Source organism: Bordetella hinzii LMG 13501, from assembly GCF_001548475.1.
GTDB lineage: Bacteria > Pseudomonadota > Gammaproteobacteria > Burkholderiales > Burkholderiaceae_B > Bordetella > Bordetella hinzii.
This window is the reverse complement of sequence record NZ_LRUJ01000039.1, coordinates 1-48,961: the sequence shown is the minus strand read 5'-3', so window position 1 is coordinate 48,961 and position 48,961 is coordinate 1. Positions and strand designations below refer to the sequence as shown.

Annotated in this window: 50 protein-coding genes and 1 pseudogene; 16 read left to right on the top strand and 35 right to left on the bottom strand. The window is 66.8% G+C overall.

The features are described 5' to 3' along the window. The 3 genes from holB to mltG form a co-directional block, all read right to left on the bottom strand. Nucleotides 1-680, bottom strand: a 680-nt coding sequence (gene holB / locus AXA74_RS20075) for a DNA polymerase III subunit delta' (protein WP_081093943.1), incomplete at its 3' end; no start/stop codon positions are given. Then, nucleotides 677-1,300, bottom strand: coding sequence for a dTMP kinase (gene tmk, locus AXA74_RS20070; RefSeq protein WP_029581176.1), 624 nt, complete (start codon nt 1,298-1,300; stop codon nt 677-679). The genes tmk and holB, both read right to left, overlap by 4 nt. Then, nucleotides 1,300-2,316, bottom strand: coding sequence for an endolytic transglycosylase MltG (gene mltG / locus AXA74_RS20065; RefSeq protein WP_029581177.1), 1,017 nt, complete (start codon nt 2,314-2,316; stop codon nt 1,300-1,302). Before mltG ends, tmk begins: the two co-directional genes overlap by 1 nt. Before the next feature lie 131 nt (nt 2,317-2,447). On the opposite strand from mltG, the gene ygfZ reads away from it, so the two are divergent. Further along, on the top strand, nt 2,448-3,419 hold the full coding sequence (ygfZ, locus tag AXA74_RS20060) for a CAF17-like 4Fe-4S cluster assembly/insertion protein YgfZ (RefSeq protein ID WP_029581178.1): 972 nt from the start codon (nt 2,448-2,450) through the stop codon (nt 3,417-3,419). 4 nt (nt 3,420-3,423) lie between these two features. On the opposite strand, the gene AXA74_RS20055 is transcribed toward ygfZ, so the two are convergent. From AXA74_RS20055 to AXA74_RS20030, 6 genes are all read right to left on the bottom strand, one after another. Next, on the bottom strand, nt 3,424-4,113 hold the full coding sequence (locus AXA74_RS20055; RefSeq protein ID WP_029581179.1) for a VIT1/CCC1 transporter family protein: 690 nt from the start codon (nt 4,111-4,113) through the stop codon (nt 3,424-3,426). A gap of 169 nt (nt 4,114-4,282) precedes the next feature. Next, nucleotides 4,283-5,173 (bottom strand): 3-hydroxyisobutyrate dehydrogenase, encoded by an 891-nt coding sequence (mmsB, locus tag AXA74_RS20050; RefSeq protein WP_032956770.1) that lies wholly within the window; start codon nt 5,171-5,173, stop codon nt 4,283-4,285. 43 nt (nt 5,174-5,216) lie between these two features. Further along, nucleotides 5,217-6,392, bottom strand: coding sequence for an enoyl-CoA hydratase/isomerase family protein (locus AXA74_RS20045; RefSeq protein ID WP_029581181.1), 1,176 nt, complete (start codon nt 6,390-6,392; stop codon nt 5,217-5,219). Then, nucleotides 6,389-7,543 carry an acyl-CoA dehydrogenase family protein gene (locus AXA74_RS20040; RefSeq protein WP_029581182.1) on the bottom strand — a complete coding sequence of 385 codons (1,155 nt, stop codon included), beginning with the start codon at nt 7,541-7,543 and terminating at the stop codon, nt 6,389-6,391. Before AXA74_RS20040 ends, AXA74_RS20045 begins: the two co-directional genes overlap by 4 nt. Before the next feature lie 166 nt (nt 7,544-7,709). Further along, complete coding sequence (locus AXA74_RS20035; RefSeq protein WP_032979054.1) at nt 7,710-8,030, bottom strand: RnfH family protein; 321 nt, start codon at nt 8,028-8,030, stop codon at nt 7,710-7,712. Further along, nucleotides 8,020-8,454 carry a type II toxin-antitoxin system RatA family toxin gene (locus tag AXA74_RS20030; RefSeq protein WP_029581184.1) on the bottom strand — a complete coding sequence of 145 codons (435 nt, stop codon included), beginning with the start codon at nt 8,452-8,454 and terminating at the stop codon, nt 8,020-8,022. The genes AXA74_RS20035 and AXA74_RS20030 overlap by 11 nt, the downstream gene beginning before the upstream one ends. A gap of 65 nt (nt 8,455-8,519) precedes the next feature. Between AXA74_RS20030 and smpB the strand changes: the two genes are divergently transcribed. Next, nucleotides 8,520-8,981 (top strand): SsrA-binding protein SmpB, encoded by a 462-nt coding sequence (gene smpB, locus AXA74_RS20025; protein WP_029581185.1) that lies wholly within the window; start codon nt 8,520-8,522, stop codon nt 8,979-8,981. 9 nt (nt 8,982-8,990) lie between these two features. Here the strand turns inward: smpB and AXA74_RS20020 are convergent, their stop codons facing one another. From AXA74_RS20020 to ppsA, 4 genes are all read right to left on the bottom strand, one after another. Next, entirely contained in the window at nt 8,991-10,139 is a 1,149-nt protein-coding gene (locus AXA74_RS20020) for a GGDEF domain-containing protein (protein ID WP_185843205.1), read from the bottom strand. A 38-nt stretch (nt 10,140-10,177) separates the two neighbouring features. After that, nucleotides 10,178-11,104 (bottom strand): SPFH domain-containing protein, encoded by a 927-nt coding sequence (locus AXA74_RS20015; RefSeq protein WP_029581187.1) that lies wholly within the window; start codon nt 11,102-11,104, stop codon nt 10,178-10,180. A gap of 33 nt (nt 11,105-11,137) precedes the next feature. After that, entirely contained in the window at nt 11,138-11,569 is a 432-nt protein-coding gene (locus AXA74_RS20010) for an NfeD family protein (protein WP_029581188.1), read from the bottom strand. A 166-nt stretch (nt 11,570-11,735) separates the two neighbouring features. Then, nucleotides 11,736-14,102, bottom strand: a complete 2,367-nt coding sequence (gene ppsA / locus AXA74_RS20005) for a phosphoenolpyruvate synthase (protein ID WP_029581189.1) — start codon at nt 14,100-14,102, stop codon at nt 11,736-11,738. A 159-nt stretch (nt 14,103-14,261) separates the two neighbouring features. Between ppsA and ppsR the strand changes: the two genes are divergently transcribed. After that, nucleotides 14,262-15,089, top strand: a complete 828-nt coding sequence (ppsR, locus tag AXA74_RS20000) for a posphoenolpyruvate synthetase regulatory kinase/phosphorylase PpsR (protein ID WP_029581190.1) — start codon at nt 14,262-14,264, stop codon at nt 15,087-15,089. A 10-nt stretch (nt 15,090-15,099) separates the two neighbouring features. Here the strand turns inward: ppsR and AXA74_RS19995 are convergent, their stop codons facing one another. The 17 genes from AXA74_RS19995 to rpsB form a co-directional block, all read right to left on the bottom strand. Next, entirely contained in the window at nt 15,100-15,495 is a 396-nt protein-coding gene (locus AXA74_RS19995; RefSeq protein WP_029581191.1) for a hypothetical protein, read from the bottom strand. A gap of 71 nt (nt 15,496-15,566) precedes the next feature. Further along, the gene (locus tag AXA74_RS19990; protein WP_032956766.1) at nt 15,567-16,346 is read right to left on the bottom strand and encodes a TrmH family RNA methyltransferase; all 780 of its coding nucleotides are present in this window, start codon (nt 16,344-16,346) and stop codon (nt 15,567-15,569) included. After that, nucleotides 16,343-16,951 carry a ribonuclease HII gene (gene rnhB, locus AXA74_RS19985; RefSeq protein WP_029581193.1) on the bottom strand — a complete coding sequence of 203 codons (609 nt, stop codon included), beginning with the start codon at nt 16,949-16,951 and terminating at the stop codon, nt 16,343-16,345. Before rnhB ends, AXA74_RS19990 begins: the two co-directional genes overlap by 4 nt. Then, nucleotides 16,938-18,125 (bottom strand): lipid-A-disaccharide synthase, encoded by a 1,188-nt coding sequence (gene lpxB, locus AXA74_RS19980; protein WP_029581194.1) that lies wholly within the window; start codon nt 18,123-18,125, stop codon nt 16,938-16,940. The genes rnhB and lpxB overlap by 14 nt, the downstream gene beginning before the upstream one ends. Beyond that, nucleotides 18,122-18,916 (bottom strand): acyl-ACP--UDP-N-acetylglucosamine O-acyltransferase, encoded by a 795-nt coding sequence (lpxA, locus tag AXA74_RS19975; protein WP_029581195.1) that lies wholly within the window; start codon nt 18,914-18,916, stop codon nt 18,122-18,124. The genes lpxB and lpxA overlap by 4 nt, the downstream gene beginning before the upstream one ends. Next, a complete protein-coding gene (fabZ, locus tag AXA74_RS19970) occupies nt 18,917-19,372 on the bottom strand; it encodes a 3-hydroxyacyl-ACP dehydratase FabZ (RefSeq protein ID WP_029581196.1) in 456 nt (151 codons plus the stop codon). 82 nt (nt 19,373-19,454) lie between these two features. Then, nucleotides 19,455-20,540, bottom strand: coding sequence for a UDP-3-O-(3-hydroxymyristoyl)glucosamine N-acyltransferase (gene lpxD, locus AXA74_RS19965; RefSeq protein WP_029581197.1), 1,086 nt, complete (start codon nt 20,538-20,540; stop codon nt 19,455-19,457). Between the two features lie 6 nt (nt 20,541-20,546). Then, nucleotides 20,547-21,095, bottom strand: coding sequence for an OmpH family outer membrane protein (locus tag AXA74_RS19960; protein WP_029581198.1), 549 nt, complete (start codon nt 21,093-21,095; stop codon nt 20,547-20,549). Between the two features lie 182 nt (nt 21,096-21,277). After that, nucleotides 21,278-23,656: an outer membrane protein assembly factor BamA gene (gene bamA / locus AXA74_RS19955; RefSeq protein WP_095075191.1), complete on the bottom strand. Its 2,379-nt coding sequence runs from the start codon at nt 23,654-23,656 to the stop codon at nt 21,278-21,280. A gap of 52 nt (nt 23,657-23,708) precedes the next feature. Beyond that, nucleotides 23,709-25,043 carry an RIP metalloprotease RseP gene (rseP, locus tag AXA74_RS19950; RefSeq protein WP_029581200.1) on the bottom strand — a complete coding sequence of 445 codons (1,335 nt, stop codon included), beginning with the start codon at nt 25,041-25,043 and terminating at the stop codon, nt 23,709-23,711. A 96-nt stretch (nt 25,044-25,139) separates the two neighbouring features. After that, entirely contained in the window at nt 25,140-26,339 is a 1,200-nt protein-coding gene (locus tag AXA74_RS19945; protein WP_029581201.1) for a 1-deoxy-D-xylulose-5-phosphate reductoisomerase, read from the bottom strand. Beyond that, the gene (locus tag AXA74_RS19940; protein ID WP_029581202.1) at nt 26,336-27,187 is read right to left on the bottom strand and encodes a phosphatidate cytidylyltransferase; all 852 of its coding nucleotides are present in this window, start codon (nt 27,185-27,187) and stop codon (nt 26,336-26,338) included. Before AXA74_RS19940 ends, AXA74_RS19945 begins: the two co-directional genes overlap by 4 nt. A gap of 24 nt (nt 27,188-27,211) precedes the next feature. Then, nucleotides 27,212-27,970, bottom strand: coding sequence for a polyprenyl diphosphate synthase (uppS, locus tag AXA74_RS19935; protein WP_029581203.1), 759 nt, complete (start codon nt 27,968-27,970; stop codon nt 27,212-27,214). A 172-nt stretch (nt 27,971-28,142) separates the two neighbouring features. Beyond that, a complete protein-coding gene (gene frr / locus AXA74_RS19930) occupies nt 28,143-28,703 on the bottom strand; it encodes a ribosome recycling factor (protein WP_032956757.1) in 561 nt (186 codons plus the stop codon). A gap of 13 nt (nt 28,704-28,716) precedes the next feature. Next, complete coding sequence (gene pyrH / locus AXA74_RS19925; RefSeq protein ID WP_029581205.1) at nt 28,717-29,433, bottom strand: UMP kinase; 717 nt, start codon at nt 29,431-29,433, stop codon at nt 28,717-28,719. A 105-nt stretch (nt 29,434-29,538) separates the two neighbouring features. Further along, nucleotides 29,539-30,411: a translation elongation factor Ts gene (tsf, locus tag AXA74_RS19920; RefSeq protein WP_029581206.1), complete on the bottom strand. Its 873-nt coding sequence runs from the start codon at nt 30,409-30,411 to the stop codon at nt 29,539-29,541. Nucleotides 30,412-30,559: 148 nt separating this feature from the next. Then, nucleotides 30,560-31,309, bottom strand: coding sequence for a 30S ribosomal protein S2 (gene rpsB / locus AXA74_RS19915; protein WP_029581207.1), 750 nt, complete (start codon nt 31,307-31,309; stop codon nt 30,560-30,562). A 639-nt stretch (nt 31,310-31,948) separates the two neighbouring features. Here rpsB and map point away from each other — a divergent pair. The 4 genes from map to AXA74_RS19895 are packed head-to-tail and all read left to right on the top strand — an operon-like array spanning nt 31,949 to nt 36,656. After that, nucleotides 31,949-32,770 carry a type I methionyl aminopeptidase gene (gene map, locus AXA74_RS19910; protein ID WP_029581208.1) on the top strand — a complete coding sequence of 274 codons (822 nt, stop codon included), beginning with the start codon at nt 31,949-31,951 and terminating at the stop codon, nt 32,768-32,770. A gap of 25 nt (nt 32,771-32,795) precedes the next feature. Further along, nucleotides 32,796-35,393 (top strand): [protein-PII] uridylyltransferase, encoded by a 2,598-nt coding sequence (locus tag AXA74_RS19905; RefSeq protein ID WP_029581209.1) that lies wholly within the window; start codon nt 32,796-32,798, stop codon nt 35,391-35,393. A 48-nt stretch (nt 35,394-35,441) separates the two neighbouring features. Then, nucleotides 35,442-36,155: a MarC family protein gene (locus tag AXA74_RS19900; protein WP_029581210.1), complete on the top strand. Its 714-nt coding sequence runs from the start codon at nt 35,442-35,444 to the stop codon at nt 36,153-36,155. A gap of 15 nt (nt 36,156-36,170) precedes the next feature. Further along, the gene (locus AXA74_RS19895) at nt 36,171-36,656 is read left to right on the top strand and encodes a disulfide bond formation protein B (protein WP_029581211.1); all 486 of its coding nucleotides are present in this window, start codon (nt 36,171-36,173) and stop codon (nt 36,654-36,656) included. A gap of 58 nt (nt 36,657-36,714) precedes the next feature. Here AXA74_RS19895 and purF read toward each other — a convergent pair whose 3' ends face one another. From purF to folC, 4 genes are all read right to left on the bottom strand, one after another. After that, nucleotides 36,715-38,235 (bottom strand): amidophosphoribosyltransferase, encoded by a 1,521-nt coding sequence (purF, locus tag AXA74_RS19890; RefSeq protein ID WP_029581212.1) that lies wholly within the window; start codon nt 38,233-38,235, stop codon nt 36,715-36,717. Nucleotides 38,236-38,277: 42 nt separating this feature from the next. Next, nucleotides 38,278-38,766, bottom strand: coding sequence for a CvpA family protein (locus tag AXA74_RS19885; RefSeq protein ID WP_029581213.1), 489 nt, complete (start codon nt 38,764-38,766; stop codon nt 38,278-38,280). Then, nucleotides 38,763-39,578 carry an SPOR domain-containing protein gene (locus AXA74_RS19880; RefSeq protein WP_032979056.1) on the bottom strand — a complete coding sequence of 272 codons (816 nt, stop codon included), beginning with the start codon at nt 39,576-39,578 and terminating at the stop codon, nt 38,763-38,765. Before AXA74_RS19880 ends, AXA74_RS19885 begins: the two co-directional genes overlap by 4 nt. 117 nt (nt 39,579-39,695) lie before the next feature. Beyond that, nucleotides 39,696-41,000 (bottom strand): bifunctional tetrahydrofolate synthase/dihydrofolate synthase, encoded by a 1,305-nt coding sequence (gene folC, locus AXA74_RS19875; protein WP_032971403.1) that lies wholly within the window; start codon nt 40,998-41,000, stop codon nt 39,696-39,698. A 161-nt stretch (nt 41,001-41,161) separates the two neighbouring features. Here folC and AXA74_RS19870 point away from each other — a divergent pair, with 161 nt between their 5' ends. The 4 genes from AXA74_RS19870 to AXA74_RS19855 are packed head-to-tail and all read left to right on the top strand — an operon-like array spanning nt 41,162 to nt 44,927. Then, nucleotides 41,162-41,548, top strand: a complete 387-nt coding sequence (locus AXA74_RS19870) for a cupin domain-containing protein (RefSeq protein ID WP_029581216.1) — start codon at nt 41,162-41,164, stop codon at nt 41,546-41,548. Nucleotides 41,549-41,582: 34 nt separating this feature from the next. Next, on the top strand, nt 41,583-42,548 hold the full coding sequence (locus tag AXA74_RS19865; protein ID WP_032979058.1) for a Bug family tripartite tricarboxylate transporter substrate binding protein: 966 nt from the start codon (nt 41,583-41,585) through the stop codon (nt 42,546-42,548). Further along, complete coding sequence (locus AXA74_RS19860) at nt 42,545-43,771, top strand: CaiB/BaiF CoA transferase family protein (RefSeq protein WP_032971393.1); 1,227 nt, start codon at nt 42,545-42,547, stop codon at nt 43,769-43,771. Before AXA74_RS19865 ends, AXA74_RS19860 begins: the two co-directional genes overlap by 4 nt. After that, nucleotides 43,761-44,927, top strand: coding sequence for an acyl-CoA dehydrogenase family protein (locus AXA74_RS19855; protein WP_032979060.1), 1,167 nt, complete (start codon nt 43,761-43,763; stop codon nt 44,925-44,927). Before AXA74_RS19860 ends, AXA74_RS19855 begins: the two co-directional genes overlap by 11 nt. Nucleotides 44,928-44,934: 7 nt before the next feature. Here AXA74_RS19855 and AXA74_RS19850 read toward each other — a convergent pair whose 3' ends face one another. Further along, a complete protein-coding gene (locus tag AXA74_RS19850; protein WP_029581220.1) occupies nt 44,935-45,672 on the bottom strand; it encodes an IclR family transcriptional regulator in 738 nt (245 codons plus the stop codon). A 155-nt stretch (nt 45,673-45,827) separates the two neighbouring features. Between AXA74_RS19850 and AXA74_RS19845 the strand changes: the two genes are divergently transcribed. From AXA74_RS19845 to AXA74_RS19825, 5 genes and pseudogenes are all read left to right on the top strand, one after another. Then, on the top strand, nt 45,828-46,205 hold the full coding sequence (locus AXA74_RS19845; RefSeq protein WP_029581221.1) for a flagellar protein FlaG: 378 nt from the start codon (nt 45,828-45,830) through the stop codon (nt 46,203-46,205). 134 nt (nt 46,206-46,339) lie between these two features. Continuing rightward, nucleotides 46,340-47,719 carry a flagellar filament capping protein FliD gene (gene fliD / locus AXA74_RS19840; protein WP_032971389.1) on the top strand — a complete coding sequence of 460 codons (1,380 nt, stop codon included), beginning with the start codon at nt 46,340-46,342 and terminating at the stop codon, nt 47,717-47,719. 11 nt (nt 47,720-47,730) lie between these two features. Further along, nucleotides 47,731-48,159 (top strand): flagellar export chaperone FliS, encoded by a 429-nt coding sequence (fliS, locus tag AXA74_RS19835; RefSeq protein ID WP_029581223.1) that lies wholly within the window; start codon nt 47,731-47,733, stop codon nt 48,157-48,159. A 45-nt stretch (nt 48,160-48,204) separates the two neighbouring features. After that, nucleotides 48,205-48,555, top strand: coding sequence for a flagellar protein FliT (locus AXA74_RS19830; protein ID WP_029581224.1), 351 nt, complete (start codon nt 48,205-48,207; stop codon nt 48,553-48,555). Further along, nucleotides 48,552-48,961: pseudogene (locus AXA74_RS19825) on the top strand (flagellar hook-length control protein FliK); the annotation flags it as partial. The gene AXA74_RS19830 and the pseudogene AXA74_RS19825, both read left to right, overlap by 4 nt.

Sequence of the window (48,961 nt, the reverse complement as noted above, 5' to 3'; positions counted from 1 at the left end):
GCGGCCAGGGGCGCGCCGCCCGCGGCGGCCAGCCAGTCCTCGGCCTGCCCTACCCCCTGCCCGGCCAGCCAGGCACGCGCCGTGGCGGCATCGGGCGCGGCCAGCGGCAGCCGCCGGCAGCGCGACACCAGGGTCGGCAGCAGCCTGTCGGGGGCGTCGGCGACCAGCAGGAACACCGTATGGGCGGGCGGCTCCTCCAGCACCTTGAGCAAGGCGTTGGCCGATACCGCATTCAGGGCCTGGGCCGGATAGACCAGCGCAACGCGCCAGCCGCCACGGTGGGTGGCCGTATTGAACCAGGACTCCAGGGCGCGGATCTGGTCGATGCGGATGTCCTTGGACGGCGCCTTCTTCGCGCCGGCGCCCGCGGCCGGCTCGGCCCCATCCTCGGCCGCCTCGGCCGCCTCGGCGCCCTCTTCGGCGGCCAGCGCATCGGGCCGCACGCGGCGCAGGTCGGGATGATTGCCCGCGGCCACCCAAGCGCAGGCCGGGCAGGCGCCGCAGGCCAGGCCCTCCCGGGGCGCCTCGCACAACAGGCTGGCCGCCGCGGCCGCGGCGAAGTCCAGCTTGCCAATGCCGGCCGTGCCATGGATGAGCCAGGCGTGGGCAAAGCGCTCGCGCTGCCCCAGCCAGGCGCGGGCGGTCTCCAGGTGCCAGGGAGCGAATTCGGCCAGGCTCATGCCGCGCTGCGCGCCAGGAACTGCTGCAGGTCATCCTGCAGCGCGCGCCGCACCACGTCCAGGGACTGGCTGGCGTCGATGACATGGATGCGCCCGGGTTCGGCCGCCGCGCGCGCATGATAGGCCGCGCGCGTGCGCTCGAAAAAGGCCTCGGCCTCCTGTTCGAAACGATCAAGCTGGCGCTCGCCGGCCATGCGCGCGCGCGCCACGGCCAGCGGCACATCGAACAGCCAGGTCAGGTCCGGCCGCAGCGGCGGCTGCAGCCAATGCTCGAGCTCGGCCACGCGGGCCGCGCCCAGTTCGCGCCCGCCGCCTTGATAGGCATAGGTCGCGTCCGTGTAGCGGTCGCAGACCACCCAGGCGCCGCGCGCCAGGGCCGGCGCGATCACCTGGCGCAAATGCTCGCTGCGGGCGGCGAACATGATCAGGGTCTCGGTATCCAGGCCCATGGGCTCCTTGAGCACCAGCTCGCGCAAGCGCTCGCCCAGGGGCGTGCCGCCCGGCTCGCGCGTGGACACGACCTCCAGGCCGCGCTGGCGCAAGGTGTCGACCAGCCAGGCGGTATGGGTGCTCTTGCCGGCACCGTCCACACCTTCCAGCGTGATGAAGCGTCCTGTCATCAATTCTGCCCTTGTCCGAGGATGAAGCGGGATACGTTGCGGTTGTGCTCCGACAGATTGGCCGAGAACTCGCTCGTGCCATTGCCGCGGGAGACAAAATACAGAAACTTGTGCTTTTCCGGCTGCACGGCGGCGGCCAAGGCCGCCCGTCCGGCCGCCGCGATGGGCGTGGGCGGCAGCCCCGGCCGGGTGTAGGTGTTCCAGGGCGTGTCCGTCTGGAGGTCGCGCCGCCGGATGCGGCCTTGATAATTCTCGCCCATGCCGTAGATCACGGTGGGGTCCGTCTGCAGCAGCATGCCGATGCGCAGACGGTTGGCGAACACGCCCGCGATGCGCGCGCGTTCCGGCCCGTGGCCGGTTTCCTTCTCGATGATGGAAGCCATGATCAGCGCCTCGTAGGGCGTGGCCATGGGCAGGTCGGGGTCGCGCTTGGCCCAGGCAGCGGCCAGCACGCGCTGGCCCTCTTCATAGGCGCGGCGCAAGATATCGTAGTCGGTGCTGCCGGGCGTGAAGATATAGGTGTCCGGGAAGAACATGCCCTCGGGCTGCTTGATGTCGGCGCCCAGCCTTTCCATCAGCGCCTCGTCGCTGATGTCGCCCAGGGTCTGTTTGACGTCCGGATGCTCGCGCAGCGCGGCGCGGATCTGCCGGAAGGTCCAGCCCTCGAGGAAAGTGATCTGGCGCTGCGACATATCGCCGCGCGCCAGACGCTCCAGCAGCAGCCAGGGACTGTCCCCGTTGATGGCCTGATAACCGCCCGCCTTGATCTGCTTATCGCGCTCGGATAGCCGCGCCATCCAGACGAAACCCGGTTCCCAGACGGGCACGCCGGCGGCATTGAGCGCGCGCGCGATGGCGCGCGGGGTGGCGCCGGGGTCGACCACGAAATCCACCCGGTCCGCGGCCAGCCGCAGGGGCTGGTTCATCCAGTACCAAGCGCCCGCCACGGCGCCGGCGACGGCCAGCACCACCGCCAGCAACAGCAGCAGAAAATAGAAACCAAGGCTTTTTTTCATAAGAGTGCGCAGTTTAATGGATCGTGGCGACCCGCGCCGCCCCTGCGGCCGGCACGGGCTTGCCGCGCCCGGCGCCTGCTCGCGGGTATCATGAGGAGTTTGCACAACCGCCCGCAACGCCTGCCTCAGTCATGCACCCACTGACCGATTCGATCATCTCCCGCCCCGAAGGTTCGCCGCGCTTTGCCCCGCTGTCCGGGCTGCGTGTCCTCACTGCCGCCGGCCCCGATGCCCTCGGCTTTCTGCACGGCCAATTGACCCAGGACGTCAACGGGCTGCCGCCCGAGGGCGCCCGGCTGGCGGGCTATTGCACCGCCAAGGGCCGGCTGCTGGCCACGCTGGTCATGTGGCGCGCCGGCGCCGAATCCGTCGAGGCCCTGGTGCGCGCCGACTTGGCCGAGGCGCTGGTCAAGCGCCTGTCGATGTTCGTGTTGCGCGCCAAGGTCAAGATCGGCCTGGCCGACCGCGCCGTGGCCGGCGTGACCGCCAGCCCCGCGCAGCTCGACGCCCTGTCGCAGGCCGCCGGCGGCGCCCTGCCCACCACGGCCTGGACGCGCGCCGACCTGCCCAGCGGCACCTGGATCGCGGCGCCCGGCGCCAGCCTGCGCTGGTGGTGGGTGGCCGATGCCGCGCAGATCCACGGCCATGGCGCCGCGCTGGCGGCCCTGCTGGGCAAGGACGACGAAGACAGCTGGCGCGCCGCCGACCTGGCCGCGGGCCTGCCCTGGATCGCCGCGGCGACACAAGACCTCTTCATTCCGCAGACGGTCAATCTCGAACTGATAGGCGGCGTCAGCTTCACCAAGGGCTGCTACCCGGGCCAGGAAGTCGTGGCCCGCAGCCATTACCGCGGCACGGTCAAGCGCCGCATGGCCTACGGTACGGCCGCGCTGCCGGTGCCGGCGCCCGGCCTCGATGTCTACGATGCCGCCGACCCCGGCGAACCGGTAGGCCGCGTCATCGATGCCGCGCGCGCCGGCGACGCCGCCAGCCTGCTGTTCGAGACCACCCTGGCCGCCCTGCCCGCGGGGCAGCTGCGCCTGGGCGCGCCGGACGGCCCGGCCATCACCCTGGCCGAGCTGCCCTACGCCATCCAGGAATAAGCGCTCAGACGGACACGTTGAACAGGGCGCCCACGCCGGCGGTCAGCGCCATGGCGGCGGCGCCCAGCACCGTCACCCGCAAGGCGGCGCGGCCCATGGGCGCGCCGCCGGCGCGCGCGGCAATGGCGCCCAGGATGCCCAGGCCCGCGACCGAGGCCGCGGTGACCGTCACGATCAGCGTGTCCAGGGGCGCGATCATCGACACCAGCAGCGGCAAGGCCGCGCCGCTGGCGAACGAACCCGCCGAGGCCAGGGCGGCCTGCACGGGGCGCGCGCGGTTATAGATCGAAATCCCCAGCTCGTCGCGCGCATGCGCATCCAGCGCGTTGTGGCGGGTCAGCTGCTCGGCCACGGTCAGCGCCACGGCCGGCTCCACGCCGCGCTTGATATAAATGCTGGTGAGCTCCTGCAGCTCCTGCGCCGAATTGACCTTCAAGGACCGCTGCTCGATGCGCAGATCAGCCGCCTCGATATCGGCCTGCGAATGCACCGAGACATACTCGCCGGCCGCCATCGACAAGGCGCCCGCGACCAGCGCGGCGATGCCCGAAGTCAGGATGATTTCGTGCGTGGCCTGCGCGGCGGCCACGCCGGTGATCAGGCTGGCCGTGGATACGATGCCGTCGTTGGCCCCCAGCACGGCGGCACGCAGCCAATTGGCGCGGAAAATACGGTGGTGTTCTGCGGCGGGCATGCGGACTCCTGGCACAAGGCAAGGCGAGTATAGGCCGCCAGCCCCGCCTGCATAAGAGGGGCTGCCGCAAGTCGTGAATGCGAATTCGTCTAGGTGTCAAACGCCGAGGCATGCCATGAGCCGCCGCGCGGCTCATGGCAAAAGGCGGGGACGGACGGTTGACACGGCCTCAATCGCGATCGCTGGCATAGAGATTGACGATGCTGGAGAAATCCAGCCGGCCGCTGCCGCCATTGCTGTGCAGACTGTACAGATTGCGCGCCAGCTCGCCCAGGGGAATGGACGAGCGCGAGGCCAGGGCCGATTCGGCGGCCAGCCCCAGGTCCTTGAGCATCAGGTCCACGCCGAAGCCGCCGGCATAGCCCTTGGACGCGGGCGCATGCGCCATCACGCCTGGCCAGGGGTTGTAGAGCTCGGTCGCCCAATTGCGTCCCGAGCTCTTGGCGATGATGTCCGACAGCACCTTGGGATCCAGGCCATTGGCCACGCCCAGGGCCAGCGCCTCCGAGGTGCCCGCCATCAGGATGCCCAACAGCATGTTGTTGCAGATCTTGGCGACCTGCCCCGCTCCCGCTTCCCCGGCGTGGAAGATATTCTTGCCCATCTTCTCGAGCACCGGACGCGCGCGCTCCAGGGCGGCGGACGCGCCCCCGACAATGAAGGTCAGCGTGCCGGCCGCCGCGCCGCCGGTGCCGCCCGACACCGGCGCATCGATCATTTCGAGGCCTCGCGCCTGGGCCGCGGCGGCCACCTTGCGGGCCGCATCCGGCGCGATGGTGCTGCAATCGATGACCAGCGCGCCGGCCGGGATCCTGCCCAGCAGGTTCTGCTCCAGGTAGAGGCCTTCGACATGCTTGCTGGCCGGCAGCATGGTGATCACGATATCGACGCCCTGGACCGCCGCCTCGGCGCTGGCCGCGGCGCGGGCGCCGGCGTCGGTCAGCCGCGCGACGGCCTCGGCGACCAGGTCGAACACGACCACCTCATGACCCGCCTTGACCAGGTTCAGCGCCATCGGGGCGCCCATATTGCCCAGACCGATGAATGCAATACTGCTCATGATGCCTGTCTCCTGCCTGTGGTTTCGTTATGGAAAGGGCTGCTCAGGCCGCGCCTGGGCCCAGGTCGGCCAGCGGATGCGGCGTGCCCGCCGGCCACGGTTCCTCGAAAAAGCGCTGCACCCAGGCCTCGTCGGCCTCGGCCAGCGTCGCGGGCCGCCAGCGCGGCTGCTTGTCCTTGTCGATCAGCAAGGCCCGTATGCCTTCCTGGAAATCGCCCTCGGCCACGCAGGCCAGCGCCGCCACGTACTCGCTGCGGAATACATCGGCCAGCGAGCGCAGGCGCGTGCGCTGCAAGAGCGCGAAAGCCAGGCGCGCCGAACCCGGCGAACCCGCCAGCATGGTCTTGGCCGCGCGCGCCAGCCAGGGATCGGCCTGGTCCTTCAAGGCCGCGATCTCTTCATAGACCTCATCGAGCCGGTTGCTGCCGCACACGCTGTTGACCTGGAAGGCGTGCTGGCGCAGTGGCCCCGGCTCCTGCGGCGTGCGCGGCTCATGCGCCAGCAGGGCCTGGCGCAGCAGGCCGTCATTGATCGAGCGTGGCGCCAGGTTGCCGGTTCCCGGACCGCCCGGCTGGCTGGCCCAGGGCTGGCGCATCAGCGCCTCGCAAAAGCGCGGCCAATCGGCCGAATCGAGGCGGAAATCCGCCATGCCGGCATACATGGCATCCGAGGCGTTCAGGTTGGCGCCCGTCAGCGCCAGGAACAGCCCGGTGCGCCCCGGCATGCGATTGAGCAGCCAGGTGCCGCCCACGTCCGGAAAAAGACCGATGCTGATCTCGGGCATGGCAAGGCGCGAGGTCTCGCTCACCACGCGGTGGCTGGCGCCCATCATCAGGCCCACGCCGCCGCCCATCACGATGCCATGGCCCCAGCACAGGATGGGTTTGGGATAGGTGTGGATGCGGAAATCCAGGCGGTATTCGCGCTCGAAGAAATCGCGCGCATAAGGATTCGCCCAGGGGCCCTTCCCCCGGTGCTCCAGCATGCTGGCATACAGGCCATGCAGGTCGCCGCCGGCGCAGAAAGCCCGGTCGCCGGCGCCCTGCAGGATCACCATGGCCACCGCCGGATCGCGGGCCCAGGCCTGCAGGCGCGCATCGAGCAGATCGACCATTTCCAGCGAAAGGCCATTCAGCGTTTGCGGCGCGTTGAGGGTGGCCACCCCCAGCCGCGAACCATTGTCGGCAATGCGTTCTTCAAACAGTACAGCGTCGCTCATCGAATATCGGCTCCCTTCTCGAGCAGCTGGCGGGCCACGATCACGCGCATGATCTCGTTGGTGCCCTCCAGGATCTGGTGTACGCGAGTATCGCGCACCAGGCGCTCCAGAGGATAGTCCCGCAAATACCCATAGCCGCCATGGATCTGCTGCGCGTCCAGGCAGATCTGGAAGCCCATGTCGGTGGCGAAACGCTTGGCCATGGCGCAATACGTGCCGGCGTCGGCCGAGCCGCTGTCAAGCTTGCAGGCCGCCAGCCGCACCATCTGCCGCGCGGCCACCAGGTGGGTGGCCATGTCGGCCAGCTTGAATTGCAGGGCCTGGAACTCCGAGAGCTTGCGGTTGAACTGGCGCCGCTCGTCCATGTAGCGGCGCGCCGCGTCCAGCGCCCCCTGGGCTGCGCCCACCGAGCACGTGCCGATATTGATGCGTCCGCCGTCCAGGCCCTTCATGGCAATCTTGAAGCCCTCGCCCTCGGCGCCCAGCATATTGCGCGCCGGCACCCGCACGTTCTCGAAGCTGATGGGCCGCGTGGACTGGCTGTTCCAGCCCATTTTCTCTTCCTTGCGGCCATAGGTGATGCCGGCCGCGTCGGCCGGCACCGCGAAGGCCGAGACGCCCGACGGCCCGGCCCCGCCGGTGCGCGCCATGACCACCAGCAAGTCGGTATCGCCGCCGCCGGAGATGAAGGCCTTGGCGCCATTGATGAGGTAATCGCCGCCATCGCGCTCGGCCCGCGTGGCCAGCGAACCGGCGTCCGAACCCGCGTTGGGCTCGGTCAGGCAATACGAGGCCAGTTTCTCGCCGCTGGCGAGCTGCGCGCCCCACTGCTCGCGGACCTCGGCGCCGCCCCACTGGCCCACCATCCAGGTCGCCATGTTATGGATGGTCAGGAACGCCGTGGTGGACGGATCGACCGCGGCCATTTCCTCGAAGACCAGCGTGGCGTCCAGGCGCGGCAGGCCCAGCCCGCCAATCTCTTCACTGGCATAGATGGCGCAGAAACCCAGCTCGCCCGCGCGGGCGAAGGCCTCGCGCGGGAAGATGCCCTCGGCGTCCCAGCGCGCCGCATTGGGCGCCAGTTCTCCCTGCGCATAGTCCCGCGCCGCCTGCGCGAAAGCGCGCTGCTCTTCGGTGAGTTCGAGATCCACAGCCTGTCTCCTGAAGTTGGTATGGTCCACCCGCCTTGCTTCGGTCTTGTGAACCTGGCGCCGTCATTTTGGCATGACGTTAACGTAAACGTAAATCAGCAGCGATGATAGGCCAACTTCGGCGGCAGGCTTGTCTTGGCGACGACAATGCTGCGCCGCAACAACCTCAGAGCAGGCCGGCCGGGCGCTGGCGCCCCGCCGCCAGGCGGCGATGTTCGGCGCGCCGGCGGCGCGACTCCTTGGGATCGAAGGTCAGGGGGCGATAGATCTCCACCCGGTCGCCATCGGCCAGCGGCGTATGCGCCTGGCCCCGGCGGCCGTAGACGCCCACGCCGTGCTGCCAGGGGTCGATGCCGGGGAAATCCTCGCCGAAACCGCTGGCCGCCACGGCGTCGGCCAGCGTGGCGCCGGCCGGCAGGGTCAGCTCGCGCATCCAGACGCCGTCCGGGCGCGCATGGCAGACCGTGATGCGCAACTTATTCGCCATAGACCTGCTGGGCCCGCTTGGTGAAAGATTCGATGAAACTGGTGGCGATGCGGTTGAACACCGGCCCGACCACCATTTCGAGCGCGCGGTTGGAAAAAGCATACTCCAGCGTGAACAGCACCTTGCAGGCGTCCTCGGCCAGGGGCTGGAACACCCAATGGCCCACCAGGCTGGAAAACGGCCCGTCCACCAGCTCGAGGTCGATGCGATTGGGATAATCGTGGGTGTTGCGCGTGGTAAAACGCTGCTTCATCCCCGCGAAACTGATCAGCACCGAAGCCTGCATGCCGTGCTCCGTGCGCGACTGCACCTCGGTGCCGCCGCACCAAGGCATGAATTCGGGGTATTTCTCCACCCCCGCCACCAGATCGAACATCTGAGCCGCGCTGTACGGAACCAGGACGGAGCGTTGTACTTTGTGCATCGCCTATCGCAAATCGCTAGAATGATTGGATTTTACCGGCATCGCGCGTCCCATTCATTGCCTCTATGAGCATTATCGATAATCGCAAGGCCTCGCACGACTATTTCATCGAAGACCGCTATGAGGCCGGCATCGTGCTGCAAGGCTGGGAGGTCAAGGCTATCCGCGCCGGCCGCGTCCAGCTCAAGGAGAGCTACGTCATCGTGCGCGACGGCGAACTCTACCTGCTCGGCATGCACGTCAGCCCCCTGCCCACCGCTTCGACCCATATCCATCCCGATGCCGTGCGCACGCGCAAGCTGCTGCTCAAGGCCGAGGAGATCCACAAGCTGATCGGCAAGGTCGAGCAGCGCGGCTTCACGCTGGTGCCCCTGAACCTGCACTACAAAAACGGCCGCATCAAGCTGGACTTCGCCCTGGGCCGCGGCAAGAAACTCTACGACAAGCGCGACACCGCGCGCGAAAAAGACTGGGAGCGCGAGCGCGAACGTGTCATGAAGCACGACACGCGCCGCCGCGACGGCTGATACCGCGCTTCAGGCCTGGCGCGCCAGGTCCACCCGGCTGCGCCCGCCCGCCTTGGCCCGATACAGGGCCTGGTCGGCCCGCTGGACGGCGCTCTGCAGGGCCTCGGCGCCATCCCAGCTGGTCACGCCGCCGCTGAAGGTGTAGCGCAGCTGCGTGTCGCCATACTGGCAAGGCATGGCCTCCAGCGCGGCCAGCATGCGCGCGGCCAGGGCCTGGGCCTCGTGCGCGCTGGCGCCCGGCAGGGCCGCGATGAATTCCTCGCCGCCCAGCCGGCCCAGCGCATCGCCCGGGCGCAGCGCCGCGCTCGCCACGGCGGCGAAATGGCGCAGCACGGCATCGCCGGCCGCATGGCCCATGGTGTCGTTGACCTGTTTGAAATGATCGATGTCCAGGATGAGCAGCGCCAGCGGCCTGCCGGCGCGCGCCCGCGCGCCCAGCTGCTGCGCCCCCTGCCACCAGGCCTTGCGCGACAGCACGCCCGTCAGGAAATCGGTATTGGCCTCGCGCTCGCGCTCGATCAGCATGCGGTCGTGGATCATCATGATCATGCCCAGCGTGAGGCTGGGCATGATGACCACGCCCAATGACAGAAACACGATATTCCAGAACGTCGGCGCCAGCAGGCCGGGAATGACGTCCACGCCCAGCGCGTAGACCGTCATGCGCGTGCCATGGCCCAGGACCGCGACCAGGGCCAGGCTCAGCATGAAAATCTGGCTGTAGGCAAAGCGCTGGCGGCGCGAGCGCCACACCGACCAGGCCAGCAACGCCAGCAGCGATGTATACATGAGCGAAGCCAGGACAATACGCGCGCTGACGTTCGGACTTGCGTAGGTGTAGTAGGCCAGCGCCGGGATGAGCACGGCCACGCCGCCCAGCATGGCGCGCCAGGGCACGGGCTGGCCCAGGAAACGCCGCGCGCCCGCCACGAACAGGATGCCGCCCAGCGTGAACAGCAGATTGGACAGCAGCACCCCCAGCCATGGCGGCGCGCTGGCCTGCTGCACCATGATCAGCATGGCCACGATGGTGGCCACATTGGCCCCCATCGCCTCGCGTATCCCGGCCATGCCGCTGCGCCACAGGGAACCCAGCACGCAAAGGCCGATGAGCGCCGCCAGCGCAGTGATCAGGAGCAGATTGCTTGGAGCGAGCATGCGGGATCACCGGCGGCGCGCGCCGCCGGCGATGCGGCTTAACCGCGGGTGGACTTCACGATGGTCATCGCGGAAGCCACCAGTCCCCCCACGTCCGACAGATTGGACGGCAGGATGAGCGTATTGCCTTCCTTGGCGACCTCGCCGAAGGCCTCAACGTAGCGCTCGGCGACCTTGAGATTGACCGCCTCCATGCCGCCGGGCTGGCGCACGGCCTCGCCCACCTGGGTGATGGCCTTGGCCGTGGCTTCGGCGATAGCCAGCACGGCCGCCGCCTCGCCCTGCGCCTTGTTGATCTGGGCCTGTTTTTCGCCTTCGGAACGGGCGATGGCCGCTTCGCGCTCGCCGGTGGCGATGTTGATCTGCTCCTGGCGCCGGCCTTCGGAGGCGGCGATCAAGGCGCGCTTTTCGCGCTCGGCGGTGATCTGGGCCTGCATGGCGCGCAGGATCTCGGCCGGCGGCGTCAGGTCCTTGATCTCGTAGCGCAAGACCTTCACGCCCCAGTTCAGGGCGGCCTCGTCCAGCGAGGCCACGATGGTCGTATTGATGAAGTCGCGCTCCTCGAAGGTGCGATCCAGCTCCAGCTTGCCAATGACCGAGCGCAGCGTGGTCTGCGACAGCTGGGTAATGGCCGAAATATAGTTCGACGAGCCATAGGAGGCGCGCATCGCGTCGGTTACCTGGAAATACAGCACGCCGTCGACCTGCAATTGCGTATTGTCCCGCGTGATGCAGACCTGGCTGGGCACATCGAGCGGGATTTCCTTGAGCGAGTGCTTATAGGCCACGCGCTCGATGAAGGGAATCACGAAACCCGCGCCCGGCGACAGGACGCGGTCGAATTTGCCCAGCCGCTCGACCACCCAGGCATGCTGCTGCGGCACGATGGCGATGGCCTTGATGACGATCAAGAGCGCCAGAACGACGATGACCACCAGCACCGTGGTTGATGTATCAAACGGCATGATTCCCCCTACGGAAAATAACCCGGCGCCGCCTCAGCGGGCCGGGTCGGACTTGGGCGCGAGCACCAGCACCGCGCCATGGATTTCAGTGATGACATGCGGGCCCGGCCGCCGCGGCTGGCCATCGGCCAGCCGGGCCTGCCACGATGCGCCGCGGTACTGCACACGGGCGCCGCCGGCATCAGACCAATACTCAACATTGACAGTCTGGCCAATGTCCAGGTTGACATCGGCATTGCGCGCGGCATCGATCTCGCGCTTCTTGAGGATGCCCCGGCGGCGCAGCACCAGCAGGCCCAGCAGGGCGACCAGCGCGCAGGCCAGCAGCTGCCACTCCAGCGCCAGGCCGGCCCAGGCCGCCAGGCCAGCCGCCGTCAGCCCCACCGCCACCAGAAGCAGATAAAAGGTACCCGAGGCCACTTCGCCTATCAGGGCCGCCGCCGCCAGGCCGAACCAGATCCACATGAACGCCCCTCCCGGGAAACCAATGTCTTCGATTGTACGGGCTCCCGGGCGTCCGGGCGCGCTCCGATATCGCGCCTCCCAGGCGGCAACGCCCCTGCCTGGACCCGCCACGCAAAAAAAGGCGGCAGCCCCAAGGGCTGCCGCCTTCATCCACGGGCGCGCCGCGTCAGGACTTGGCCAATTGCTGCCAGGTGTCGACCACGGTGTCCGGGTTCAGCGACATGGACAGAATGCCTTCGTCCTTGAGCCACTGGGCGAAATCCGGATGATCGCTGGGGCCCTGGCCGCAGATGCCGACGTATTTGTTGGCCGCCAGGCAGGCCTGGATGGCCCGGCGCAGCATGAACTTGACCGCGTCGTCGCGCTCGTCGAAATCGGCGGCCAGCAATTCCATGCCGGAATCCCGATCCAGGCCCAGGGTGAGCTGGGTCATGTCGTTCGAGCCGATCGAGAAGCCGTCGAAGTACTCCAGGAACTGCTCGGCCAGGATGGCATTGGACGGCACTTCGCACATCATGATCAGGCGCAGACCGTTTTCGCCGCGCTTCAGGCCGTGGGCGGCCAGCAGCTCGACCACCTTGCGCGCCTGGCCGACGGTGCGCACGAAAGGCACCATGATCTCGACGTTGGTCAGGCCCATTTCGTCGCGGACCTTCTTCAGGGCCTCGCATTCCATGCGGAAGCACTCGGCGAAGTCTTCGGCGATATAGCGCGAGGCGCCGCGGAAGCCCAGCATGGGGTTCTCTTCCTCGGGCTCGTAGCGCGAGCCGCCCACCAGCTTGCGGTACTCATTGGACTTGAAGTCCGACATGCGCACAATGACCGACTTGGGCCAGAAGGCCGCGCCGATGGTCGCCACGCCTTCGGCCAGCTTCTCGACGAAGAAGGCGCGCGGGCTGGCATGACCGCGGGCCGCCGACTCCACCGCCTTCTTGAGCTCGCCGTCCACATTGGGATAATCGAGCACGGCCTTGGGGTGGATGCCGATGTTGTTGTTGATGATGAACTCCAGGCGGGCCAGGCCCACGCCGGAATTCGGGATCTGCGCGAAGTCGAAGGCAAGCTGGGGATTGCCCACGTTCATCATGATCTTGACGTCGATCGGCGGCATGGCGCCGCGGCGCACTTCCTCGACTTCGGTTTCGATCAGGCCGTCGTAGATCCGGCCTTCGTCGCCCTCGGCGCAGGAGACCGTGACCGGCTGGCCCTCCTTGAGAATGTCGGTGGCGTCGCCGCAGCCCACGACGGCCGGGATGCCCAGTTCGCGCGCGATGATGGCGGCGTGGCAGGTGCGCCCGCCGCGGTTGGTGACGATGGCCGAAGCCCGCTTCATCACCGGCTCCCAGTTGGGGTCGGTCATGTCGGTCACCAGCACGTCGCCCGGCTGGACCTTGTCCATCTCGGACACGTCGGCGACGATGCGCACCGGGCCCGCGCCGATCTTCTGGCCGATGGCGCGGCCCGTGGCCAGCACATGGCCGGTGGCTTTCAGGCGGTAGCGCTGCTGCACGTCATTGCCGTTCTGCTGCGACTTCACGGTTTCCGGACGCGCCTGCAGGATGTAGATCTTGCCGTCCACGCCGTCACGGCCCCATTCGATGTCCATGGGGCGCTGGTAGTGCTTCTCGATGATGACGGCATAGCGCGCAAGCTCGATGACCTCGTCGTCGGTCAGCGAGTAGCGGTTGCGTTCGGAGACGGGCACATCCACGGTGCGCACGGCGCGGCCTTCGCTGCGCTCGGGGTCGAATTCCATCTTGATGAGCTTGGAACCGATGCGGCGGCTGAGGATGGGATAGTGGCCGGCCTGCAGGGCGTGCTTGAAGACGTAGAACTCGTCCGGATTGACCGCGCCCTGCACCACCGTCTCGCCCAGGCCATAGGACGAGGTGATAAACACGACCTCTTCAAAGCCCGACTCGGTGTCGATGGTAAACATCACGCCGGCGCTGCCCTTGTCGGAGCGCACCATGCGCTGCACGCCGGCCGACAGGGCGACTTCGGCGTGGGCATAGCCCTTGTGCACGCGATAGGAGATCGCGCGGTCGTTGTACAGCGAGGCGAACACATGGCGGATCTTGTCCAGCACGTCATCGATGCCGACGACGTTCAGGAAGGTCTCCTGCTGGCCGGCGAACGAAGCGTCGGGCAGATCCTCGGCGGTGGCCGAGGAGCGCACGGCAAACGACCCCTTGCCGTCGGCGTCCAGCTTGGCGAAGTTTTCGCGGATGGCCTGCTCGAACGCCGGCGAGAACGGCGCATCGATGATCCATTGGCGGATTTCGGCGCCGGCCACGGCCAGCTCGCGCACATCCTCGGGATTGAGCGTGGCCAGGCGTTCTGCGATACGCTTATCCAGCCCCGACGCCGTCAGGAAGTCCCGAAAGGCCTGCGCGGTCGTGGCAAAGCCGCCCGGGACGCGGACGCCCGCGCCGGACAGCTGACTGATCATTTCGCCAAGTGATGCGTTCTTGCCTCCTACCGAGTCCACATCCGACATGCGGAGCTGCTCGAAACTAACGACATACGACATTGAAGTCACCTTTTACAATGGAAGAAAGCGAGTTTGGTCAGGACAGATAAACCCTGCGCTGACCAAACTGGCCTTGGTGCCCTTGGGGTGACTTTTCAGGGGTCTGATTGTACTCGTTCGGGTAGTCCCTAGCCCTTCCCTGGTTGGAATTTTTTACATATGACCGCAAGCCCGATAGTCCGCACTGTCTACATCGTCTCCGATAGCACCGGCATCACCGCGGAAACCTTCAGCCATTCCGTGCTTTCGCAATTCGACCAGGTCGAATTCAAGCCTATCCGGCTACCATTTATCGATACCTTGGAGAAGGCCGACGAGACGGCCGCCCGGATCAACCGCAATGCCGACGAGACCGGCCTGCCGCCCATCGTCTTCAGCACCCTGGTCAACCCCGAGATCCTCGCCCGGGTGCGACAGGCCAATGGCATCTTCCTGGACCTGTTCGGCACCTTTGTCAGCCATATCGAGCAGGCGCTCGGCCTGAAGTCCAGCCATTCGATCGGCCGCTCCCACATGGCGGCCGATTCCGAGAAATACCGCAACCGTATCGACGCCATCAATTTCAGCCTGGCCCACGACGACGGGCAGTTCGTCAACCAGCTGGACCAGGCCGATGTCATCCTGGTGGGCGTCTCGCGCTGCGGCAAGACCCCTACCAGCCTCTACCTGGCCATGCAATACGCCATCAAGGCGGCCAACTTCCCGCTCACGCCCGATGATTTCGAGCGCAACAGCCTGCCCAAGACCATCGCGCCCTATCGCAACAAGCTCTTCGGGCTGTCCATCCAGCCCGACCGCCTGGCCGAAGTCCGCAATGAACGGCGGCCCAACAGTCAATACGCCACCCTCGAGCAATGCCGCTACGAGGTCGCCGAGGCCGAGCGCATGATGCGGCGCGAAGGCATTTCGTGGCTGTCGACCACCACCAAATCCATCGAGGAGATCGCCACCACGGTGCTGCAGGAAGTCGGACTGGGCCGCTACTGAACCGGGGCGCTCAGCGCTGCCAGGACGGCATGCGCACGGGCGAAGACAGGGGGACGAACCAGCTTTCGGCCGGCAGGTAATACCCCATGAGCCGGCCATTGGATTCGACCAGATAGGCTTCGCGCTCGCGGCCTTCGGCGCGCACCACGAAACGCGCGTCCAGGCGGCGGTAAACATCGCCCTGGGCGAGCGCGCCGATCCGCCGCCAGCGTGAGTCTTCCGGCAGGCTGCGGCCGTCGTCACCCGACAGGGCGGCCGGCACGGCGCGCGGCAGGATCACGATGCGATCCCCCTCGCCGCCGCGCACGGGCACCATGGCGGCGCGCTCGTGGCTGGCGCAGGCAAGCAGGCCCAGCACCAGCGCAGCGCCGGCCAGCCCGCGCGCGGCGCGAAAAAATCGATTCATTGAGGGCGCTCCCTTTCGCTCATATTGAATGCCCGCCAGCATAGCGAAAGCCGGGCGCGGGAGCGAGGGCATCAGGGCGCCATCGATTGGCGCCGCTGTTCGAACAGACAGATGGCGGCGGCGGCGCCCACATTGAGCGACTCGACCGCCTGGGCGTCGTGCGGGATGCGCAGGCGCAGACCGGCCCGCGCCTGCAGGGCAGGATCCACGCCCTGCCCTTCGTGGCCGAACACCCAGGCCAGGGCCGGCGGCAGCGCCGTGGCAAAGAGGTCCTCGGACTGCTCCAGGGACGTGACCGCCAGCGGCAGCCGCAGGCGGTCCTGCAAGGCCAGCAGGTCCACATGCTCGTGGATCTCCAGCGCGAAGTGCGCGCCCTGGCCGCTGCGCAGCACCTTGGGCGACCAGGCGGCCGCGGTGCCGGTGGCCAGGAAGGCCAGGCGGATGCCGGCCGCCGCGCAGGTGCGCAGCAGACTGCCCACATTGCCGGGATCCTGGATGCGGTCCAGGAGGACACAGTTGGCGTTGATGTGCGGCGGCAGCTCCGGCTGCGGCGCCCTCACCACGAAGGCCACGCCCTGGTCGGCTTCGACGCTGCCCAGGCCGCGCATCAGGCGCGCGTCCAGCGCCAGGCAGCGCGCTTCGGGCACCTGGCGCGCCAACTCGGCCAGCTCGGGATGGTCCAGGCGCCCGGCGTCGAATACCGCCTGCTCCGGCGCGCCATGGCGCGCCAGCCAGGCCTGGCACAGATGCACGCCTTCGAGCAGCACGGGCGCCCCGCGCCTGCCAGCCTGCTCGGCCAGGCGGTAAAGCGCCTTGACGGCGGGATTGTCGCGCGAGGAAATGAACTTCATGCCAGGACGCCGAAAGCCTTGATGGGCGCAAAGCTGCGCCGGTGTTCGGGACAAGGGCCATGGGCGCGCAGGCGCTCCAGGTGCAGGGCCGTGCCATATCCCTTGTGCTGGTCGAAGGCGTACTGCGGATAGAGCGCATGCAGGCGCAGCAGGTCGCTGTCGCGCGCGGTCTTGGCCAGGATGGAGGCCGCCGAAATGGCCGGCACCAGGGCGTCGCCCTTGATGACGGTCTGCACCGTGCAGCGCAGGCGCGGCGCCTGGTTGCCATCGACCAGCGCCACCTGCGGCGCTCTGCCCAGGCCCAGCACCGCGCGCTCCATGGCCAGCAGCGTGGCGCGCAGAATATTGAGGCTGTCGATCTCCTGGACGCTGGCGCTGGCGATGCACCAGGCGAGCGCGCCGGCCTTGATTTCCTCGGCCAGGGCTTCGCGCCGCTCGGCCTTCAACACCTTGGAATCCGCCAGGCCCTCGATAGGCCGGTCCGGATCGAGCATGACCGCGGCGGCGTAGACCGCGCCGGCCAGGGGGCCCCTGCCCGCCTCGTCGATGCCGGCCACGCCGTGCACCGGATAGACGGGCTCGCCGAACAGATCAGCCTGGGCCATGGGCGACCTCCAGGATGGCCTGCGCGGCCAACGCGGGCGTATCGCGCAACAGCGCCTCGTGCAGGGCCGTAAAGCGCGCCTCGATACGTGCCGCATTGTCCTTGTCCGTCAGGGACGCCCAGGTGGCCTCGGCCAGTTTCTCGGGCGTGGCGTCGTCCTGCAGCAGCTCGGGCACCGCAAAGTCCTTGAGCAGCACATTGGGCAGCCCCACCCACGGCAGATACGGCCGCTGCTGGCCGGATTTCCAGGCCATGATGCGCCGCATCCAGGGCGACAGCACATAGGAAATCACCATGGGACGCTTGTACAAGGCCGTCTCCAGCGTGGCCGTGCCGCTGGCCACCAGCACGGCGTCGGCGGCCTCCATGACGCTCCAGGCCACCGGCGTGCCGGTATCTTCCTGCACGTCCTCGACAGTCACGCAGCGCAGCCCGGGCACGGGATACTGCGCCAGGATCTGTTCGAACTCGGCGCGGCGCTGGGGGTTGACCATGGGCACCACGCAGCGCAGCGCCGGATCGTTGCGCAGCAGGATCTGGGCCGCCGCCAGGAAACGCGGCGCCAGGATGCGGATTTCGGAAGAACGGCTGCCCGGCAGGATGGCCAGCACGCGCTCGCCGGACTGCAGGCCCAGGCGGGCACGGGCCGCCTCGCGATCGGGCCGCATGGGGATGACGCCGGCCAGCGGATGGCCCACGTAGGTCACCGGTATGCCTTCCTTCTGGTAGATCTCCTCCTCGAAGGGAAAGAGCACCAGCATATGGGAGACGGCGGCGCGTATCTTGTGGATGCGCTCGTAGCGCCAGGCCCAGATCGAGGGGCCCACGAAGTGCACGGTCGGGATACCCGCCTGGCGCAACTGCAGCTCCAGGCGCAAATTGAAATCGGGCGCGTCTATGCCGACGAATGCCGCCGGCCGCGCCGCCAGCAGGCGCCGCTTGGTGTCGCCGTAAATGGACAGCAGGCTGGGAATGCGCTTGAGCGCATCGACATAGCCGAAGACGGACAGCGCGTGCATGGGATGCCAGGCCTCGAAACCCCTGGCCTGCATCTGCGGCCCGCCTATGCCGGCGCAATGCACATCGGGGGCCCGCGCTTGCAGGCCCCCGATGATCCGCCCGGCCAGCAGGTCGCCCGAAGGCTCGCCGGCCACCATGCCTATGGACAGGCTCATGGACGGATGATGCCGCGGTTGGAAGCGTCCAGGAAGTCCAGCAGCACCTGCAGGACCTCGGCGACATCGGGCTCGGATTGCTGGCGGGCCCGCAGTTCGGCGCGCGCCTCGTCCAGCGCCAGGCCGCGCCGGTACAGGATCTTGTAGGCCTCGCGCAGCGCCGAGATGCTGGCCGGCGAAAAGCCGCGGCGCTTCAGGCCCTCGACATTGATCCCCACCGGACGGCAGGGATTGCCCGCGCTCAGCACATAGGGCGGCGTATCCTGCATGAGCGAACTGTTGCCGCCCGTCATGCTGTGCGCGCCGATCTTGGAAAACTGGTGCACGCCGGTCAGGCCGCCGACGATGGCCCAATCGCCCACGTGCACATGGCCGCCCAGCTGGACAGAGTTGGCCAGGATGGTGTTGCTGCCGATGTGGCAGTCATGGGCGATATGCACATAGGCCATGATCCAATTGTCATTGCCCAGCGTGGTCACGCCGCCATCCTGCACCGTGCCGGTATTGAAGGTGGTGAACTCGCGCACCGTATTGCGGTCACCGATCACCAGCCGGGTCGCCTCGCCTGCGTACTTCTTGTCCTGCGGCATGCCGCCAATGGAGCAAAAGCGGTAGAAGCGATTATCCCGTCCGATGGTGGTCACGCCATCGATGACGCAGTGCGGGCCGATTTCGGTGCCGGCGCCGATGGTCACATCGGGACCCACCACGCTATACGGGCCTATCGTGACCGAACTGTCGATGCGGGCGGCCGGGTCGACCACCGCGGTGGGATGAATGTTTGCGGACATTTACTCTTCCAGACTGCGAATGGCGCACATCAGTTTGGCCTCGGCCACCAGCTGTCCATCCACCAGGGCCCGTCCCTGGTACTTGCAGATGGTGCGGCTCAGGCGCTCGGCTTCGACTTCGATGCGCAGCTGGTCGCCCGGCACCACCGGACGGCGGAAACGCGCACCGTCTATACCCACCAGATAATACGCCGTCTTGCTGCCCTCGCACTTCAGGCCGCCGTTGTCGTCGGTAAACGAAAACAAGGCCGAAGCCTGGGCCATTGCCTCGACGATGAGCACGCCCGGCATCACCGGGTGATGGGGAAAATGGCCATTGAAGAAAGGTTCATTGATGGAGACGTTCTTGACGGCCACGATGGATTTACCAGGCACCATTTCCAGTACCCGGTCGATCAGCAGCATCGGATAGCGATGCGGCAGACGCTCCATAATCCCCTTGATGTCGAGTTCCATGACTTTCGTTCCTGCGATATGAATAGATGGCGCGAGGCCGCCCGCGGACGGCCTCGCGTAAACATGTTCCGCCGCGCGGGCCTTACGCTTTTTCGAGCGTGCGCACCCGGCGACGCAATTGGGCCAGCTGTTGTATCACGGCGGCGTTGCGTTGCCACTCGCCGTGTTCGGCATACGGATAGACACCGGTATAGCGGCCGGGCTTGCTGATGCTCGACGTCACGGGCGTGCCGCCCGAGATCGTCACGTCGTCGCAGATGCTCAGGTGGCCCGAGAACATGGCCGCCCCGCCCACGATGCAACGCTCGCCTATCGTGGTCGAACCGGCCACGCCGGTGCAGGCCGCGATCGCCGTATGCGCGCCGATGCGCACGTTGTGCGCGATCATGATCAGGTTATCGAGCTTCACGCCATTGCCGATGACGGTGTCTTCCAGGGCGCCGCGGTCGATGGTAGTGTTGGCGCCGATCTCGACGTCGTCACCGATCGTTACCCCGCCCAATTGCGGAATCTTACCCCAGGCGCCCTTGCCCAGGGTGGGATCGGGCGCGAAGCCGAAGCCGTCGGCGCCCAGCACCACGCCGCTATGCACGATGGCGCGCGCGCCGATGGTCACGCCGTCATAGAGGGTCACGCGGGCGCTCAGGCGGCTGTCCGGACCCACGCGGCTGCCCTTGCCGATCACACAGGCCGGGCCGATGACGGCGCCGCGGCCGATGACGGCACCTGACTCGATCACGCATTGCGGGCCCACGCTGGCGCCGTCCTCGATGACGGCATCCCCGGCGACCACCGCGCTGGGGTGCACGCCGGCGGCCGGCAGGCCGCGCCGTTCGGCGTCAAACCATTGCGCCAGCCGGGCGTATAGCAGATAGGGGTGCCGGCAGACCACGAACAGCCGGGCACTGCCCTGCTCGCGCTGGGCCTGGGCGACGTCCGGGGTGACGATCACCGCGGCCGCGCCGGTCGAGGCCAGCTGGCCCTGGTAGCGGGGATTGGAAAGAAAGGAGATTTCCTGCGCGCCGGCGGAAGCCAGCGTGCCGATACCGGCGATCAGCGGCAGCTCCGCGCCGCCGGTATCGAGCTGCGGGTCCAGCCCTTGCGTACTGGCCCGGGACAACAAAGCGTCCAGACGCGGCGCCCGGGCAGGATCCAGCAGTACAGGCATGGACGATCAGCGGCCCAGCGCCTGGATCACCTTGTCGGTGATGTCGACGCGCGGATTGACCGTCACGGCATCCTGGACGATGAGGTCGTAGTTCTCTTGTTCGGCGATGCGCTTGATGGCGTCATTGGCCTTGGTCACGATGCCCGAGAACTCTTCGTTGCGGCGGCGGTTGAAGTCTTCCTGGAACTCGCGGCGCTTGCGCTGCAGGTCCATGTCCAGGTTGGACAGCTCACGCTGGCGCTTGACACGATCGGACTCCGACAGGACGGGGGCGTCCTTGTCGAACTTCTCGGCCTGGCTGCGCAGCTGCGTGCCCATGCGCTGCAGCTCGTCGTCTCGGCGCTTGAATTCCGCTTCGATCTTGCTTTGCGCGGCCTTCGCCGGACCCGATTCACGCAGGATCCGCTCCGTGTTCACGAAGCCGATCTTGGTGCCTTGCGCCTGCGCCGTCGTCACCGCCGCCGAGCCGAACAGCAGTGCACCCGCCAGCGCCAGGGACGTCGCCAGTTTGCCGGCGCGCCGGCCCGAGGTGTTGAGTGCGAAATCAGACATCATGAAAATCTCACCTTTGGAAGGTAAAGGGCAAAGTCAATATTGTGCCACTAAACCGCAGGGGCGCGAGCCTTGGCCCATGACCCCATGTTTCAACCGTTACGAATAAACCCTTGGACCAGCGAATAATAAATCGGGCCTGCAGGTATTAATCGATGCCCTAAACAAAACCTTGATTCAGATCATCAGAAACCGGTGCCGATCTGGAACTGGAAGCTCTGTTTATCGTCACCCGGCTTGGCATTGAGCGGACGCGCGTAGGACAGCTGCAGCGGACCCAGCGGCGACTGCCACGACAGGCCAATACCCGCCGAATAACGCCAGCCGCAAGGATCCTCGACCGGATCGGAAGCCTTGCCCGCCGTGCAGCTCATGCCGCTGCCGGCCGCGACCTGGCCTGCGTCGGCGAAGACGAACCAGCGCAGGGTGCGGTCTTTGTTGGCCCCCGGGAACGGCAGGTAGAGCTGCGCGTTGGCGATGATGCGGCGCGAACCGCCCAGGTAATCGCCAGTATCCACGTCGCGCGGACCCAGCGAGGCGCCGTCGTAGCCGCGCACCGTGCCGATGCCGCCGCCGTAGACGTTCTTGATCACCGGATAGTCCTTGCCGCCATAGGAACGGCCGTAATCGACCATGCCGTTCAGCGCCAGGGTGTAGCTGCGGCCCAGGGGCAGGAAGTACTGCTGCTGCGCGGTGAGCAGGTAGTACTTCAGGTCCATGGTGGAGACATCGCCCTTCAGGCGGGTGTAGGCGCCCTTGGTCGGCGCCAGGGCGCTGTCGCGCGTGTCCTTGGACCAGCCGGTGCTGAAAATGATGGCGTTGGTCGAGTCGCCGTACTGGTCGACGAAGTCCCGATAGGCGCGCGGCGAATTGGTGTACAGATCGATCTGGTTGCGCTCGAAGCTGGCGCCCAGGAAGACGCGGTCGTACTCCGAGATCGGCACCCCGAAGTTCATGCCCAGGCCCATGGCCTTGACGCGGTAGTCGCCGTCGTTGTTGTTCCAGGGTTCGGTCACGCGATAGTACAGCGAGGTCGTGCGGCTGATCCCTTCCTTGGTGAAGTAGGGATCGGTATGCGACAGCACGGCGGCGCGGTTGGTCTGGCTGGTGTTGACCTGCAAGGACAGGTTGGTGCCGCTGCCGAACACGTTGTCTTCGCTGATGCCGGCCGACAGGATGGCCTTGTCGGTCGAGCCGTAGCCCACGCCAAGGTTGATCATGCCGGTGGGCTTTTCCTTCACGTCCACGTTGACGTCGACCTGGTCGGGCGAGCCCGGCACCGGGTCGGTCTTGACGTTGACCTCGTTGAAATAGCCCAGGCGGTCGACGCGGTCGCGCGAGACCTTGATGTCGCCGGCATCGTACCAGGCGGCTTCTTGCTGGCGCATTTCGCGCCGCACGACCTCGTCCCGGGTACGGGTGTTGCCGCCGATCTGGATACGGCGCACATAGACGCGGCGGCTCGGATCGACGTAGAAAGTGACGTCGGCTTCGTGCTTTTCGCGATCCAGCTGCGGATTGGGGTTGACGTTGGCAAAGGCGTAGCCCAGCTCGCCCAGGTAGTCGGTGACCGCCTTGGCCGAGTTGTTGGCCTTGGAGGCCGAGAAGACTTCATCGGGCTTGAGCTCGATGAGCTTGTTGATCTCGCTGTCCAGGCCCAGCAGGTTGCCCGCCAGCTTCACGCTGCGCACCTTGTAGGGCTCGCCCTCGTGCACGGTGAGGGTGATGAAGATGTCCTTGCGGTCGGGCGAGATGGTGACTTGTGGCGGCTCGGCCGAGAATTCCAGATAGCCGCGATCGAGATAATAGGAGCGCAGGCGCTCGACATCGCCCTCGAGTTTTTCGCGCGAATACTTGTCGGTATTGGTGTACCAGGTGAGCCAGCCGGGCGTGGTCAGGTCGAACTGATCCAGCAGCTCGCTTTCCGAGAACGCCTTGTTGCCGACGATGCGGATCTCGCGGATCTTGGCGACATCGCCTTCAAAGACGTCGAAGCTCACGCCCACGCGGTTGCGCGGCAGCGGCGTGACGGTGGCGGTCACTTCCACGCCGTACTTGCCCTTGCTCAGGTACTGTTCCTTGAGCTCGTACTGGGCACGCTCGAGCATGGACTGGTCGAAGATGCGGCCTTCGCCGAAACCCACCTGCGACAGCGACTTGATGATGTTCTTGGACTCGAACTCCCGCATGCCGTTGAAGCTGATCGACGCGATGGTCGGCCGCTCCTGGACGACGACCACCACGACGTTGTTCTCGGTGCGGATCTGCACGTCGCTGAAAAAGCCCGTGCCGTAGAGACGGCGGATGGCTTCGGTCGCATCGGCCTCGGTGAATTTCTCGCCCACCTTGACGGGCAGATAGCCGAAGACCGTGCCCGCGTCGGTGCGCTGGATACCCTCGACGCGAATATCGCGCACGACGAAAGGGTCGAAAGCATAGGCCAGGGCCGGCAAAAGCAGCGCGGCAATCAGGCTGGGCAATTTGGCGGCTTTGAGCAGATGCCGTTGCGTGTGCCTTTTTTGCATTGCGCCCCTCTGGTGATTAATCATCCGGCGAAAAGACATCCTTTGCTATCCTTGGTCGTGCAAATGGCGGGGGATTTTATTCGATTCACGCCTAGGTGAACAGGCGCGCGAAATCGTTGAACAAGGCCAACCCCATAAGGCCCGCCAACAAGCCGATACCGGCACGCTGCCCGATGTCGATCCAACGATCGGGCACCGGACGGCCTCTGATAATTTCGACGAGATAGTACAGCAGATGCCCCCCGTCCAGCATGGGTATGGGCAGCAGGTTGAGCACGCCCAGGCTGATACTGATCAAGGCGAGATAGGCGATATAGGCTTCGAGCCCGATGCGGGCGGTCTGGCCCGCATAATCGGCGATGGTGACCGGGCCGCTGATATTGCGCCAGGACACCTCGCCCAGCACCATGCGGCCCATCATGCGCAGCGACAGCCAGGCCGTGTCCCAGGTGCGCTGCACGCCGCGCCAGAGGCTGTCGAGCGGGCCGAAGCGCTCGAGCACCATGGGGACATCGCCGCCCAGCTGCACGCCGATGCGGCCGACGACCTGCCCTTGCACCGTCTCGGCGCGCGGGGTCACCGTCAGGCTCAGCGCGGCGCCGTCGCGCCGCAGGGTGAGCGCCAGCGGCTTGCCGGCATATTCCTGCACGACACGCACCAGCGCGCCAGCGTCGGCCACGGGCTGGCCGGCGGCGGTCAGGACCAGGTCGCCTTCGCGCAGGCCGGCGGCCTCGCCGGCCCCGCCGGCGATCACGCCGCGCACCACCGGCTTGGCCGCCTGCAGCCGCAGGCCGGCAAGCTGAACCGGGTCGGCCTCGGAGGGATCGAGGCGCTCGCCGGGCGGCAAGGCCAGCACCAGCGTGCGCGGCACGCCGTTCTCGCCGCGGACCTCCAGTTGCACCGGGGCGCCCGAGGACAGGCGGTCGAACAGGCGCCAGCGCGCATCGGTCCATGAAGCGACGGCGCGGCCGTCGACCGACTCGACGCGGTCGCCGGCGGCCACGCCCGCGGCGGCGGCGGCGCTGTGCTCGGCCGGCTGGCCGAGGATGGCCGCGGGCACCTGGGTGCCGACCATGTTCAGGCCCGCGTAGAGGGCGACGGCCAGGATGAGATTGAAGATGGGGCCGGCCGCGACGATGGCGAAACGCCGGCCCACGGGCTGGGTATTGAAGGCCTCGGCCGCCTGCGCCGGCGTGGCGCCGGGCGGCGGATCATCCTGCATCTTGACGTAGCCGCCCAGCGGGATGGCCGAGACCGCCCATTCCGTGCCATTGCGGTCGCGGCGGCGCAGCAGCACCCGGCCGAAACCCACGGAAAAACGCAGCACCCGCACGCCGCACAGGCGTGCCACCCAATAATGGCCAAGCTCGTGGAAGGTGATGAGGATGCCCAGCGCGACGACAAAGGCGAGCAGGGTGAAAATCATGTAGGCGGACCCATACTGAACCGGGCCTTGCGGCCCGGCGGGGAGTCGACGGCCCTGACCGCCCTGCCCGGCGCCAACAACGGCGGGAAGGAAGAATCAGGCCAGGCCAAGGTTGCCGGCATACGCGCGCACTTCGGCATCCAGGTCAAGCACGTCAGTCAATCGGTCAAGCGTAACAGAAGGACGCCCGGCCTGCCACTCGAGCGCGGCCTCGATGACGCGCGCGATCCAGGTATATGGCAGCCGGCCCTCCAGGAAGCCGGCGACGGCGACTTCGTTGGCCGCATTCAGGGCCACGCAGGCGGCCTGGCCCGCGCGCAGGGCCGCGTAGGCCAGCGCCAGACAGGGAAAGCGCTGCAAGTCGGGGGCCTCGAATTCCAACCGACCCCATTTCACCAGATCCAGCGGGCTGACCCCGGGGTTCAGGCGCTGCGGAAAACCCAGGCCATAGGAGATCGGGGTGCGCATGTCCGGCTGCCCCATCTGCGCCAGCACCGAGCCATCCTCGTACTCGACCATGGAATGCACGACGCTCTGGGGATGGATCAGCACCTCGATGCGCTCGGCCGGCATGGCGAACAGCCAGTGCGCCTCGATAACTTCAAGCCCTTTGTTCAGCATGGTGGCCGAGTCGACCGAAATCTTGCGTCCCATGCTCCAGTTGGGATGGGCGCAGGCCTGGTCGGGGGTGACATCGGCGAGGTCGGCCGGATCGTGGCGCCGGAACGGCCCGCCCGAGGCCGTCAGGATGAGTTTGCGCACCCCCGGCGCCGGCGCCAGCGGCGCCTCGGCACGGCCGGACTGCGGCAGGCACTGGAAAATGGCGTTGTGTTCGCTGTCGATGGGCAGCAGTTCGGCGCCGGACTGGCGCACCGCGGCCATGAAGAGCGAACCCGCGGCCACCAAGGCTTCTTTGTTGGCGAGCAGCACCCGCTTGCCGGATTGCGCCGCGGCCAGGGCGGCCGGCAAGCCGGCGGCGCCCACGATGGCGGCCATGACGGTGTCGCAGCCGGGATCGGCCGCCGTCTCGGCGAGCGCCCGGGCGCCCACCCGGACCTCGGGCATGGGGCTGGCGCCCTTCCAGGCCTGGCGAAAGCGTGCCGCGGCCGCATCGTCGGGCACGGCCACGACGGCCGCGCCGGTGGCGGCCGCCTGGGCCGCCAGCTTGTCCATGCGGCTGAAGGCCGACAGGGCGTAAACCCCGAAATGCTCGGGATAGCGTGCGATGACATCCAGGGTGCTGTCGCCGATCGACCCGGTCGATCCCAGCACCGCGATGCGTTTGAAACCGCTCAAAACAGAACTCCAGACATGAGCAAGGCGACAGGAGCCACCGGCAGGACCGCGTCGATGCGGTCGTAGACCCCGCCGTGGCCGGGCAGGAGCTGGCTCGAGTCCTTGCGCCCGGCGCGACGCTTGAGCAGCGACTCGAACAGATCCCCCACGATGGACAATACGCCCAGCAGGGCCGCGGCGGGAATCGCCAGGCCCAGCCCGCGGCTCAGCAGATCCTGGCCGAAGGTCCCGGGGAAGTAGCCGCTGCCCACGGTCCAGAGGACCGCGCCGGCCACCCCGGCCACCGCGCCGGCCACGGTCTTGCCGGGGCTGACCTTGGGCGCGAGCTTGCGCTTGCCGAACGCGCGTCCGGCGAAATAAGCGGCGATGTCGGCCACCCAGACCAGCGCCAGCAGGGACACGACGTAGACCGGGCCGCGCAGCACGAAAAACAGCGCCAGCGCCGACCAGGCGGCCAGCACGGCGAATACCGCGAACACCGACCAGCCCAGGCTGACCGGATCCGCGTCGGAACGTCCGCGATACACGGCGCCAAAGGCGCCCAGCACCCAGATCGCGGCCACGGCGGGGATCAGCCCCCTGACCACCCAGGCCGTCACATAGATGGCCTCGCCCTGCCCCCGCAGCCATACATCGGCCAGCCACAGCATGGCCAGGAACAGCAGCGCGGGCACGCCGACGGCAATCACCGTGGCGCCGGGCGGCAGGGTCAGCCGCAGCCATTCCCAGGCCGCGCAGGCCGCGCCCAGCGCCAGCAGGGCCATGAACCACCACGGATTGGCGCTGGCCAGGGTGGCAGCCAACACGGCCAGAAGCACCACGGCGGTAACAATACGCTGACCCAGCATGGACCGTCTCCTCGGATATTGGCGTCAGCGCCCGGTATTCAATTGCGCGCTCGTGCGGCCGAAGCGGCGTTCGCGGCCGCCGTACCACGCGAAGGCGGCCTCGAGCTGCTCGGCGCCGAAATCGGGCCAATAGGCGTCGCTGAAATACAGCTCGGTATAGGCCAGCTGCCAGATAAGAAAATTGGAAATACGCTGCTCTCCGCCCGTGCGGATGAACAGGTCGGGCTCGGGCGCCCAGGACATGGAGAGGTATTGGGCAAGCCGCGACTCGTCGATGTCCTGCGGACGGGCGGCCAGGCCGGGTTCGGCCTGCAGCATGGCGCGGGTGGCCTGCAGGATGTCCCAGCGTCCGCCGTAATTGGCCGCGATGCTCAGGTGCAGGCGGTCATTGCCGCGGGTGCGCTCCTGGGCCGCGTGGATCAGCTCCTGCAGCCGCGGCTCGAAGGCCGACAGATCGCCCACGACGTGCAGGCGCACACCCTGCTCCTGCAGCTTGTCGACCTCGCGCTCCAGCGCCTGGACGAACAACCGCATCAACAGCGACACTTCGTCGGCCGGACGGCGCCAGTTCTCGGAGCTGAAGGCAAAAAGGGTCAGATAACGCACGCCCCGGCGGCCGCAGGCCTCGACCACGCGGCGCACGGCTTGCACGCCCTTGGCATGGCCCGCCGTGCGCGGCAGATGGCGGCGCGTCGCCCAGCGGCCGTTGCCGTCCATGATGATGGCAACGTGCTTGGGAATCGCGCCGGTTTCGGGAATCGCCTGGGTGGAACTTGTTGCCATGTCGTGTGCGCCTCACGTCGCCCGGGGCGGCCGCGAAGCCTTGGAAAAACCAGCGCCGCCCCGATTGCCTGCCCCGCCAGGCCTGGCTTGGCAGCGGCATGGCGGCGGCGCAAAACGTCATCGTCCTTGAAAAACCGCCACAGCGCAAATTCACGGCCGTGGCGGGTCCCGGTCAGACGGTCATGATCTCCGCTTCTTTCTGCGCGACCATCTTGTCGATATCGGCCACGGCGCGATCGGTCAGCTTCTGGATGTCGTCCTGGGCGCGGCGCTCGTCGTCCTCGGAGATGTCCTTGTCCTTGACCAGCTTCTTGAGGCCTTCGTTGGCCTCGCGGCGCAGGTTGCGCACGGCGACCTTGGCGTCTTCGCCTTCGCTGCGCACGACCTTGGTCAGGTCGCGGCGGCGCTCTTCGGTCAAGGGGGGCATCGGCACGCGGATGGTGTCGCCCAGCGAGACCGGGTTCAGGCCCAGGTCGGATTCGCGGATGGCCTTCTCGATCGGGCCGGCCATCTGCTTTTCGTAGGGCTGCACGCTGATCGTGCGCGCGTCGACCAGGTTGACGTTGGCGACCTGGCCCACCGGCACGGGCGAACCGTAGTACTCCACCTGCACGTGGTCCAGGATGCCCGTATGGGCGCGGCCGGTGCGGATCTTGGCCAGGTTGGTCTTGAGCGTGTCGAGCGACTTGCTCATCCTGGACTCGGCCGATTTACGAATATCTGCGACGCTCATGGTGTTTCCTTTTTTAAACGTGCACCAGAGTGCCTTCGTCCTCGCCTCCGACCACGCGCTTGAGCGCACCGGACTTGTTGATCGAAAACACTTTGATAGGCAATTTCTGGTCGCGGCACAGCGCGAAGGCCGTGGCGTCCATGACTTCCAGGCGGCGCACGATCGCTTCGTCAAAGCTGATGCGCGCGTAGCGCGTGGCCGTCGGATCCTTGTTGGGATCCGCGCTGTAGATGCCATCGACCTTGGTGGCCTTCAGGACGATCTCCGCGCCGATTTCCGCGCCGCGCAGGGCTGCGGCGGTATCGGTCGTGAAGAAGGGGTTGCCCGTGCCGGCGGCGAAAATGACGACCCTGCCCTCTTCGAGGTAGCGCAGGGCTTTGGGGCGGATGTAGGGTTCGACGACCTGATCGATATTCAGGGCCGATTGCACGCGGGTGTCCACACCCTTGTGCTTCAACGCATCCTGCAAGGCAAGCGCGTTCATGATCGTGGCCATCATGCCCATGTAGTCGGCGGTCGCGCGGTCCATGCCCTGCGCGCCCGGGGCGACCCCACGGAAGATGTTGCCACCACCGATGACGATGGCCAGCTCGACGCCCATGGCGGCGACTTCGGCGATCTCATCGGTCATGCGGACGATGGTGGAGCGATTGATGCCGAAAGCATCATCGCCCATCAGCGCCTCGCCGGAAAGTTTGAGAAGAACCCGTTTATATGATCTGCTGCTCATAGGTGATATCCCGAGAAACGATCCGACGAAAGTGTAAGACAAGAAATAGGCCGGTCACAGAGGATTTGGCCCCCCTGCGCCGGCCCTTAGGCACTATTTTGGGCTTCAGGCGCGGCCAGCGGCGGCGGCGGCGACTTCAGCGGCAAAATCGGTGGTCTTCTTCTCGATGCCTTCACCAACGACGTACAGGACGAATTGCTTGATCGAGGCGCCCTTTTCCTTGAGCATCTGCTCGACCGATTGCTTGTCGTTCTTGACGAAGGGCTGGGACATCAGCGTGACTTCCTTCAGGAACTTCTGCACCGAACCTTCGACCATCTTGGCGACGATTTCAGCCGGCTTGCCCGACTCGGCGGCCTTCTGCTCGGCGACCGAACGCTCGGTGGCGATGTCTTCGGCCGACACGCCGTCGGCATTCAGGGCCTTGGGCTTGGTCGCGGCGATGTGCATGGCCAGATCCTTGCCGACTTCTTCGGCGCCGGCGTACTCCACCAGCACGCCGATACGGCCGCCGTGCACATAGCTGGCCAGGGCGTCCGGGGTCTCGATGCGCTGGAAGCGGCGGATCGAGATGTTCTCGCCGATCTTGCCGACCAGGGCGGTGCGGGTGGTTTCGATGGTGCCTTCGCCAAAGGGCAGCGCGGACAGCGCGGCGACGTCGGCGGGGTTCTGGGTGGCGACCAGCTCGGCCAGCTTGTTGACGAACTCGACGAAATCCGGGTTCTTGGCAACAAAGTCGGTTTCGCAGTTGACTTCGATGACGGCGCCTTGCTTGCCCGCGATGAACAGGCCGATCAGGCCTTCGGCGGTCACGCGGGAGGCTGCCTTGCTGGCCTTGTTGCCCAGCTTGACGCGCAGGATTTCCTCGGCACGGGCCAGATCGCCTTCGGCTTCCGTCAGGGCCTTCTTGCACTCCATCATGGGCGCATCGGTCTTCTCGCGCAGTTCCTTGACCAGGGCGGCGGTAATTTCAGCCATGTTTGCTCCAATTCGCTAAGACATGCCCCGGAAGAACCGGGGCATATGGTTTGATTCGTTGTGACACCCGGCCAGCAGCGCCGGGCCTGAGGCGGGAGCCCGCCTCGGCATGATCGCCGCCGGATGTTTCATCCGGCGGCTCGGTGCATCAGGCCTGGCCGTCCTGCACTTCGACGAACTCTTCCTGGCCTTCGGCGATCTCTTCGACCAAGCCGTTCAGGTTCTGTTCGCGGCCTTCCAGCACGGCGTCGGCGATGCCCTTGGCATACAGCGCGATGGCGCGGGCCGAGTCGTCGTTGCCGGGGATGACGTAGTCCACGCCATCGGGCGAGTGGTTGGTATCAACCACGGCCACGACCGGGATGCCCAGCGTGCGGGCTTCGGCAACAGCAATCTTGTGGTAGCCGACGTCGATCACGAACAGGGCGTCGGGCAGGCCGTTCATGTCCTTGATGCCGCCGATCGACTTGTTCAGCTTGTCCAGCTCGCGCTGGAACAGCAGGCCTTCCTTCTTAGTCAGGCGCTCGACGCTGCCGTCGGCGACCATGGCTTCCATGTCCTTCAGGCGCTTGATCGAGCTCTTGACGGTCTTGAAGTTGGTCAGCATGCCACCCAGCCAGCGGGCGTCGACGTAGGGCATGCCGCAGCGCTGGGCTTCGGCCGAAACCAGCTCACGGGCGGCGCGCTTGGTGCCGACGAACAGGATGTTGCCGCCACGGGCAGCCAGCTGCTTGACGAACTTGGTGGCTTCCTGGAACTTGCCGACGGTCTGTTCCAGGTTGATGATGTGGATCTTGTTGCGGTGGCCGAAGATGTAGGGAGCCATCTTCGGATTCCAGTAACGGGTCTGGTGGCCGAAGTGGACACCGGCTTCGAGCATTTCGCGCATGAGGGACATAATTATCTCCGAGGGTTGGGTCTTGCGTCTGGCCTGCACCGGCTCACCGGCACCCTGGGTGGCTAGACGCGCGATTTCCTGGCCGGCATGATTGCCTGACAGGATGGTTGCAGAAAACGGGTCGGCCGATCGCGCCCACGCCCGGGACAACCCCGCAACGCGCGCGACAAACCCAGACGACCGTCATGGCGCAACGCCATGGCAAGCCCGAACCGTTTTGTCGGCGGCGGAATCCGGCATCCTGGAATCAGGTCCCGGGGCATTTCGGCCGGACTTCCGTCCAGCGAACTTAATCCGGGCGCCCACACCGCGCCTGCACCGCCGCTCAAAAACGTGATCGAAGCCTTATGGGGACAGCTTGCGCCGCGCCCATCGCGCCCGATTTCTGTTTTACTACTACCTGACCTCGATGACGGCCCTGCTGTGTCCACCCACGTGTCCATGGACGACCCGGCGGCTCGCAAAGCCCGGTTATCGGTAGACCCGCCGTTCCTTCGCAACGACAAGTTGACCAGCACCGGCGCTCCAACGCACCCTGGGCCATCCAAGAATCCCGCAAGTGCAGATACAAATAAGGCACGGTTTTCGAGGCAAGCCTATAATTCTACTATTTTTCCAAGCCGATACTCAAGCTGATACATGGGCATAGTTACCGACCAGGCCGATCTGGCCAAGATGCGCGCGGCCTGCCAGGACGCCGCCAAGATTCTCGACTTCCTGACGCCGCACGTGAAACCCGGCGTGACCACGGGTGAACTCGACAAGCTGGCCCTGCAGTACCTGACCGAGGAACTCAAGGTGAAATCCGCCACGGTGGGGTATGCGCCGCCGGGCTACCCGCCCTTCCCCGGCGCCATCTGTACTTCGGTCAATCACCAGGTCTGCCATGGCATCCCGGGCGACAAGGCCCTGAAAAATGGGGACGTGGTAAATATCGACGTCACCATCATCAAGGACGGCTGGTTCGGCGACACGAGCCGCATGTATTACGTGGGCGAGCCCAGCATCCTGGCCCGCCGCCTGACCGACATCACCTTTGAGTGCATGTGGAAAGGCATTTCCGCCGTGCGCAACGGCGCCACGCTGGGCGATGTCGGCCACGCCATTCAAAAACACGCCGAGGCGCAGGGCTTCTCGGTGGTGCGCGAGTTCTGCGGACACGGCATCGGGCAGCGCTTCCATGAAGACCCGCAGGTGCTGCACTATGGCAAGCCGGGCTCCGGCGTGAAGCTGCAGACCGGCATGCTGTTCACCATCGAGCCCATGATCAACGCCGGCCGGCGCGAAATCCGCCAGCTGGCCGATGGCTGGACGGTGGTCACGCGCGACCACAGCCTTTCGGCCCAGTGGGAGCACGCGATCTGCGTGACCGACACCGGCTGCGAGGTGCTGACCATCTCGCCCGGCATGCCCCGCCCCCCCGCTTTCGTACCGGACACGGTCATCGTCCCGGCCATCTGACCCCGCAAGCACCCGCAGGCCCCGCATGACCCCCCTCGATCTCCAGCCCATCAAGGAACGCATGCAGGCCGCGAGGGCGGCGGCGGTGAGCGGTTTCCGCCAGCACCACCGCCCGGACACGCTGCTGTCCGAGCTGCGCCGCATCGTCGACCAGGCGCTGCGCGACTTGATCAAGCTCTGCCCGCTGCCGCCCGGGGCGACGCTGGCCGCCGTGGGCGGCTACGGCCGCGGCGAGCTGTATCCGCACTCGGATGTGGACCTGCTCATCCTGCTGCCCCAGCCTCCCTCGGCAGGCGAGGCCGGCGCCATTGAAACCCTGGTGGCTTCGCTCTGGGACCTGGGCCTGGAGCCCGGGCACAGCGTGCGCACCCTGGCGGATTGCGAAGCCGAGGCCGCCGCCGATATCACGGTGGAAACCGCGCTGCTCGAATCGCGCTGGCTGGCCGGCAGCCGCGGCCTCATGAAGCAGTTCGAGGCCGCCATGACGGCCAGGCTGGATGCCCGGGCCTTCTTCCAGGCCAAGCGGGTCGAGATGCAGCAGCGCCACGCCCGCTACCAGGACACGCCCTACGCGCTTGAACCCAACAGCAAAGAGTCGCCCGGCGGCCTGCGCGACCTCCAGGTCATCCTGTGGATGGCGCGCGCGGCCGGCTTTGGCCGCAACTGGCGCGCCGTGGCCCAGGCCGGGCTGCTGACCGCTTCCGAGGCGCGCGACCTGCGCCGGGCCGAACAGGCCTTCAAGCGGCTTCGCATCGAGCTGCACCTGCTCACCGGGCGGCGCGAGGACAGGCTGCTGTTCGACCTGCAGCCCGCCCTGGCCGAGGTCTACGGCATCAGCTCGACCGCCACGCGCCGCGCCAGCGAGCTGTTGATGCAACGCTATTACTGGGCCGCCCGCCTGGTCACGCAGCTCAATGTCATCCTGGTGCAGAACATCGAGGAAAGACTGCTGCCGCGCCCGGACAGCGACGCGCGCGACATCGACGAAGATTTCCGCAGCCTGCACGAACGCCTGGACATCATTCGCGAAGACTGCTTCGAGCGTAATCCGACCCTGCTGCTGCGCGCCTTCCTGGTCATGCAGCAGCATCCCGAGCTGACCGGCATGTCGGCGCGCACGCTGCGCGCCATCTGGCATTCGCGCCACCGCATCGACGCGCAGTTCCGCCGCAATCCGGTCAACCGCAAGCTGTTCCTGCAAATCCTGCAGCAACCGCGCGGCATCGTGCACGAGCTGCGCCGCATGACCATGCTGAACATCCTGCCGCGCTATCTGCCGGTGTTCCGCCGCATCGTCGGGCAGATGCAGCATGATCTCTTCCACGTCTATACGGTCGACCAGCACACCCTGGCGGTGATCCGCAACCTGCGCCGCTTCACCATGCCCGAGCATGCCTCGGAATATCCGCTGGCCAGCCAGGTCATGGCGGGGCTGGACCGCCATTGGCTGCTCTATGTGGCCGCGCTCTTTCACGATATCGCCAAGGGCCGGGGCGGCGATCACTCCGAACTGGGCGCGCGCGACGCGCGGCGCTTCGCGCAGGAGCACGGCCTGGCGCCCGAGGACGCCGAATTGGTCGAGTTCCTGGTGCGCCAGCACCTGCTGATGTCGGCCGTGGCCCAGAAGCGCGACCTGTCCGATCCCGAGGTCATCAACGACTTCGCGCGCCAGGTCAAGGACGAGCGCCACCTGAGCGCCCTCTACCTGCTGACGGTGGCCGATATCCGCGGCACCAGTCCCAAGGTCTGGAACGCCTGGAAGGGCAAGCTGCTCGAAGACCTCTACCGCCTGACCCTCACCGCCCTGGGCGGCGCGCAGGATGCGCATACCGTGCTGGCCGACCGCAAGGAGGAGGCGGCGCGGCTGCTGCGCCTGGCCGGCCTGCGCGACGATGCGCGCGAAGCCTTCTGGAACCAGCTGGATGTGGCCTATTTCCTGCGCCATGACGCCTCGGAGATCGCCTGGCACACACGCCATCTCTATTACCAGGCCCAGCCCGAGGAGGCCGTGGTCAAGGTGCGCCCCACCGAAGAGGGCGCCGGCCTGCAGATCATGGTCTATACCCGCGATACGCCGGATCTGTTCATGAATACCTGCGGCTATTTCGACGGCAAGGCCTTCAGCATCCAGGACGCGCGTATCCACACCACGCGCCAGGGCTGGGCGCTGGACAGCTTCATCGTGCTGCCGACCGAGACCCTGCCCGACCTGCGCGCCCAGGCCGCCCTGGTCGAGCACGAGCTGGGCGAACGGCTGCGCGAGGCGCGCGGCGACACGCCGCTGGCACGCAGCCACGGCCACCACCGCAGCCGGCAGTCGCGCCTGTCGCGGGTGTTCCCGGTCATGCCGCAAGCCGAGCTGCATCCCGACGAACGCAGCCAGTCCTGGCGCCTGTCGGTGACGGCCACCGACCGGCCTGGCCTGCTCTACGCGCTGGCCAAGGTCTTCGCCGAGAACGGCGTGGACCTCATCATGGCCAAGGTCATGACCCTGGGCGACCGGGTCGAGGATGTCTTCATCATTTCCGGGGCCGTGCTCGAACGCCCCCGGACCCAGATGCAGTTCGAGCATGCGGTGCTGGACGCCCTGGCCGGCGAAGAACCCCAGCAAAAGGCGGCTTGAACGGGGACAAAACGCATACAATCGGCTTTTCCCCGGCCGCTTGAGCGTATGGCGTACACCGACTATGCCTTGATCCTGGGCCGCAGCTTCCTGTTCGCGCTGGCGACACTGCTGCCCTTCCTGAACCCGCCGGCCATCGCGCCCATCTTCTGGACGATGACAGCGGGCGCCTCCACCGCCACGCGCACCGCGCTGGCCAAGCGGGTGGCGATCAACGTGGCGGCCATGCTGACCGTGGCCATGGTGGCCGGCAACGTCGTGCTGAGTTTCTTCGGTATTTCGCTGGCCATCGTGCGCGTGGGCGGCGGCATACTCGTCATGTACAGCGCCTGGCGCCTGGTCAATTCGCCGGACGGCGACAGCAGCCGCGTGGCCCGCATGGCCGAGCCCTTCACCAGCGAGACCGCCCAGGCCCGCGCTTTCTACCCGCTGACGTTTCCCATCACCTGCGGGCCCGGCTCCATCGCGGCGGCCATCACCGTGGGCGCCTCGCTCAGCGATGACGACCGCCTGGTCAGCCTGTTGCGCCTGGGCGGCTCCCTGCCTGGCGTCATGGTGGTGTCCCTGACGCTGTACATCTGCCTGCGTTTTGCCGCGCAGATCCTGCACCGGCTGGGCGAAAACGGCACGGCCGTCTTCATGCGCATGTCGGCCTTCATCATGCTTTGCCTGGGTGTGCAGATTTTCTGGGACGGCGCGCGCGAACTTTTGCTCGCCATGCTTGCCCAATCCGCGCTGGCCACTGCCGTGCCCAAACCCTAGGATGGACCCAAACCCATGACCGCCCACGCCCCCTCCCCCCGCCGGCGCCTGTTGCTGCTCATCGCCCTGTTCTGCTTCGGCGCGATCGGCGTGGCGCTGATCTCGCAATATGCCTTCGACATGGCGCCTTGCGCCTGGTGCGTACTGCAGCGCCTGATCTATCTGTGCGTCGGCATACTGGCCCTGGCCGCGGCCTGGGCTCCTCCCCTGGCGGCGCGCCTGGGCGCCCTGCTGGCCGCCGTGCTGGCGGCTTGCGGCGTGGCCGCCGCCTGGTATCAATACAGCGTGGCGGCCAAGATGCTGTCCTGCGACCAGACCTTTGCCGACCGTTTCATGAGCGCCACGGGCCTGGACGGCGCCCTGCCCTCGGTATTCGGCATCTTCGCCACTTGCATGGACGCCATGGTGAGCGTGCTGGGTATCGAATATGCGATCTGGAGCCTGGCCCTGTTCGTGATCGTGTTTTTCATGGCGCTGGCAGCGCTGGCCAAGCGCGCGTAAGGCCAGGGCCACTCCAAAAAAAAGCAGCCCGAAGGCTGCTTTTTTGCTTGGCCCTGGCTCAGGCGTCGTTGGCCGCGTAGCCCATGTTGAACTGCAGCCCGCCGGCCTGCTCTTCGCCGGCCGAAGAGTCGCGCGACTGGCCCAGGCGCGCCAGGTACTCGGCCGTGATGTCGCCGGTGATGTATTCGCCGTCGAAGCAGGAGGCCTCGAAGCGCTTGAGCGCCGGATTGATATCGCGCACGGCTTGCTGCATGTCCTGCAGATCCTGGTAGACGAGCGCGTCGGCGCCGATGGCGCGCGCGATCTCGTCGTCGCTGCGGCCCGTGGCGATGAGTTCCTTCTGGGTGGGCATGTCGATGCCGTACACATTGGGGAAACGCACCGGAGGCGCGGCCGAGGCGAAATACACCTTGTTGGCGCCGGCGGCGCGCGCCATGTCGACGATTTCACGGCTGGTCGTGCCGCGCACGATGGAGTCGTCGACCAGCAGCACGTTCTTGCCCTTGAACTCCATGCCGATGGCATTGAGCTTCTGGCGCACGGATTTGCGGCGCACCGCCTGGCCCGGCATGATGAAGGTGCGGCCGACGTAGCGGTTCTTGATCAGGCCTTCGCGGTAGTCGAGGTTCAGGCGGGCGGCCAGCTGCATGGCGGCCGGACGCGAGGAGTCGGGGATGGGCATGACCACATCGATGTCGCCCAGGCGCATGCTGCGGGCCACCTTGTCGGCCAGGTATTCGCCCATGCGCAGGCGCGCATCATAGACCGACACGCCGTCGATCATCGAATCCGGACGCGCGAAATACACGTACTCGAAAATGCAGGGCACGAGTTCGGCGTTCTCGGCGCACTGGCGGCTGGCCAGGCGGCCGTCGAGATCGATGAACACCGCCTCGCCCGGCAGCACATCGCGCACGAAACTGAAGCCGCTGCCTTCCAGGGCGACGGACTCGGAGGCGACCATCCATTCGACACCCTCGTCGGTGTCCTGGCGGCCGATGCACAGCGGACGGATGCCGTGCGGATCGCGGAAGGCCAGCAGGCCGTAGCCGGAGATCTGGGCCACCACGGCATAAGCGCCGCGCACCCGCTTGTGCAAGGCCGAGACGGCGCGGAAGATGGCGTCGTCGTCCAGCGACACGCCGCTGGCGGCCGATTGCAGCTCGTGCGCCAGCACATTGAGCAGCACTTCGGAATCCGAATTGGTATTGATGTGGCGGCGGTCGACCCGATAGAGCGACTCGCGCAGCTCGCGCCAGTTGGTCAGGTTGCCGTTGTGCGCGAACATGATGCCGAAGGGGGCATTCACGTAGAAGGGCTGGGCTTCTTCTTCGCTGGCGCTGGAACCGGCGGTCGGGTAGCGCACCTGGCCCACCCCGCTGGTGCCGGGCAGCGCCCGCATGTTGCGCGTGCGGAAGACGTCGCGCACAAGGCCGTGGGCCTTGTACATATTGAAGTGATTGCCGTGCATCGTTGCGATGCCCGCGGCGTCCTGGCCGCGGTGCTGCAACAACAGCAGGCTGTCATAGAGCAGCTGGTTGACCGGCCCGCGCCCGATGACCCCGACGATTCCACACATGGTGAGTTCCTAGTAGAGATAAAACGTAAAACAATCAGTAATTCAATACGGCAGCCAGCTTGCCAGCGATGGCGGCAGCGCGGCCTTCAGGTGCTTGACGGCCTCGGTGGCCGAGTGCGAGAACATGGCCTCTTTCCACCAGGTTTCCTCGGGCAGCGGCGTATAGCCGGCCAGCGCCACCAGCACCACGATGATGAGCAGGCCGCGCGCCAGCCCGAACACGGCGCCCAGGCCATGATCGGCGGGCGACAGCCCCGTGCTGCGGATCAGCGCGCCCAGCGTCATGTTGACCAGGCCCACGGCCAGCAGCACGATGATGAAGACCGCCGCGTACGACACGCCCATGCGCAGCACACCGGTTTCGATATAGGGCTGCAGCCAGGTATAGACCGTGGGCCCCCACCAGATCGCCGCGGTGAAAGCCAGCAGATAAGCCACCAGCGAAAGCATTTCCTTCAGCAGGCCGCGCACCAGGCCCAAGATGCCGGAGACGGCCAGAATCGCCATCACGACGAAGTCGAAGCCGGTCACTGGGCAGCGATGAAGCCGTTGTCATAACCCAGGGTGCGCAGACGCGCCTGGGCAGCCTGGGCCGCCTCACGCGAGGGGAAAGGCCCCACGCGCAGCCGGTATTGCTGCTTGCCATTGATATTGGCCTGTTCGACAAAGGCGTTGGTCACGCCCGCCTGGTGCAGTTTGCCGCGCCGCTCCTGGGCGTCGGCCTGCGTGGTATAGGAGGCCACCTGCAGCACGAAGTTGCCGTTGGCGGCGGGCTTGGCCGCTGCCGGCGCAGGCGTGCGGCCTTCGAGGAGGGCCAGGGCGCGCGCACCGTCATCGGACCGCGTGGCGGTATCGGTCTTGGGCTTTTCGGCCGGTTTGGCCACGGGCGGCTTTTCGGCCGGCTTGGGCGCTTCGGCCGGCTTGGGCGGCGGCGTGGTCGCGGCCACGGGCGGCGGCACGGCTGGCGCCTGCGGCGCCTCGGCATGAGGAGGCTGCGCGGCGGGCGGCTGCGCGGCGGCCTGCGTCTCGGGCGACGGCGCGCCCTCGACCGGCGGCGGGACCGCCGGCGCTTGCGGCGTGGCCGCGGGCTCGGAGACGTTGGGCTGGTAGGGACTGTTGCGGTCCGGGATGCGAACCGGGATGTCGTCGGAGACCGGCACGGGCTCGGAGTCGAGCATCATGGGCAGCACGATGACCGCGGCCAGCACCAGGGCGATGGCCCCTGCCAGCCGGCGCCGCGCGCGGCCCCGCAACTCGGCCGCCTGGGCCTCGCTGGAGACCGACGGACGCGGCCGGGAGGGCGAGGATTCGGAGGCGGAATCTTTGCGTGTGAACAAACCCATGGAACTCACATCCTGGCGGCCGGCACGGCGGGAACCCTCCCGCTGCGCGCAAGCCCGCGGTTGCTGGCGCCGGGCCTTCGCATGTGGCGGCGGTGTCGCGGCATGGCCGTACGTTGTCTATGCCTTGCGGCCCAATGCCTGCAAAACGCCGGCAACCGTGAGGAAAGACCCAAACACTACGATTCTATCACCCTCCCCCGCCTTTTCGCGCGCGGCGGCATAGGCCTGGGCGGGGCCGTCATAGGCGGTTACGCTTGGCGCTTCGGCGCTGGCTGGCGAGGGCGGCAGCGCCTGCCCGACCCGTTCGGCCAGGGTGCTGCCGTCAACGCCGCGCGGCCCCGGCAGCCCCGCGCAATACCAGTGATCGACACGGCTGCCCAGCTTGGCGATCACGCCCGGCAAATCCTTGTCGCTCAACATGCCGAACACCGCATGCGTATAGGGATGGAACCCCATGTTGTCCAGGTTCTGCGCCAGCACGGCCGCGGCGTGCGGATTGTGCGCGACGTCCAGGATGACCGTGGGCTGGCCCGGCAGGATCTGGAAGCGGCCCGGCAGATTGGCCTGCAGCAGGCCCAGGCGCACGGCCTGCTGCGGCACCGGCAGGCGCAGGCGCACCGACTCCAGCGCGGCCAGCGCCGCCGAGGCATTGAGCAATTGGTTGGCGCCGCGCAGCGCCGGATAGCCCAGCGAGCTGCGGCGCACTTCGCGTCCGCCATAGGCCCATTGCTGGCGGTCGCCCGAATAATTGAAGTCGCGCCCGAAGAGCCAGAGGTCGGCGCCGATGGCCCTGGCGTGGTCGACCAGGCTTTGCGGCGGCACGGGATCGCTGCAGATGGCCGGCCGGCCGGCGCGATAGATGTGGGCTTTCTCGAAGCCTATCTTTTCGCGCGTATCGCCCAGGTAATCCATATGGTCGAGGTCCACGCTGGTGACGATGGCGACATCCGCGTCGATGATGTTGACCGCGTCCAGTCGCCCGCCCAGGCCGACTTCGAGTACCACCGCGTCGAGACGGGACTGCGCGAACAGGCGCAGGATGGCCAGCGTGGTGAATTCGAAATACGTCAGGCTGGTGTCGCCGCGCGCGGCCTCCACGGCCTGGAACTGCTCGACCAGCGCGGCGTCGGAGGCGATTTCGCCATTGACACGGGCGCGCTCGTTGAAGTCGATGAGGTGGGGCGAGGTGTAGAGCCCGACGCGGTAGCCGGCCGACAGCAGGATGGCCTCCAGCATGGCGCAAGTCGAGCCTTTGCCATTGGTGCCGCCCACCGTGAAGGTCACCGCGTCCAGCCGCAGGTCGAGGCGATCGGCCACCGCCTTGACGCGCTCCAGCCCGAGATCGATGGTCTTGGCGTGCAGGGACTCTAGGTAATGCAGCCAGTCGGCAAGGCCGGCTGTGGCGTCGGGACGGGAGGGCATGGCGGACACGAGAGTAAGACAGCCGTCATTTTAGCAGGGACACCTCCGTACTTACCCGGGTGTCCCGCAGGGGAATGGCCGGCCCCGCGGGTGGCGGGGCTTGCCGATGTTTTTCTCGTATGTGAAACTGTTTTCACAGACAAGAATTTCAAGGAGACATGATGCCAGACAAGCCAACGTGGCTGGTGCGCGAGCGCGACGTGCCCGCCTACCATCCCGCCAATCACACCGGAACCACCAACCGGCGCCTGATCAGTCCGCAGACCGTGGGCGCGCGCCATGTGGAGGTGCTGCTGGGCACGATCGCGCAAGGCAGCGGCGCCCTGCCCCACGCCCATCCGGGCATCGAGCAGGTCTGCTATTTGCTCGAAGGCACGGCGCGCGCCCAGGTCGGCGACGAGACGGCCGACATGCAGGCCGGCGACTGCTGTTATTTCCCGCCCGACATCCCGCATCTGTTCACCGTGACCAGCGAGCAGCCCGCGCGCCTGCTGGTCATCTACACCCCGCCCTACGAAGAGCGCCCTGACCGCGTCGTCCGCGGCTGAATTCCGCGCCCCCCGCAAAGAGAGGAGACCTGCGATGAAATTGCCGCGAATTCTGGCGGCGCTGTGCCTGGCCATGACGGCCATGGGCCAGCCCGCCGCCGCCGATACCTATCCCAGCAAGCCCATTACCCTGGTGGTCCCCTTTCCGGCCGGCTCGGGCACGGACGCGGTGGGACGCATTTTCGCGCTGGAGCTGGGCAACCGCCTGGGCCAGCAGATCGTGGTGGAGAACAAGCCCGGCGCCAACGCCACTATCGCCGCCAACTACGTCGCGCGCGCCAAGCCCGACGGCTACACCCTGTTCGTGACCACCAATACCTCGCATTCGGCCGCGCCCTTTCTCATGAAGCAGGTGCCCTATGACCCGGTCAAGGATTTCACGGCCATCGCGCGCGGCGGCAATCTGCCCTTCATCCTGGTGACCAACCCCAAGCGCCCATACAAGACCGTGCAAGAGCTCGTGGACTATGCGCGCAAGCATCCGGGCAAGGTGACCTATGCCAGCGGCAACAGCACGGGCATCGTGGCCGGGGCGACCCTGGCCCGCCGCGCCGGGATCGACATCCTGCACGTGCCCTACAAGGGCACGCCGCAGGCGATGACCGACGTGGTCGGCGGCCAGGTCGATTTCATGTTCACGGACCTGGCCTCCGGCCTGCCCTTCGTGCAATCGGGCCAGCTGCGGGCCCTGGCCGTCTCCACCGCCGAGCGCAGCGCCATCGTGCCCGGGCTGCCCTCCATGAAGGAGGCCGGCGTGGCGGATTTTGACCTGAACTCCTGGAATGGCTATTTCGGCCCCGCGGGCCTGCCGCCCGCCATCGTGACGCGACTGAACGCTGCCATCAACGACATCGTGCGCGATCCGGCCGTCAAGCAGAAGCTGGCGGGCCTGGGCTTTGATGCCTTCTCGGGCACGCCGCAGGATTTCGCCGCCTTCGTCGCCGCGCAGCGCGACCTGTGGGGCAAGCTCATCCACGACGCAGGCATAGAAGCACAATGACGCAACAGACAGGCCCGGGCCCCCTGGCGGGCGTGCGTATCCTCGATCTGAGTTCGGTGGTCATGGGCCCCTATGCCACCCAGGTGCTGGGCGACCTCGGGGCGGACATCATCAAGGTCGAACCCCCGGCGGGCGACAACCTGCGCGCGGTGGGGCCCATGCGCAATCCCGGCATGGGCCATCTCCACCTGCACCTGAACCGCAACAAGCGCTCCGTCGTGCTGGACCTCAAGCAGGCCGCCGGCCGCCAGGCCTGCCTGAAGCTGGCCGAGGGCTGCGACGCCCTGCTCTATAACATCCGCCCCCAGGCCATGGCCCGCCTGGGACTGGACTATGAGACCGTGGCCGCCCGCAACCCGCGTCTCGTCTATGTCGGCGCCTATGGTTATAGCGAGGCCGGCCCCTATGCCGGACGCCCCGCCTACGACGACCTGATCCAGGGCCAGACCGGCATCGCCGAGCTGGCCGCGCGGCAAAGCGGCGAGCTGCCCCGCTATGCGCCGCTGACCCTGGCCGACCGCAGCGTGGGCCTGCATGTGGCCATCGCCCTGCTGTCGGGCGTGCTGCGGGCGCGCGCCGACGGACAGGGACAGGCCATCGAAGTGCCCATGTTCGAAGGCATGGCCCATATGGTGCTGGGCGACCACCTGGGCGGCCACAGCTTCGAGCCGCCCCTGGGCCCCACCGGCTATGCGCGCCTGCTGGCGCCCCATCGGCGCCCCTACGCCACGGCCGACGGCTATATCTGCCTGCTGATCTATAACGACAAGCACTGGCGCAATTTCTTTGATCTCATCGGCCAGCCCGGGCTGGCCGCCGACCCGCGGTTTCGCGACCATACCCAGCGCGCGCGCCATATCGACGAGGTCTATGCCTTCGTGGCCGAAGTGATCCGGAAACGCGATAGCGCCAGCTGGCTGCGCGACCTGGAAGCCGCCGATATCCCGGCTTCGCGCCTGTACGGCATCGACGACCTGATCGCTGATCCGCATCTGCGGCAGACCGGCTTCATCCGGGAGGTCGAGCATCCCAGCGAAGGCCGGCTGCGCACGACCGCGCCGCTGGGCCGCTATGCCCGCACGCCCGCCGCGCTGCGGCGCGGCGCCCCCCGCCTGGGCGAACACAGCCGCGAATTGCTGCGCGAGGCGGGGCTGGACGAAAAGACCATCGACGCATTGATGGCACAACATGCATCCCTGGACGGACAGACTGATGGACTTTGAACTTTCTTCGGACCAACTGGCCCTGCGCGACGCGGTCGCGCGCGTATGCGAGCGTTTTCCCGATGAGTATTGGCTGGAGCGGGACCAGGCCGGCGGCTTTCCGCATGATTTCCATGCGGCGCTGGCCCAGGACGGCTGGCTGGGCATCGCCATGCCGCCCGAGTTCGGCGGCGCCGGCCTGGGCATGACCGAGGCCGCCCTCATGATGCAGACCATCGCCGCCAGCGGAGCGGGCTTCGCCGGCGCCTCGGCCGTGCACATGAACATCTTCGGCCTGAACCCCGTGGTGGTGTTCGGCAACCCGGCGCAACGCCAGCGCTGGCTGCCGCCCCTGATCGCCGGCCGGCAGAAAGCCTGTTTCGCCGTCACCGAACCGGATGCCGGGCTGGACACCACGCATTTGCAGACCCGCGCCGAGCGCCAGGGCGACCACTATGTGGTGCACGGCCGCAAGATCTGGATTTCCACCGCCCAGGTGGCGGACAAGATGCTGCTGCTGGCGCGGACCACGCCCCTGGCGGAGGCGGCCAAGCCCACGCAGGGACTGACGCTGTTCTACACCGATCTGGACCGCGAGCGCGTCGAGGTGCGCGAGATCGAGAAGATGGGCCGCAAGGCGGTGGATTCCAATATGCTGTTCATCGACGGCCTGCGCATCCCGGTCGAAGACCGTATCGGCGAAGAAGGCCGAGGCTTCGAGTACATCCTGCATGGGCTGAATCCGGAACGCATCCTGATCGCCGCCGAAGCCGTGGGTATCGGCCGCGCCGCCCTGGCGCGGGCCGCGCGGTACGCCGGCGAAAGAGTGGTGTTCGGCCGGCCCATCGGCCAGAACCAGGGCATACAGCATCCCCTGGCCCAGGCCTGGATGCAACTGGAGGCCGCCGACCTCATGGTCCTGAAAGCCGCCAGCCTCTATGACGCCGGCAAACCCTGCGCCCCCTACGCCAATAGCGCCAAATACCTGGCCGCCGAGGCCGGGCACAATGCCTGCCAGACGGCCGTGCTGACCCTGGGCGGCATGGGCTACGCCAAGGAGTATCACGTCGAGCGCCTGCTGCGCGAGAGCTACATCCCCCGCATCGCGCCGGTGAGCCCCCAGCTCATCATGTGCTTTATCGCCGAAAAAGTGCTGGGACTGCCCAAGTCCTACTAGCGCCGGCTCAGCGGTCCTGCTCGAGGGCGGTGCAGGCGGCCCGCAGGATGCGGGCATAAGCCTGCTGCTGGGGCTCGATGCGGTAGACCGGCCCACCCACCGATATGGCATAGGTTTCACCCGACAGGCTGACCGGCCAGGCGATGGCGCCCACATCGGGGATGGATTCGCTGATATTGGAGAACCAGCCCCGCTGCTGCGACGCCCGCAGGTCGTCTTCCAGCCGCGCCGGATCCACCAGCGTGCGCTCATTGAAGCGGGTCAAAGGCGCGCGGGCCAGCAGCTCGGCGCGCTGCCCCGGATCGAGCCGAGAAATCAAGGCCTTGCCGAGCGAATTGGCGTGAATTTCGCGGAACTCGCCGGCAACAGGCGCATATCTGATGGTATGCGGCGAATCCAGCACTTCCAGGTAGACCACCCGGGAAAGCGCATCCAGCTTGGCGAAGACGATGGTTTCGCGGGTGGCCTCGCGCAGCTCCACCAGGCTGGGGTAGACACGGTCGAGCACGGGGTCGGCCCGCGCGATGCGCTGCGCCATGGCCAGCAGCCGCCCGGTGGGGTAATACCCCTGCCGGCGCCCGGTTTCATAGAGATAACCCAGCTCGGCCAAGGTGCGGATCAAGGCCAGGCAACTGGAGACCGGGACACCCAGCAGGCGGGCCAGCTCCGACAGAGACAAGGCCCGCTTTTCGCGGGCATAGGTCTCGATGATCTCGATCACGCGCAGGGCGGTTTTGACGCTCATTGCCAGGGCTGGAGGAAATAGAAAGGCGATGCCTAAAGTTCTTATTCAGTTTGCCGTTATGGTAGCTGAGATTTTCATGCAGACCTGAATGCGTCACCAATATTCGTGACGCCCAACCCAGAAACCTTTTCGACGCTACGCTTGCTGGAGTGATCATGGCAGTCAGCCCCATCAGCCCCGCTTTGCACGTTCCGACGCCGAGTCTTGCCGTCACGCCGCCGGTCGAGCCGGCCGCGCTGTCCACGCCCGTGGGCGCCTCGGTCGACAGCCAGGGCACGGACAACAACGGTTCGCCCGATCCGCGCCAGCCCGCCGCCACGACCAAGTCGGCCCTGGACGAGATCAATAGCCAGTTGCGCGCCTGGTCCACCGAGCTGCAGTTTGAAATGGACCCGGACCTGCACAAGATCGTGATCTCGGTCCGGGATTCCGATACGGGTGAAGTGCTGCGCACCATCCCTTCGGACGCGGTCATCCGCATCGCCAAGATGATCGTGAAACTTCAGGGCAACGCCGTCGAAACCACGGCCTGAATACCGCGCCGGCCTGCACCATCGCGGTGCAGGCCGGCATAAAGCATGAAATAGCCTGACCTTATGCCTCTACCCGGCCCTTAAGGCAGCATCAATCTTTGACAGAATCGCATCGCTAGCAAGGAGTACCCAAAATGGCCACCATCTCGTCGCTCGGCTCGTCAGGTTTGCCGCTGCAGGACACGCTGGACAAGCTGCAGGAAGCGGAAGAGCAACGGCTGAAGCTGATCACCAATCAGCAAACGAGCAACCAGACCCGCATCTCGGCGTTCGGCAAGATCCAGAGCGCCGTCGAGGCGCTGCAGAAGGCCGCCTCGGCCCTGAGCGGCATGGGCGGCATGAACATCCTGACCAACAAGGTCACCGGAGATGGCGTGACGTCGAGCATCAGCACGGGCGCGACCGCGGGCACCTACAACATCAAGGTGTCCAAGCTGGCCACCGCCCAATCGCTGCAGACGCAGGCCTACAGCAGCCGCATCGACAACATCGGCACGGGCGGCACGGTCACGTTCACCATCGACGGCCAGGAAAAGTCGGTCACGCTGGGCTCGGACACCTCGCTCAATGGCATCGTCAAGGCCATCAACGGCGATGACTCCCTGGGCCTGAGCGCCACGGTGGTCAACGATGGCAACAATAACTATTACCTGATGGTGACCTCCAAGACCGAAGGCACGAAAGCCGCGGTCAGCAAGATCACCGTCACCGGCAACGACGAGCTGGCCGCGACGCTGAAGTACGACGCCAGCGACAGCAGCTCGCCCATGAAGGTCCTGACGCCGGCCAACAATGCGGAATTGACCATCAACGGCATTTCCGTCGTCAGCCAGACCAACACCGTGACGTCCGCCATCGACGGCATTACGCTGAACCTGACGGCGGTCACGCCCGCCGACGGCAACGGCGCCACCCTGACCATCTCGCAGGACAACAACAAAGTCACCACGCTGGTGCAGTCCTTCGTCAACGCCTACAACTCGCTGCAATCGACGATCGCGGACCTGACTGCCTTCAACGTCGATGAGCAGACGCAAAGCGCCCTGACCGGCGACGGCACGGCGCGCAGCATCCAATCGGCCGTGGCTTCGGCCCTGCATGTGGTGACCGGCGAAGGCGCCGTCCAGAACCTGGGCCAGACCGGCATCTCCACCGACCCCAAGACCGGCCAGCTCAAGTTCGACACCGAGAAGTTCAACAAGGCGCTGAACGACAATCCCAACGACGTGCTGCGCGTCTTCTCGGGCACCAATGGCGTGGCGGCCAAGATGGCCGACGCGACCGACAAGATGCTGGGCGACAACGGCTCCATCAAGACCCGCACCGACGGTCTGAACAAGACGCTGGAAACCCTGAAGAAGCAATACGAGTCGACCGAGACCCAGATCGAGGCGACCATGGCCAATTATCGCGCCCAGTTCGTCAAGCTGGACGCCCTGGTCGTGCAGCTCAAGAGCACCAGCGAATACCTGACCCAGCAATTCGCCGCCCTGAGCTCGTCGACGTCCAAATAGCGATGTAAACCATGACTTATGCCGCGCGCCGCCCGACGGGCTACAGCTCCGTCCGCTCCTACCAGGATATCGGCCTGGAAACCGAGGTCATGAGCGCCGCTCCCGAGCGGCTCATCACCTTGTTGTACCGCGGCGCGCGCGCCGCGATCGCGCAGGCCCGCCTCCATCTGGAGGCAGGCCGCGTCGCCGAGCGCGGCCAGGCAATCTCCAAGGCGACCCGCATCGTCGACGAGGGCTTGAAACAAGGGCTCAACCTGGAGGCCGGCGGTGAGATCGCCGCCAATCTTTCCGAGCTGTACGACTTCATCACGCGCACGCTGCTCAAGGCCAATCTGCACGCCGACGCGGCACAACTCGACCTGGCCGACGGGCTCCTCGCGGAACTCGCATCGGCCTGGGAAAGCTCGGTGGATCCGGCGACCAGTAGCGTTCCTGCCTGAACGCCGCCTTTTCTTTTTGCCCTTCGCCTCGACCGCGAGACTTCCATGATGGCTCTCATGCAGCAAGCCCCCGTTCTCGATTTGTATCAGGACATCGCCTCTTTGACCGGCGATATGCTGGCAGCCGCCCAGGATGGGGACTGGACCCGCGTGCTGGAAGTGGGCCGTCAATATGTTGAGCTCGTCGAGCAGCTGCGCTTCATGGAAAACGGGTCGCCCCTGGACGAGGCGGCGCGCGCCATGAAGTACGACCTGCTGGTCCGCATTCTGGAAAACGATGCCGCCGTGCGGGATCTTGCCTTGCCGCAACTGGCCCGCCTGGGCGATCTGCTGGGGCGCATGAAGCGCCAGCAATCCCTGCTGGCCACCTATGGCGGCAAGGCGAATAGCGCATGAGTATCGGTCCGCCCGCCCTGGGTAATGTGCTGGTCCAGCGCCTGGATGCGGTGCTTGGCACCACGATGGCGGCGCACGCCAACCTCTTGACCGGCGCGCGGCCCGACGCCGTCGGCCAGCCCGGCGAAGCGGCCCGCGCGGGCCAGACCGAAAACGCCACCCGCGATCCGCGCCAGCCTGTCGACGGCGTGGGCGCCCGCGGCGACCGCCAGGCCGCCGTGGTCGATGCCAAGACGGCCGCCGCGCTGGCCCTGGCCGCCCGGGGCCTGGTCACGCGCAGCGATACCACCGCCTCGGCGCCCACCACCCTGGGCACGACGGCGCGCATCATCCTGTCATTGCTGGCCCAGTACCCGGAGGCCGCCCCGGCCGCCCAGGGCCGCGCGCCGCTGTGGACGCCGCCGGG

Excerpts from the sequence above, each read along its gene's own strand:
- AXA74_RS19905 (WP_029581209.1), top strand. The coding sequence starts at position 32,796 with ATGACCCCCCTCGATCTCCAGCCCATCAAGGAACGCATGCAGGCCGCG.
- AXA74_RS19870 (WP_029581216.1), top strand. The coding sequence starts at position 41,162 with ATGCCAGACAAGCCAACGTGGCTGGTGCGCGAGCGCGACGTGCCCGCC.
- AXA74_RS19850 (WP_029581220.1), bottom strand. The coding sequence starts at position 45,672 with ATGAGCGTCAAAACCGCCCTGCGCGTGATCGAGATCATCGAGACCTAT.
- AXA74_RS20015 (WP_029581187.1), bottom strand. The coding sequence starts at position 11,104 with ATGCCGTTTGATACATCAACCACGGTGCTGGTGGTCATCGTCGTTCTG.
- lpxA (WP_029581195.1), bottom strand. The coding sequence starts at position 18,916 with ATGTCCGCAAACATTCATCCCACCGCGGTGGTCGACCCGGCCGCCCGC.
- AXA74_RS20010 (WP_029581188.1), bottom strand. The coding sequence starts at position 11,569 with ATGTGGATCTGGTTCGGCCTGGCGGCGGCGGCCCTGATAGGCGAAGTG.
- AXA74_RS20030 (WP_029581184.1), bottom strand. The coding sequence starts at position 8,454 with ATGCACAAAGTACAACGCTCCGTCCTGGTTCCGTACAGCGCGGCTCAG.
- AXA74_RS19880 (WP_032979056.1), bottom strand. The coding sequence starts at position 39,578 with ATGGGTTTGTTCACACGCAAAGATTCCGCCTCCGAATCCTCGCCCTCC.
- frr (WP_032956757.1), bottom strand. The coding sequence starts at position 28,703 with ATGAGCGTCGCAGATATTCGTAAATCGGCCGAGTCCAGGATGAGCAAG.
- AXA74_RS19895 (WP_029581211.1), top strand. The coding sequence starts at position 36,171 with ATGACCGCCCACGCCCCCTCCCCCCGCCGGCGCCTGTTGCTGCTCATC.
- rpsB (WP_029581207.1), bottom strand. The coding sequence starts at position 31,309 with ATGTCCCTCATGCGCGAAATGCTCGAAGCCGGTGTCCACTTCGGCCAC.
- AXA74_RS20020 (WP_185843205.1), bottom strand. The coding sequence starts at position 10,139 with ATGCTCGCTCCAAGCAATCTGCTCCTGATCACTGCGCTGGCGGCGCTC.
- tsf (WP_029581206.1), bottom strand. The coding sequence starts at position 30,411 with ATGGCTGAAATTACCGCCGCCCTGGTCAAGGAACTGCGCGAGAAGACC.
- fliD (WP_032971389.1), top strand. The coding sequence starts at position 46,340 with ATGGCCACCATCTCGTCGCTCGGCTCGTCAGGTTTGCCGCTGCAGGAC.
- AXA74_RS19990 (WP_032956766.1), bottom strand. The coding sequence starts at position 16,346 with ATGAAGTTCATTTCCTCGCGCGACAATCCCGCCGTCAAGGCGCTTTAC.
- purF (WP_029581212.1), bottom strand. The coding sequence starts at position 38,235 with ATGTGTGGAATCGTCGGGGTCATCGGGCGCGGGCCGGTCAACCAGCTG.
- AXA74_RS19900 (WP_029581210.1), top strand. The coding sequence starts at position 35,442 with ATGGCGTACACCGACTATGCCTTGATCCTGGGCCGCAGCTTCCTGTTC.
- fabZ (WP_029581196.1), bottom strand. The coding sequence starts at position 19,372 with ATGGAACTCGACATCAAGGGGATTATGGAGCGTCTGCCGCATCGCTAT.
- fliS (WP_029581223.1), top strand. The coding sequence starts at position 47,731 with ATGACTTATGCCGCGCGCCGCCCGACGGGCTACAGCTCCGTCCGCTCC.
- ygfZ (WP_029581178.1), top strand. The coding sequence starts at position 2,448 with ATGCACCCACTGACCGATTCGATCATCTCCCGCCCCGAAGGTTCGCCG.
- rseP (WP_029581200.1), bottom strand. The coding sequence starts at position 25,043 with ATGATTTTCACCCTGCTCGCCTTTGTCGTCGCGCTGGGCATCCTCATC.
- uppS (WP_029581203.1), bottom strand. The coding sequence starts at position 27,970 with ATGGCAACAAGTTCCACCCAGGCGATTCCCGAAACCGGCGCGATTCCC.
- ppsR (WP_029581190.1), top strand. The coding sequence starts at position 14,262 with ATGACCGCAAGCCCGATAGTCCGCACTGTCTACATCGTCTCCGATAGC.
- folC (WP_032971403.1), bottom strand. The coding sequence starts at position 41,000 with ATGCCCTCCCGTCCCGACGCCACAGCCGGCCTTGCCGACTGGCTGCAT.
- AXA74_RS19940 (WP_029581202.1), bottom strand. The coding sequence starts at position 27,187 with ATGCTGGGTCAGCGTATTGTTACCGCCGTGGTGCTTCTGGCCGTGTTG.
- AXA74_RS19860 (WP_032971393.1), top strand. The coding sequence starts at position 42,545 with ATGACGCAACAGACAGGCCCGGGCCCCCTGGCGGGCGTGCGTATCCTC.
- lpxB (WP_029581194.1), bottom strand. The coding sequence starts at position 18,125 with ATGAGCCTGTCCATAGGCATGGTGGCCGGCGAGCCTTCGGGCGACCTG.
- map (WP_029581208.1), top strand. The coding sequence starts at position 31,949 with ATGGGCATAGTTACCGACCAGGCCGATCTGGCCAAGATGCGCGCGGCC.
- mmsB (WP_032956770.1), bottom strand. The coding sequence starts at position 5,173 with ATGAGCAGTATTGCATTCATCGGTCTGGGCAATATGGGCGCCCCGATG.
- tmk (WP_029581176.1), bottom strand. The coding sequence starts at position 1,300 with ATGACAGGACGCTTCATCACGCTGGAAGGTGTGGACGGTGCCGGCAAG.
- AXA74_RS19855 (WP_032979060.1), top strand. The coding sequence starts at position 43,761 with ATGGACTTTGAACTTTCTTCGGACCAACTGGCCCTGCGCGACGCGGTC.
- AXA74_RS19960 (WP_029581198.1), bottom strand. The coding sequence starts at position 21,095 with ATGATGTCTGATTTCGCACTCAACACCTCGGGCCGGCGCGCCGGCAAA.
- AXA74_RS19845 (WP_029581221.1), top strand. The coding sequence starts at position 45,828 with ATGGCAGTCAGCCCCATCAGCCCCGCTTTGCACGTTCCGACGCCGAGT.
- pyrH (WP_029581205.1), bottom strand. The coding sequence starts at position 29,433 with ATGAGCAGCAGATCATATAAACGGGTTCTTCTCAAACTTTCCGGCGAG.
- rnhB (WP_029581193.1), bottom strand. The coding sequence starts at position 16,951 with ATGGCCCAGGCTGATCTGTTCGGCGAGCCCGTCTATCCGGTGCACGGC.
- AXA74_RS20055 (WP_029581179.1), bottom strand. The coding sequence starts at position 4,113 with ATGCCCGCCGCAGAACACCACCGTATTTTCCGCGCCAATTGGCTGCGT.
- AXA74_RS19995 (WP_029581191.1), bottom strand. The coding sequence starts at position 15,495 with ATGAATCGATTTTTTCGCGCCGCGCGCGGGCTGGCCGGCGCTGCGCTG.
- mltG (WP_029581177.1), bottom strand. The coding sequence starts at position 2,316 with ATGAAAAAAAGCCTTGGTTTCTATTTTCTGCTGCTGTTGCTGGCGGTG.
- smpB (WP_029581185.1), top strand. The coding sequence starts at position 8,520 with ATGAGCATTATCGATAATCGCAAGGCCTCGCACGACTATTTCATCGAA.
- AXA74_RS20035 (WP_032979054.1), bottom strand. The coding sequence starts at position 8,030 with ATGGCGAATAAGTTGCGCATCACGGTCTGCCATGCGCGCCCGGACGGC.
- ppsA (WP_029581189.1), bottom strand. The coding sequence starts at position 14,102 with ATGTCGTATGTCGTTAGTTTCGAGCAGCTCCGCATGTCGGATGTGGAC.
- AXA74_RS19830 (WP_029581224.1), top strand. The coding sequence starts at position 48,205 with ATGATGGCTCTCATGCAGCAAGCCCCCGTTCTCGATTTGTATCAGGAC.
- AXA74_RS19865 (WP_032979058.1), top strand. The coding sequence starts at position 41,583 with ATGAAATTGCCGCGAATTCTGGCGGCGCTGTGCCTGGCCATGACGGCC.
- bamA (WP_095075191.1), bottom strand. The coding sequence starts at position 23,656 with ATGTCTTTTCGCCGGATGATTAATCACCAGAGGGGCGCAATGCAAAAA.
- lpxD (WP_029581197.1), bottom strand. The coding sequence starts at position 20,540 with ATGCCTGTACTGCTGGATCCTGCCCGGGCGCCGCGTCTGGACGCTTTG.
- AXA74_RS20045 (WP_029581181.1), bottom strand. The coding sequence starts at position 6,392 with ATGAGCGACGCTGTACTGTTTGAAGAACGCATTGCCGACAATGGTTCG.